Origin of the sequence: Streptomyces sp. NPDC096105 (assembly GCF_044763335.1) — a bacterium.
Lineage (GTDB): Bacteria > Actinomycetota > Actinomycetes > Streptomycetales > Streptomycetaceae > Streptomyces.
Genome location: NZ_JBIWGC010000012.1, coordinates 114,389 through 172,059 on the forward strand (window position 1 = coordinate 114,389; position 57,671 = coordinate 172,059).

Sequence of the window (57,671 nt, forward strand, 5' to 3'; positions counted from 1 at the left end):
GTGCGAGGCGTAGTCCACCGCCACCCGCCGCACGCGGACACCGTCCGCCGACAGGGCCTCCAGCGCGTCGTCCAGCGCCTCCGCATCACCCGCGACGACCACGGAGGACGGGCCGTTGACGGCGGCGACCTCCACCCGGTCCGCCCAACGCTCCAGGCGCGCCGAGGCGTCGGCCTCGCTCAGGGCGACCGAGGCCATCCCTCCCCGCCCGGCGAGCTGATCGCGGATGGCCTGACTCCGCAGCGCCACCACCCGCGCCGCATCCTCCAGCGACAACGCACCCGACACACACGCGGCAGCGATCTCACCCTGCGAATGCCCCAGCACCGCATCCGGCTCGACCCCCACAGACGCCCATACGGCCGCCAGACCCACCATCACCGCGAAGCTGGCCGGCTGAAGCACATCCACCCGCTCCAGCAACGCGGGCTCCACCTCACCCCGCAACACATCAACCAAAGACCAGTCGACCCACCGCTCCAAAGCCGCCGCACACTCCGCGACCCGCTCCGCGAACACCGGCGAGGCGTCCAGAAGTTCCCGGCCCATACCCGCCCACTGCGAGCCCTGCCCCGGGAACACCCACACCACCTTCCCCGGAACACCCGCACCCGCAGTGCCGGACACCAGGTTGGTACCGCCCTCACCCCGCGCGAGGGCCCGCAGACCCGCCACGGCGTCGTCCCGGGAGTCGGCCACGACCACCGCACGCTCACCCAGCACCGCACGCCCGGCCACCAACGCACCGGCGACCTCCGTCAGAGCGGCCCCGTCGCTCTCCTCGACGAACGCGGCAAGCCGCCCGGCCTGACCGGCCAACGACCCCGCACTCCGCGCCGACACCACCAACGGCACCACACCAGCCGAAGGCACAGGCGGCACAGCCACCTCCTCCGGCGCCTCCTCCAGGATCAGATGCGCATTCGTCCCACTGGCTCCGAAGGACGAGACACCGGCCCGGCGCGGACGGCCCTCCCGCGGCCACTCCCGCGCCTCGGTCAGCAGCTCCACCGCACCCGCCGACCAGTCCACCTGCTCGGTCGGCGTGTCCACGTGGAGCGTCGCCGGCATGATTCCGTGCCGCAGCGCCTGCACCATCTTGATCACACCGGCCACACCCGCCGCCGCCTGCGCGTGCCCGATGTTCGACTTCAGGGAACCGAGCCACAGGGGCCGTTCGGCGTCCCGGCCCTTGCCGTAGGTGGCGAGCAACGCCTGCGCCTCGATCGGGTCGCCCAGCGCCGTACCCGTACCGTGCGCCTCCACGACATCCACGTCGGCGGCCTCGATACCGGCACTGGCCAGCGCCCGCCGGATCACCCGCTGCTGCGACGGGCCGTTGGGCGCGGTCAGGCCGTTGGACGCACCGTCCTGGTTGACCGCGCTGCCCCGCAGCACCGCCAGAACCTTGTGCCCGCGTTCCCGGGCCACCGACAGGCGCTCCAGGACCACGACGCCGACGCCCTCCGCCCAGCCCGTGCCGTCGGCCGTGGACGAGAAGGCCTTGCAACGGCCGTCGGCGGACAGACCGCGCTGGCGGGAGAACTCCATGAACGCGTCCGGGCCGGCCATGACGGTCGCGCCGCCGGCCAGGGCCATCGAGCACTCACCCTGCCGCAGCGCCTGCGCGGCCAGGTGAATGGCGACCAGCGACGACGAGCAGGCCGTGTCCACGGTGACCGCGGGACCCTCGAAGCCGAAGACGTACGACACCCGGCCCGACGCCACACTCGCCGCCGTACCGGTCATGAGATAGCCCTGTACGTCCTCAGGCACCTGGCGGAGCCGGGTGACGTAGTCGTGGTGGACGATCCCGGTGAAGACGCCGATGTCACTGCCCCTGGTGGAGAGCGGGTCGATGCCCGCCCGCTCCAGCGCCTCCCACGACGTCTCCAGGAGAAGCCGCTGCTGCGGGTCCATCGCCAGCGCCTCGCGCGGTGAGATGCCGAACAGTGCGGCGTCGAACTGCGCGGCATCGTGCAGGAATCCCCCGGACCGGGTGTAGCTCGTACCGGGGTGGTCCGGGTCCGGGTGGTACAGGCCGTCGAGGTCCCAGTCACGGTCCACCGGGAAGCCGGAGATCGCGTCCCGCCGCTCCGTCACCAGCTCCCACAGTGCCTCGGGGCTGTCCACGCCGCCCGGCAGGCGGGTGCTCATGGCGACGATCGCGAGGGGCTCGTCCGTAGCCGGCGCCGCTCCGGCGACCGGGCTGGACGGCGTCTGCGGCTGTTCGCCGAGCAGTTCGGCCCGCAGGTGGCCGACGAGCGACTCGGGGGTGGGGTAGTCGAAGACCAGGGTGGCGGGCAGTTCCACACCGGTGAGGTCACGGAGCCGGTTGCGGAGCTTGACCGCCCCGAGGGAGTCGAAGCCGAGGCTCTTGAACGACTGCTGCGCGTTCCAGTCGAACGCGTCCGGGTCGCGGTGACCGAGCACAACGGCGACGCTCTCCTTGACCAGGTCCGTCACCGCGCGGTGCTGTTCCTGGGCCGGGAGTCCGGCCAGGCGTCCGGCGAAGGCCTCGTCCGTCGCCCCGCTCCCCGTGGTCGGCTGGACGTCGGTCTGGGGCGGCAGGGCGTGCCGGGCGCCGGCGGTGCCGGGGGCCCCGATGTCGTCCGGGGTGGCGGCGGTGTCGACCCAGTACCGCTGGTGGTGGAAGGCGTAGGTGGGCAGCTCGGTGCCGGTGGCCGTGGGGATTCCGGTGCCGGTGGCGGGGGTCTTGCGTCCGAGGACGGCCGGCCAGTCGAGGGGTACGCCACGCACGTGCAGGTGCGCGAGTGCCGTCAGGACGTCGGCGGGTTCGGTGCCGTCCTTGCGGAGGGTGGCCACGCAGCCCTGTTCCTGGACGCCGGGCGAGCCCAGGGCGAGGGCGGTGAGGACGGCTCCGGGGCCCAGTTCGAGGAAGGTCGTGGCGCCCTGTGCGCCGAGTGCGGCGAGGGCGTCGCCGAACCGGACCGCGGCACGGGCCTGGTCGACCCAGTAGCCGGGGGTGGCGAGTTGTCCGTCGGTGGCGAGTTCGCCGCTGACGGTGGAGACGACGCGCAGGGCGCCGGGCCGGTACGACAGTCCCTCGGCGACGGTACGGAACTCCTCGAGCATGGGCTCCATCAGCGAGGAGTGGAAGGCGTGACTGACGGTCAGTCTGTGCGTCTTGTGGCCGCGCCGTGCCAGTTCGCCGGCTACGGCGAGTACGGCGTCCTCGGTTCCGGAGAGCACCAGCGCGTCGGGGCCGTTCACCGCGGCGACGCAGACTACGCCGTGTGCCCGGGCGAGCAGGGGCGCGAGGTCGGCCTCGGTGGCCTTGACGGCGACCATCGCACCGCCTTCGGGCAGGGCCTGCATCAACCGGCCGCGTGCGGCGACGAGTTCGGCCGCGTCCTCCAGGGCGAGGACCCCGGAGACGTGGGCGGCGGTGATCTCGCCGACGGAGTGTCCGGCGAGGAGGTCGGGGCGGATGCCCCAGGAGGCGAAGAGCCGGTACAGCGCGGTCTCCAGGGCGAACAGCGCACCCTGGGTGTACATGGTGCGGTCGAGCAGTGCGCTGCCGGGGGTTCCGGGGGCGGCGAGGACGACCTCGCGCAGCGGGAGCGCCGCGTGCCCGCGCAGGTGTGCGTCGACGGCGTCGCACGCGGCGTCGAAGGCCTGCCGGAAGACCGGGAAGCCGGCGGCGAGTTCGCGGCCCATGCCGGCCCACTGGCTGCCCTGTCCGGTGAAGAGGACGGCCAGTTTGCCCGTGGCCGGGGTGCCGGTGACGGCCGTGGGGGTCGTCCCGCCCTGCGCGAGGGAGGTCAGGTCGGCGTGGAGCTGCTGCCGGTCGGAGGCCAGGACGACGGCGCGGTGGTCGAGTTGGGCGCGGGTGGTGGCGAGCGCGTGAGCGGTGTCCGTGAGCGGTGTGCCGGGCCGCTCGTCGAGGAAGCGCGCGAGCCGGTCGGCCTGGCCGCGCAGCCCGGCCGGTGTCCGCCCCGACACGGGGACGAGGACGGGCCCGGGCACGGGCGCCGGTGCGGGGACGCCGGGCGCTGCCTCGTGGGCGCCGGGCGCTTCTTCGAGGACGCCGGGCGCTTCTTCGAGGACGCCGGGCGCTTCTTCGAGGACGCCGGGCGCTTCTTCGAGGATGACGTGGGCGTTGGTGCCGCCGATGCCGAAGGAGGACACTCCGGTCCGGCGCGGGCGGCCGTCGCGCGGCCATTCCCGTGCCTCGGTGAGCAGTTCCACGGCGCCCGCCGACCAGTCGACGTGGGTCGAGGGCCGGTCCACGTGCAGGGTGCGGGGCAGGACGCCGTGCCGCATCGCCATGACCATTTTGATCACGCCGGCGACGCCCGCCGCGGCCTGCGTGTGCCCGATGTTCGACTTCACCGAGCCCAGCCACAGGGGTCGTCCGGCCGGCCGGTCCTGGCCGTAGGTCGCCAGCAGCGCCTCCGCCTCGATCGGGTCGCCGAGCGTCGTCCCCGTGCCGTGCGCCTCCACGGCGTCCACGTCCGAGGTCCGCAGCCCGGCGTCGGCCAGGGCCCGGCGGATCACCCGCTGCTGCGAGGGGCCGTTCGGCGCGGTCAGGCCGTTGGAGGCGCCGTCCTGGTTCACGGCCGTACCCCGGACGACGGCCAGGACGCGGTGGCCGTTGCGGCGGGCGTCCGACAGCCGCTCCACGAGGAGCAGCCCCGCGCCCTCCGACCAGCCGGTGCCGTCCGCACCGTCCGCGAAGGCCTTGCACCGTCCGTCGGGGGCCAGGCCGCGCTGCCGGGAGAACTCGACGAACGTCTCGACGGTGCCCATCACCATCACGCCGCCGGCCAGTGCCATCGTGCACTCGCCCCGGTTGAGGGCCTGCGCCGCCAGGTGCAGGGCGACCAGGGAGGAGGAGCAGGCGGTGTCGACCGTGATGGCGGGGCCCTCGGTGCCGAGGTGGTAGGCCACGCGGCCGGAGGTGACGGCGCCGGAGGAGCCGGTGAGGCGGAATCCCTCGACACCGGCCGCCTGGTGCGTGCGCACGCTGTAGTCGTGGCTGTTGACGCCGACGTAGACGCCGACGTCCTGCCCGGCGAGGGTCGTCGGGTCGATCGCGGCGCGCTCGAAGGCCTCCCAGGACGTCTCCAGCAGCAGCCGCTGCTGCGGGTCCATCGCCAGCGCCTCGTTGGGCGAGATGCCGAAGAACGCGGCGTCGAACCCGGCGGCGTCGTCGAGGAAGGCGCCGTGGCGTACGTAGGTCGTGCCGGCGTGCTCGGGGTCCGGGTGGAAGATCCGGTCGGTGTCCCAGCCCCGGTCGTCGGGGAACTCGGTGACGACGTCGACGCCGTCGGCCACGACCCGCCACAGGTCCTCCGGGCTGTGCACGCCGGCGGGGAAGCGGCAGGCCATGCCGACGATCGCGATCGGCTCGTCACCCGGCTCCGGGACGGCGGGGACAGCGGGCACGGAGGCAGCGGGGCCGGCCGTTCCGGCCGTACGGGGCGCCGCACCTCCGACGAGTCTGCCGCGCAGGTGCTCGGCGAGCGTCGCGGGCTTCGGGTAATCGAAGATCAGCGCCGGGGAGAGGGTGAGGCCGGTCGCGGCGACCAGCCGGTTGCGCAGTTCCACCGCGGTCAGCGAGTCGAACCCGGCGTCCTTGAAAGGCCGGTCGGCGCGGATCGCGTCGGCGGTGCCGTGTCCGAGGACCTCGGCGGCGTGCCGGCGCACCAGGTCGACCAGTGCCTCTCCCTGCTCGGTGTCGTCCAGGCCGGCGAGGCGCTCCACCAGGGAACCGCGCGTCGACCGCGTCGCCGTCCCGGCCACCGGGCGTGGCGCGGGCGCCAGCCCCCGCAGCGGCGCCGGCAGGGGCCCGTCGGCCGCCGCGGCGCGCAGGACGGACAGGTCGAACTTGGCGGCCAGCAACGCGCCGTCCGCGTCCGCCGCCCCACCCAGAGCGGCGTCGAGGAGGGCCATGCCCTCGGCCGCGGTGAGACCGGCCATGCCGATGCGCCGGTTGCGCCGCAGGTCGGCGGCGTCTAGGTGCTCGGTCATGGCGCTGACCGTCGACCAGTATCCCCAGGCGAGGGAGACGGCCGGCAGTCCGAGCCGGTGCCGCTGCCGCGCCACCGCGTCCAGGCAGGCGTTGGCCGCGGCGTAATTGGCCTGCCCCGGGTTGCCGAGGATGCCCGCCGCCGAGGAGAACAGCACGAAGGCGGCGAGGTCCAGGTCCCGGGTCAGCTCGTCCAGGTGGCGGGCCCCGTCCAGCTTGGGCCGCAGTACGGTGTCGATCCGTTGCGGGGTCTGCTCGGTGAGCACGCCGTCGTCCAGGACTCCGGCGGTGTGCACGACGGCGGTCAGGGGGTGCCCGGCCGGTATCGCCCGCAGCAACGCCTCGACCTGCCCCCGGTCGGACACGTCGCAGGCGGTGACGGTGACGGTCGCGCCCAGCTCGGTCAGCTCCTCGCGCAGGTGCGGGGCGCCGCCGCTCCGGCCGGCCAGGACCAGGTGACGGACGCCGTACGCGGTGATCAGGTGCCGCGCCGTGAGTGCACCGAGCGTCCCGGTGCCGCCGGTGATCAGGACGGTGCCCTCGGGGTCGAGCCGACGGGCGTGCGGCCCGGCTTCGGGAGCCGCGCCGCGCACCCGTACGAGGCGGGGCACGGACGCGGCGCCGCCGCGTACCCGCAGTTGCGGTTCACCACTGAGGACGGCGGCCGTCAACGCGGACGCGGAGTCGTGCAGGGCGGGCCGGGGATCGTCATCGGCGTCCACGAGGACGACGCGGTCCGGGTGCTCCGACTGCGCCGACCTCACCAGTCCCCACACGGCCGCGGCGCCGAGCTCGTCGCAGTCCCCCGTGACCACCGCCAGCCGGGCCCCCTCCGGTGCGGGCGCCGCCAGCCAGGCCTGGAGCACGGCGAGGGCCGCGCCGGCGTCCTCCCGGGGGTCACCCGCCGCGGATCCGCCTCGTACGTCGTACACCAGGAGGTCGGGAGCTGCCCCGCCCCCGGCGACGGCGGCGGCGACATCGGCACCGTCTCCGACCGGCACGACGACGGGAGCGCGGTCCACGGTGGCCGGTGACAGGCGCGTCCAGTCGACACGGAACAGTGCGTCATGCGGCAGCGCCCCGGCGATCCCCGCCCGTTCGGGGGAGAACGGCGCCGCGCGAACGCCCTTGACCGTCATGACGGGCCGCCCCGCGGGGTCGGTCAGCAGGAGGCGTGCGTCCTGGTCCGGCGCCGCGTCCCGACGCACGCGCAGTGCGGTGGCCCCCGACGCGTGGAGAGCCACTCCGGACCACACGGACGGGACCATGCCGCTCGGGACGACGGTACGGACGGCGGCGTCGAGGAGCGCGGGGTGCACCCCGTACCGCTCCGCGTCCCGCAGTGCGGCACCGTCCAGGTGCACCTCGGCCGACTCGCCGTCCGGCCCCGCGACGGGGGGTGTCTCCCGGCCGTCGGCGGGCACGAGCGTGCCGTGCGCGTGCCGTACCCACTCCGCGTCCAGCGGCGCGTCGGCGGCCCGGGAGTACACCTCCACCGGTCGCCGCGCCCCGTCGGACCCGCCCACGACGACCTGGATGCTGCGATCACCGCCCTGCGGCAGCACGACCGGCGTGTCGACGGTCAGTTCGTCGATGACGGGGACGGCCGCCAGGTCGCCGAGCCGGATGGCCAGTTCGACCAGAGCGGCGTTCGGTACGACGACGGCGTCGGCCACCACCTGGTCCGCGAGCCAGGGGTGCGCCCCGGGTGACCACCGGGACGTGGCCACGAGGCCACCGGAGTTTGGCATGCCCACGACGGCACCGAGCAGCGGATGATCCGACCCGGCCAGCCCGAGGGAGGCGGCGTCGACGGGGCCGGCATCGGTGGCCTGGAGCCAGTAGTGCTGGTGCTCGAAGGCGTACGTCGGCAGATCGAGCCGCGCCGAGGCCGCCCCGGCCGGGAGCACTCCGGTCCAGTCCACCGGCACACCACGCACGAACAACTCGGCCATCGAGACCAGCAGCCGGCGCATGCCGCCGTCGTCGCGGCGCAGCGAACCGGTCACCACGGCATCGGTGTCGACTCCGGCGGCGTAGACGGTCTCGGTGACCGGCTGGACCAGCACCGGGTGCGCACTGACCTCGACGAAGACACCGTGGCCCTGACCGGTCAACTCCGCGACAGCCGGGCCGAAACCGACCTGGCCCCGCAGGTTGCGATACCAGTAGGCACCGTCCAGGACGTCGGCGTCCTGCACCCACTCGCCGGTCACGGTCGAGTAGAACGGCACCGACGGTGCCTGGGCTTCGACCCCGGCAAGAGTCTCGGCGAGGATCTCGCGGATGTCCTCCACATGCCGGGTGTGCGAGGCGTAGTCCACCGCCACCCGCCGCACGCGGACACCGTCCGCCGACAGAGCCTCCAGCGCCTCGTCCAACGCCTCCGCATCACCCGCGACGACGACGGAGGACGGGCCGTTGACGGCCGCGACCTCCACCCGGTCCGCCCAACGCGTCAGACGGGAAACCGCCTCGGCCTCGCTCAGGGCGACCGAGGCCATCCCTCCCCGCCCGGCGAGCTGATCGCGGATGGCCTGACTCCGCAGCGCCACCACCCGCGCCGCATCCTCCAGCGACAACGCACCCGACACACACGCGGCAGCGATCTCACCCTGCGAATGCCCCAGCACCGCATCCGGCTCGACCCCCACAGACGCCCATACGGCCGCCAGACCCACCATCACCGCGAAGCTGGCCGGCTGAAGCACATCCACCCGCTCCAGCAACGCGGGCTCCACCTCACCCCGCAACACATCAACCAAAGACCAGTCGACCCACCGCTCCAAAGCCGCCGCACACTCCGCGACCCGCTCCGCGAACACCGGCGAGGCGTCCAGAAGTTCCCGGCCCATACCCGCCCACTGCGAGCCCTGCCCCGGGAACACCCACACCACCTTGCCCGGCGCACCAGAACCCGCACCGCCGGACACCACACCAGGCGCGCTCGCACCCTCCGCAAAGGCCCGCAGACCCGCCACGGCATCGTCCCGGGAGTCGGCCACGACGACCGCGCGCTCGCTCAGCACCGCGCGCCCGGCGACCAGCGCACCGGCCACGGCAGCCAGTGGCACCCCGTCCGTGCCCTCGACGAACGCGGCAAGCCGCCCCGCCTGACCGGCCAGTGATCCCGCACTCCGCGCCGACACCACCAACGGCACCACACCAGCCGAAGGCACAGGCGGCACAGCCACCTCCTCCGGCGCCTCCTCCAGGATCAGATGCGCGTTCGTCCCGCTCACCCCGAACGCCGAGACACCCGCCCGGCGCGGACGACCCTCCCGCGGCCACTCCCGCGCCTCGGTCAGCAGCTCCACCGCACCCGCCGACCAGTCCACCCGGGACGTCGGCGCATCGACATGCAACGTCGCCGGCATGACCCCATGCCGCAACGCCTGCACCATCTTGATCACACCGGCCACACCCGCCGCCGCCTGCGTATGACCGACGTTCGACTTCAACGACCCCAACCACAAAGGCCGTTCGGCGTCCCGGCCCTTGCCGTACGTGGCAAGCAACGCCTGCGCCTCGATCGGGTCGCCCAGCGCCGTACCCGTACCGTGCGCCTCCACGACATCCACGTCGGCCGCCGACAGCCCCGCACTGGACAGGGCGCGCCGGATCACCCGCTGCTGGGACAGTCCGTTCGGAGCCGTCAGGCCGTTGGAGGCGCCGTCCTGGTTGACCGCGCTCCCCCGCAGCACCGCCAGCACCCGGTGTCCGCGCTCCCGCGCCACCGACAGGCGCTCCAGGACCACGACGCCGACGCCCTCCGCCCAGCCCGTGCCGTCGGCCGTGGACGAGAAGGCCTTGCAACGGCCGTCGGCGGACAGTGCCCGTTGCCGTGAGAACGCCACGAAGTTGTCGGGGGTCGCCATGACCGCCACACCACCGGCCAGGGCCATCGAGCACTCGCCCTGACGCAGCGCCTGCGCCGCCAGGTGCATCGCCACCAGCGACGACGAACACGCCGTGTCCACCGACACCGCCGGGCCCTCGAAGCCGAAGACGTACGACACCCGGCCCGACGCCACGCTCGACGCCAGCCCGGTGCTCGCGAAGCCCTCCAGTTCCGGCGGGACGGCGCCCGTTCCGTAGCCCTGGCCGAAGAGTCCGGAGAACACGCCGACATCGGCGCCCTTGAGCGTGACCGGGTCGATGCCCGCCCGTTCCAGCGCCTCCCACGACGTCTCCAGGAGCAGCCGCTGCTGCGGGTCCATCGCCAGCGCCTCACGCGGCGAGATCCCGAAGAACCCCGCGTCGAACAACCCCGCGCCCTCCAGGAAGCCGCCCTGGTTCGTGCAGGAGGTCCCCGCACGGTCGGGGTGTTCCGGGTCGAAGAGGCGTCCCAGGTCCCAGCCCCGGTCGCCGGGGAAGTCCGAGACCGCGTCGACGCCTTCGGCGACCAGCTTCCACAACTGTTCCGGCGAGGCCACCCCGCCGGGCAGCCGGCAGGCCATGCCGACGATGGCGACCGGGTCAGCGGGATCGATGGGCTCGACGGGGCCGACGGCCGGGTTCGTGGCCGCTGTCGGCGCCGAATCGCCGAGGATCTCGGACCGCAGGTACGCCGCGAGGTCCGCCGGGGTCGGGTGGTCGAAGGCGATCGTGGTCGGCAGCCGGAGTCCGGTCCGTTCCGTCAGCCGGTTGCGCAGGGCGACGACGGCGAGCGAGGTGAAGCCCAGGTCGCGGAAGGCCCGGTCGGCGGGGATCAGTGCGGCGTCCGCCAGGTGCAGGACGTCGGCGGCCAGCGTGCGGACCAGGTTCTCGAGGTGTGTCCGTCGGTCGCGGTCGTCCATCGCGGACAGTTCGGCGCGCAGGGAGACCGTGCGGGCCGAGTCCGGCTCGCCGTCCCGGGCGGCCGGGCGGACCAGGGCGCGCAGGAGGGCGGGCACCCGCCCGCGCCCGGTCGCGCGCGTCGGCAGGACGGCCAGCGGCGCCTGGGGGTCGGTCGTCAGGGCGATGTCGAACGCGGCGAGCAACTCCTGCCGCAGCGGGCCGGCGCCGGCCTCGGCACCAGCGTCGGCATCGGTGTCGGTGTCGATGTCCGCAACAGCATCGGCGTCGGTCAGACGTCCGTTCCAGGTGAGGAACGAGCCGGGCTGGTTCCGCAGTCGGCGGTTGCGCACGACGGCTTCGCAGAGCGTCCCGTCGACGTTCGCCGCCGGGTCGTCCGAGTTGCCCGGCAGCCCCGCGGCGCCTGGCGTCACCACGACGAAGGCCGTGAGGTCGTTCCCCGCGGTCATGTGGTCGAGACACCGCGTCAGGGCGGGGTCCCCGGCGGCGTCCACCACCGCGTGGACCGGCTGCCCCAGGTCGGTCAGGTCGGCAAGAGCGGCCCGCAGCGGATCGAGGTGCGCCGTGTCCGCGGTGACCCGGACGACGCTCGTGCCGGGGAAGGCCAGGGCGTCGCCGGGCGTGGCGTCCGGGCTGCCGGGGGCGTCGACGAGGAGCAGGGAGGTCGCACGGTGGGCCGTGACCAGGCGGTGGGCCAGGGCGGCGCCGTGTTCCGTGTCCGCACCGGTGACCAACACGGTGCCGGTGGTGCCGGTGATGTCGCGGGTACCGGAGCTGCCCGGGGTGCCGGTGGCTTCCGACCCGAAGCCTTTCTGCGGCCGGTCCGTAACGGGCAGCGGCGTCAGACGGGGCACGAGCAGGGCCGCCGAACGCACCGCGATCTGCGGCTCGTCACTCGCGAGCACCGCCGACAAGGTGTCCGCCGGCAGAGTGTCCGGGGACGACGTGTCCGGGGACGGGTCCGGACCGGCCAGCACGTCCAGGACCGTCAGCCCTTCCGGCCGGGTCTGCTGGAGGGAGCGCGCGGCGCCCCACAGTGCGGCCTCGGCGAGGTCCTGCACGGGGTCCGTGCCGGTGGCCGCGACCGCGCCCCGGGTGAGGAGCACCAGCTTGCCGTGGGCCGCCCCCGGCAGTGCCGTCCAGGCTTCCACCTCCCGCGCCAGCCAACGGGCCCGCTCCCGGCCGGCGCTCACGGCGTCCGTACCCCGTCCACCAGCGGATGCGCCGTCCCGCCCGCCGACGGCTTCGCCCGCGGACGCGGTCGGCGGCACCAGGACCGTCACGTCGGGGGCCGGGTCGCCGTCGGCCACCGCGGCGCGCGCCGCCGCCAGGTCGGCGTAGTGGCGGACCTGGGCGCCGGCTGCCTCCAAGACGGTCACGAGCCCGGCCGCCGGGCCGGCCACCGCCCAACGGGTACCGGCCGGTGGAGCGGTGGCGGGGGCCGGCGCGGTGACCCACTCGACCCGTGTCAGCGCGTCGTGGTGTCCGCTCGCCGCGTAGCGCAGTAGCCCCGGCTGCTCGGCCAGGAGGAGGCGCTTGGTCTTGCCCGACGGGGTGCGGGGAATGCTCGCGACCTCGCGGACGCGTTCGGGCACCTTGTAGGCGGAGAGCCGCTCGCGGCAGCGGGCGATGAGCGCGGCGGGGTCGTAACCGGTGGGCCCGGGGACGACGTAGGCGACGGGTACTTCGCCAAGCGTGTCGTGGGGTGCGCCGGCGACGGCCGCGTCCGCGACCCCCTCGACGGTCCGCAGGACCGCCTCGACCTCCTCGGGGTGGATGTTCTCGCCGCCGCGGATGACGAGTTCCTTGATGCGGCCTCGGATGGTGAAGTAGCCGGCGTCGTCGCGCCGGGCGAGGTCTCCGGTGCGGAACCAGCCGTCGCGCAGCGCCTCGGCGGTCGCGTCGGGGGCGTTGTGGTAGCCGACCATGACGTTCGGCCCGCTGACCCAGACCTCCCCGTCCGCTCCCGTCGGGACGTCGGTGCCCGTGGCGGGGTCGACGACGCGGACGTCGACCCCGGGTACGGGCAGGCCGCAGGAGCCGTCCACCCGGGGGCCGTCCGGCGGGTTCATGGTGATGGCGCCGCAGGTCTCGGTGCTGCCGTAGGCGTCGACCAGCGGTACTCCGAGGGTCTCCTCGACGTCGCGGCGCAGGCCGGCTCCGGTGACCGCACCGCCGACCAGGCCGATGCGCAGGTCCGGGGCGCTGAAGCCGTTGTCGCGGGCGGCCGTCACCAGGTGGTGGTAGGTGGTGGGGACGCCGGCGAGGAAGGTCGAGCGGTCCTCGGCCAGTACCCGCATGACGTCGTCGGCGGAGCTGCCGTCCATGAGCCGTGCGGTGGCGCCGGAGACGGTGACGGACAGCACGCACGCGATGTGCGAGAGGCTGTGGAAGAGCGGCAGCGGCCACAGCACCCGGTCCCGGTCCGTCAGGCCGGGGATCGGTACGTAGCTGGAGGCGACGGACCACAGACAGTTGCGCTGGGTCGACAGCACGCCCTTGGGGCGGCCGGTCGTTCCCGAGGTGTAGAACATCCAGGCCACTTCGTCCAGGGCGAGGTCGTCCCTGGCGGGCACGGGCGGTTCGCCGCCGGCGAGTTCCTCGTACGCGTGGACGCCCGGCCCCTGGGGCAGGCCCCGCGGAGCCCCGCCGGTCACGACGAGCACGGTTTCGGGCAGCTCCCCCGGGCCGCCCCTGAAGTTCCGTGCCCGGGCGGTGTCGGTGATGACCAGGGCGGCGCCGCTGTCGGCGAGCAGGTACTCCAGCTCGGCCGGTGCGGAGGCGGGGTTGAACGGCACCCCCACGCCTCCGGCGCGCACGATCGCCAGGTAGCTCTCCACGGTGGACACGGTGTTGCCGAGGCAGAGGGCCACGCGGTCACCGCGCTCGACGCCGAGGTGCGCCAGGTGACCGGCCAGTCTGCGTGTCCGTGCCTCCAGGTCCCCGTAGGTGACCGCGCGCCGGTCGTCCGCGAAGGCGACCTTGTCGGGGAAGCGGACCGCGTTCTCCAGAAGTGCGACGGGCAGGGGCTTGATCAGGTCGGTGCGCACTGGGCCGCGGGTCCTTTCGGGGAAAAGGGGGTTCACCAGGAGACGGGCAGGCTCTTCACCGCGAAGACGGATCCCTGAAGTCGCAGCGGCACCTCGCCGGGGGCGACGGCGAGGCCGAGGCCGGGGAACGCGCTCAGGAGGGCGGAGAAGCCGGCGCGGAGTTCGACGCGCGCCAGGTTCTGGCCCAGGCACTGGTGAATGCCGAAGCCGAACGCCATGTGACCGGAGGTCTCACGGTCGATGTCCAACTCGGCGGGGCACGCGAACTTCGCAGGGTCCCGGTTGGCGGCGGGCAGCGACACGGTGACGCTGTCGCCCTTCTTGACGGTCTCACCGCCCAGTTCCATGTCCTCCAGGGCGGTGCGGTACGTGTCGTACTGGTTGACGGTGAGGTAGCGCAGGAGTTCCTCGATCGCGGCGTCGAGCTTGCCGGGATCGGCGCGCAGTGCCGCCAGTTGGGCGGGGTGCTGGAGAAGGGCGAACACGCCGACGGCGAGGGCGCTCTCGGTGGTCTCGTAGCCCGCGAAGAGGAGCAGCGTGACGATGTTGCACAGTTCTTCGTCGGACAGTTGGCCGTCGGCGATCAGGCGGCTGATGAGGTCATCCTGCGGTTCCTTGCGCCTGCGCTCGACGACCTCGGCGAAGAAGGCCGCCGCCTGTCCCATGGCCGTCATGGCCTCCTGGGGGTCGGCGTCGGGGTCGTGCAGGAGGGTCGGGGCGTGGCCGTAGCGGTCGGCTTCCTCGTAGGGCAGGCCGACGAGTTCCGACAGGATCCGCAGGGACAGCGGTTTCGCGTAGTGCTTGACGAGGTCCGCGGGGGAACCCTGTTCCCGCATGGCGTCGATCTGTTCGGCGGCCACGGTCTCGGCCCGCGCGGCGAGCCGGCCGACCCGGCGGGTGGTGAACTCGCCGGTGAGCATGCGCCGGTAGTGCGTGTGGTGCGGCGGGTCCATGTGGATGAACATGCCGGGGATCCGCGGGTGGTTGGGCATCACCTGTCCGCGGTGCGTCACCGGGAAGTGCCCGATCTCCGTGCTGTGGCTGAACCTCGGGTCGCTGAGGACCGAGCGCGCCAGTTCGTAGCTGGAGGTGATCCAGCCGACGTGTCCGTCCGGGTACACCATTCTCGCGAGCGGCCGTTCCGCGCGCAGCGATTCGAATATCGCGGGGGGATCGAACTGATGGGTGCGCGCCCACGGTTCCTCGAAGGATATTGCGTCGCTCATGGAATCCTTCCCCGGTTTTTCCTGCCTGCCATTCCGGCATCTCGGCAGCCAGATTAGGCGAGCGGCAACGGGGGGTCATCCCTCGGTCCGGTAGGGGGCCCGCATTTCAAGCGGTCCTGTTACACACTTCGAGTGCGGGCGGTTTCCTTGGAATCCGGTCCAGGACCGCTTGACCATCGCTCCAGGAATCCCGCTCATGTGTTCCGGTGACGCGGCGGTCGCGATCGGACTCAGCTCGCCCGCGAAGGGGGCGAGCGCGCATGTCACCAGGGCGTCGGCATTCTCGCGACCGACTGGGACGGTGCGCGTGAATGCCAGGCCCCGGGGCTCCCTACCAGGTCGGGGGGTGTCGGGCCGGCAAGGGCTCACCTAGTCTCGCCCATGAGATCAAGACCATGCTGTCGCGACGAATTGAAGAACGTCGCTGGTCGAGTACAGGCGCGTTTCGCGACCATTAAGGGGATGTCCGCATGTCGCACCTTCTCCATGTCGATTCAAGTCTCGGTACTGAATCCGTGTCGAGACGGCTGACGGCGTATTTCGCCGAGGAATGGCGTAACCAGCACCCGGGCGGCGGGTACGTCCACCGCGACGTCGCGGCTCAGCCCATCCCGCACATCACCGAGCCCGTGCACAAGGCGCTCACCTACCCGGGCACCGACAACGGCCAGAGTGCGCAGGAGCGCGACCTCACCGCGGCAATCACCCGGGAGGTGGTCGAGGCGTCCACGATCGTCCTGGGCGTCCCCATGCACAACTTCACGGTCCCGTCGACACTCAAGGCGTGGCTGGACCGCATCGTGCACCCGGCCCACATGGCGGTCCCCAGCCCGCTCGGCGGCAAGAAGGTCGTCGCCGTGCTGTCGCGGGGCGGCTCCTACGCCCCCGGCACGCCGCGTGAGGCGTTCGACTACCAGCAGACCTACCTGAAGGCGATCCTGGAGGCGATCGGTCTCGGCCAGAACCTGACGTTCGTGACCGCCGAGCTGACGATGGCCACGGTGGCGCCGCAGATGGCGCAGTTCAAGCCGCTGGCCGAGGCCTCCATGGCGAACGCGTACGAGACCCTCGAGAAGCTGGCCCAGTAACCCGGTGCCCCAGCACCCCGGGGGTCCTCAGGGCGAGACGCGTTCGCGGGCCCGCGCCCGTGGGCGCGCTTCGCCGACGCGGAGCACCCGTTCCTGATCTGCTGAAGAGCCGGGCCCGTTGCGGTGAACGGCGCACTGGGAAACCCGGGGACGTCGTTCGCGTTCGGTCCGCTCTTCCTTTGACGCAGAAGGGGAACACCCATGACCACCACCATCGGGAATCCGACCGATGTGGTCGAGCTTCTCTCGCCGGAGCTGACGGCCGACCCGTTCGGCGAGTACGCCAAGTTGCGCGAGCAGGCTCCGCTCCTGACCGGCACCTTGATGGGCGGGCCGCCGATGTGGCTGGTCAGCCGCTACGCCGACGTGCGCCGTCTCCTGACCGATCCCCTGTTCGTGAACAACCCGGCGTCCGTGCCGGGGGCCGCGCCGCGCGACCGGTTCACCATCATGAAGAAGCTCAACATCCCGACGGACCTGGTCGATTACCTCGCCGACAAGATCTTCGAGATCGACGGCCCCGACCACCGTCGCCTGCGCAAGCTGGCCTCCCGCGCGTTCACCGCGCGGCGCGTGGCCCGGCTGCGGCCCCGCGTCGAGGAGATCACCTCCACCCTGCTCGACCGGATGGCTCAAGCCGGACGCGACGGCTCCCCGGTCGACCTCATGGAGGCGTTCGCCTACCCGCTGCCGATCACCGTCATCTGCGAGCTGATAGGCATCGACGAGGCCGACCGGCCGCAGTGGCACGACTGGGGCAGCGTCCTGTCCACTCCCATGGCGCACGTCGAGCGGCTCCCCACCGTCTTCCGCGACAGCATCGGCCAGCTGCTCGACATCATCGCGCGCCGCCGTGCCGAACCCCGTGACGACCTGATCAGCGCGTTCATCCAGGCCCAGGAGGACGACGGCGACCGCCTCTCCGACCGGGAGATGGTGTCCCTCGTCTTCACCATGGTGATCGCCGGCCACGAGACCACGACGTATCTGCTGGGCAACTCCGTACTCGCCCTGCTGGAGAACCAGGACCAGCTCGCGCTGCTGCGTGAGGATCCGTCCCGCTGGCCGCAGGCGGTCAACGAGCTGATGCGCCTGGGCCCCGCCCAGTTCGGGCAGCCCCGCTACCCGGTGGAGGACGTCGAACTGGGCGGCGTCAGCATCCCGAAGGGCGACCCGATCATTCCGCTGCTCCTGTCCGCGAACACCGACCCGCGCAAGTACGAGGACCCCCGGCGCCTGGACGTCGGCCGGGACACCGGGCACGCCCACGTCGGATTCGGGCAGGGGGCGCACTACTGCCTCGGCGCCCCGCTCGCCCTCCTCGAGGGGGAGGTGGCGCTGAACGCGCTGTTCACCCGGTTCCCGGACGTGTCCCTCGCCGTGGCCCGCGACGAGATCCCGTGGACGCTGCGCCCCGGCTTCACCCGGGCCGAGCGCATCCCGCTGGACCTCGGCTGAGCAGACCGCCGAGCCGCGCGCCGGCACCGTCCGTCCTACGCCCACCACACCGTTCGCTGGAGACTCACGTGACCGAACAGAAGTACACGCTGCGCACCGTCACCCTGGACAACCTCAATCTGGAAGCCGTCTACGAGGGCTACCGCGAGGACACCCCGGACGCCCTGCCCACCCCCTGGGACATCGGCCGGGCCCAGTCGGCCCTGGTGGAACTGGAGGAGGCAGGCCAGATCAAGGGTGAGGTCATCGACGTCGGCTGCGGGCTCGGCGACAACGCCATCTTCCTCGCCTCGCGCGGCTACCGCACCACCGGCGTCGACGGTTCGGCCAACGCCATCGACGAGTGCCGCAAGCGCGCCGCCGCCCAGGGCCTCGAGGTCGACTTCGCGGTCGCCGACGCGGCCAGCCTGGACGGCTTCGAGAACCGTTTCGACACCGTCGTCGACAGCGCCCTCTACCACTGCCTGAACGAGGAGAACCAGCGCAACTACGTCGCCGCGCTGCACCGTGCCACCAAGCCCGGCGCCACGCTCCACCTCTTCTGCTTCTCCAAGGAACTCCCCCCGGCCTTCCCCGTCCTCCAGCGGATCAGCGAGCAGAACCTGCGCGAGACCGTCGGCAAGCTGTGGAACATCACCTCGCTCAAGCCGGCCTCCTACGACACCTCCCTCACGCCCGAGATCCTCGGCCAACTGACCGGGAAGCCGCCGCGCACAGGCCTGGATCTCGACAAGGAGGGCCGGATCCTGTCGCAGGTCTGGCAGCTCACCGCCGAACGCATCGACTAGCCGCCGCACCCACCCCGAGACCTGAGAAAGGACTTCCGCCGATGACCGAAACCCACGCCTGGAAGGCGGAGGATTTCGCGCAGGTGAACGCACCGCACGTCAAGACGGCACTGGCCGCGCTCCAGCTCACGGGCGACGCCCTGGAGCGGGGAGGCGCGTTCGCCGAGATCGGCTGCGGCACCGGGGAGGTCACGCGGTTCGTCGCGGAACGGGGGTTCGAGGTCTGGGCCAGCGACGCGTCGCAGTCCATGGTGGAGGCCACCCGGAAGCTCTGCGCCGGGCTCCCCGTAACGGCCGACGTCCGCCCGGCCGAGCAACTGGACTTCGGCGAGGGCCGGTTCGACATCATCCACTCGTCCTGGGTGCTGCACTGGGTGACCGAGATCGACGAGCCGCTGCGCCGAATGGCCCGCGGGCTCCGGCCGGGCGGGTACGTCGTCCTCCAGTGGACCGGCGCCCACCCGCGCCGCGAGGGTCCCGGCATGTTCGGCATCCTGCGGGAGATCGCCGGCAGCCCGAAGTGGAAGGACCTGCTCGCCGAGGCCCAGCCGGGGTCGTACGAGTACCCGGCCGACGAAGTGGCCAAGGTGCTGGAGGCGGCGGGCCTGGAACTCGTCCACTACGTGCCGGAGCTCCCCCACCCGTTCAGCGCGAAGAAGACCCTGGCGGACCTCCCCGAGATGCGTGAGCGGTACAAGCTCGCCGGGTTCGCCACCCAGGCCGCCGCCCTGGGCGACCGCGGCGACGAGTTCGTGGACGAGGTGCTGACCGCCATGATCCAGGCGGGCAGGACCGACCCCCACCACGCCCGGATCATCGCCCGCCGCCCGGCGGCCTGACCCGGAAGCCCGCCCCACACCGCCGAGCACGCGAACAGCGGGCCCGCCCCCACCACGGCGACGGGCCCGCTTCCTTCATGCCTCACGTCCGACGAGACATCCGGAACTCCGCAGCCGGAGGCCGACCGCCGCAGTAGCCACGCCCTGCTCGCCGACGGCGACTCGGAGTCGATTCCCCGCCCGGCCGCCGCACGGAGGACAGTCTCCGCGTCGCGCTGACCGGCCTGCGTCCGTTCCGCGACGCGCATGTCGCCGCCGAGCGCCGGGTCCGTGCGGCCCTGAGCGCCCAGGAGTACGCCCAGGCCCGGGCGTACGGCGCCTCTGGGATGGGAACAGCGTGCTCCTCGCCCTGCGCACCAACGCGGAGCCACCGCAGGGGAGCGCGGCCCCCCTCTGGAAGCCGCGCTACTGCGTCGCCACCCGCCCGGTTAGGACGCCACGTATGGCACGGCCAACTCGACGGGCCTGCCGGTACGCGCCGACTCACGGGCCGCCCGGATGACGCGCAGGGTGCGCAAGGCCGCCGCTCCGTCCGGGCCCGCCCCACTCCCCCGGCTGACCCCGGCGACGAACTCGCCGAGCATGACCGCGTACGGGTCGATCCCGCGCGTCTGCGGGCGCTCACGGGACGTGACGGCGTCGAAGCCGCCGAGCAGCCGCGGGAAGGCGGTGAACTCCACGCTCGCCTTCTCGCCGATAAAGGTCATGACCGGCCCGGCCGCCGACGGCCCCGCGTCCGCCGCCCCCCAACTGCAGTCGAGCGAGACCACGGTTCCGTCCGCGTAGCGCACGGTCACCAGGGCGGCGCTCGCCACACCCGGCTCCGCACCCACCCCGTTCGTCTGCGCGTAGACCCGCTCCGCGTGGACACCGCCGAGCACCGCGTCCACCATGTCGAGGAGCTGGGGCGCGTTGGTCCCCAGCGCTCCGCTCCGGGCCGCCCGCTCGCCGGCCGGACGCGGCCCGTTGTACGCGCCGTGGATCGTCGTGAGGCCGCCGGCCACCTCACCCTTGGCGAGCTCCCCGCGCACGGCGGCGAACGCCGGGCCGAAACAGACCGGTGAGACGACACTCAGCCGCACACCCGCCTCCTCGCAGACCCGCGCCATCACTTCGGCGTCCCTCTCGGCGTCCGTCCCACCGTCGGTCGGCGGATACTCGCACAGCACCGGGACCCCGGCCCTGGCGGCCCGCTCCACCAGCGGGCGGCACGCACCGGGCTCGCCGACGACGACCACCGCGTCGGGCCTCAGGCCGAACAGCTCGTCCCAGCCCTCCGCGAACGTCGCGCCGAGCCTGCGGGCGGTGCTCCTCCCCCGCCCCGGGTCGCCGGGCGAACCGTCCGGGTCCGCGACCAGCAGGTCCACGTCCGGCATCGCATGCAGCAGCCCGGCGTACGTCGCGGCACGCTCCTCGGCGAACGACAACACGGCGACCTTCATGCGGCAGCCCCCTTCACGGGCAGTTCGACGGCACGTCCCGTCCACGCGGACCGGGCCGCGGCCTGGGTGATGCGGACGGCGGCCAGCGCGTCGTGCGCCACGAGACGCGGAGGTGGCCCGCCCCGCAGCGCCTGGGCGAACTCCCGGATCTCGGAGGTGAACGGCGATTCCCCGTAGTAGCCGAAGGTTCCGGCCGGGCCACCGGACACCTGGATCTCCTGGGGCCACTCGGAGTCGTGGACGATCGTCCCGCCCGTGCCCGAGACGTGGAACGTGACCCGGATCGGCGGCTGCGGGGTAGGCGTCCACCGGCTCACCACCTGGCTCAGCGCGCCACCGGCGTGCGTGAGGACGACCGTGCCCACCGCGGCGGTCCCCTGCGGCGCCGGAGCGGTGATCTCGCCCTGGTAGTGGGCGTGCACCCGCACGACGTCCCCGAAGAGCCAGTAGGCGATGTCCACACCGTGCAGCATCTGGTCGGTGAGGATGCCGCCCGACTCCGCGGTGGCACGGCCGGTCCAGGGACGCGGGTGGTACCCGGCCACGGTGAACCGGGCCACCGTGCCCGCGCCCAGACTCCCCTCGGCCACCAGCTCGTGCAGTCGGGCGAAGGCGGGGGCGAAACGGATGTCGTGCGCCGGGTAGACCGGCACACCGGCCTTCTCGGCCGCACCGACGATCTCCTCGGCCTCGGCCACGTCGGCCGCCAGAGGCTTCTCGCACACCACGGCCACCCCCCTGGCGATGGCGGCCAGGGCGATGTCCCGGTGCGTGTCCGTCGGTGAGCAGATGTCGACGGCGTCGACTCCGTCCAGGGCCTCGTCCAGGGAGCCCACGGCCTTCACCCCGAACCCGTCGAACTCCTGGGCCAGTTCCTCCGCACGCCCGTCCAGCGAGTGGATCCGCACGCACGCCCCGGCGGCGAGCCACGCCTCCAGGTGCATCCGCGCTATCAGCCCCGCGCCGATCAGTGCCGTCTCGAGTTGTCGCACGGCGTCCCCCGCTCCTCTTCCCGGTAACCCACGGTGTCTCCCCGGCACTTCTCCGGCACGTGTCGCCGCCGACACCCACGGGTCCGCAGCCTGGTCAGTCTCACCCGCCCCGCTGGAGGCGGCCATCACCAACGTGAGTAGTCCCCCCACGCGGTCCCTTGGACCCGACCGTCCTCACCGGCTCTCCCCGGGTGGCGGATCAACGGCCCGCGGCCACGCTCGGGTCCTCCCGGGCACGGACACGGCACAAATGGCGTGGTCGGGGCCCGTGGAGGGTTGCTGGAGGCACACGCGCGCCCGCCCGCCGAAGCGCGGGCATCGTCGTGGCTGACTTTCGGTGGTGCGGGTTCAGGACGGGCGGAGAGGAACTCGAGTGCGGGTCGAACAGGGCCGGTGCGGGCGCGGGGCGCCGTCGTCACCGGTCGCCGTACGCGAGGGCCGCTCCCCTTCCCTGTACGGCAGGACGTCACCGACCGTCGCCAAGGACCGCCCAAGGACGCGGCAGCGCGGGGTGGAGCAACCGGCGCTCACCTCAGCCAAGGGAAGAGAGTCCCCCGCCAGAACAGCACTTGACCTGCACAAACGCCCATTCCGACCCAGATCGGCGGAACTGCCAGGCAGTTCCCTCGGCCGCACAGGACGATCGAGGGAACTGAGTGCCCGGTTCCAGGGATCGTGGCACCCGGTTCCCTCGGTCTGACACCCGGTCCACAGGAACTGCCACCCGGTTCTGAGGATCTGGGTACCACGATCCTGAGAACGCCCCAGATTGACGTCACGTACATGTCTGCGAGGTCGGAGGCACGCCGCCGGACCTCTTCGGCGCGTGGCAGGCGGTACTGTCGGCCGGCAAGGAGCACGGCCCACGAGCGCGGTTGATTGACTTCCTGATCATGTACGTTATGTTCATTTGGTCGGCCTCACGGCCGTCTGCCGCGAACACCGGCAAAGCCCACGCGTGGAGGGTCCTTTGGGAGCAGTACGCAGGCTGGTCGACGCCGACACCGGCGAGCCGGTCCCTTACGCGCCGTACGCCTTCTCCGGCAGGCACACCCAAGTGGACAAGGCACGCGTCGAGGCGATCACCGAGTCCAAGGCGTTCACGCCGAGCCAGAAGTTCCTCGTCCTGTGGTGGATCGGCGTCTCCCCCGAGGGGATGGAACCGCTGCGGGCCACGGGAGCGGACATCGCCAAGCGGGTAGGAATGTCCACGGACGCGGTGGGGAAGATCAACAGAAAGCTGGTCAAGCACCGCATCCTGGTCGTGCGAGGGCGCATCGGCAACTACAAGCTTTACCGCATCAGCCCTTACATTGCTTTCCACGGGACAGGGCTGGAGCAGCGTGAAGCGGTGAAGGCGTGCAACCCGCCGGACATCCCCGGTTTCGACAAGAAGACCCCCTCGCGGTGGGAGGCCCAGTGACCAGCGACGACAAGCAGAAGAACCTGAACCTGCTGAAGGCCACGGCCGGCATGACCGCGAACCAGCGTCTCGTCGTGATGCTGTACGCCCTGCATCCCACCGACCGGTCCGGGGCGATCCTGGAGACCGCCGCCAACCTCGCGAAACTGGTCGGCATGGCTCCCCCGGTGTTCTCCCGCACCCGCAAGCAGGTCATCGAGGCCGGCTGGCTCGAGGAGACGGAGAAGATCGGCCACATCAAGTACTACCGGCTCGCCCCTAAGCACCTCGGCGAGAACGTCGTCGTCCCGCTGCGTCGCGCGACCTGACGGCACCGCAATCCGACACGTCCTGAGCGCCGTCCCTCATTGACGTCACGTACATGAGGGACGGCGCTCAGGACGTCCTTGATGATTCCTGGCACAGCACTGCCACGGGCCCTGCCCGCCGAGGCGGGCGAGCGGCACGCCGCCGGTGATCACCGGCCTCACGGTTCGGACCGCGCCTGTACGCGTTTCGTACGCGAGATGTACGCCGTGGGTGCCCTTGCGCGGTAGCGTGGCGGCTAAGAGGTACCCATGTCGGAGTTGTTCGAGGCGATCGACGCCCTCATCGCGTCCCGCGCGCCGCTGCCGCCACCGGAGGAACGCAAGCGGCTGCGGATGGCCCACGGCCTGACCGTGGACGAGGTGGCCAAGGCGTTGCGGGTCCGCCGCGCCACCGTGAGCGGCTGGAAGTACGGCAAGACGGAACCGCGACCGCCGGAGCGCGACGCCTACGCGCGACTGCCCGGCAGACTCGCGGAGCTCTACCCCGGGGAGCCTCCCGGTCCCTCCGAGGCCCTCGAGACCTCCGGTGCCGAGGCCGCCGCCGCGCCGTCCGCCCCGGCACCGCAGGCGTCCCCCGGACCGCAGCCCGAACGTGGGGCCGGGTCGTCCGCCGCCCGGACCGCTCGCTCCCGGCCTCCGGCCCCGGCCTCGACGCCGACCGGGGGCAGGCCGGCACAGGCCCCCTCCCCCACCGCCGAATCGGTGCCGGGTCGGACCGTCAGACCGTCGTCGACACCCCGTCGTCCGGCAGCGGGTCGGACCGCCCCGGCGGGTGGCGACCCGCGGTTCGAGAACGGTCCGCTCTCGGTCCTCGACGTCGAGGACGGCCAGGTCCTCGCGTACTGCGCAGGCGGCCTGATCCTGGACGTACCGGCCAAGACGATCCCCGCCCTCGTCGACTGGACGCTCAAGGAGGCCCGGCTCGGGCAGCCGAGGCTGTCCGGACCGGGCAAGGACGCCGACCCCCTGCTCGTGCTCAGCGAGGCCGTCTGTCGGCGCTACGGCCTGCAGATGCGGTACCTGGTCCGGCAGCTCAAAGGCACCCGGGCCGCCGCCGAGTTGCTCGGGGTGTCCCAGCGGACCGTCGAACGGTACGTGAAGAAGCAGATCAGGACTCCCCGCCCCCAGCGCGCCGCCCGCCTGGAGACGGAGGTACGCAGGCCCTGGCAGCCCCAGGTCCGCGCCAGGGCGCGGCAGCGGGCGGCGACCACCGACGGCATCGTCGTCGACACCCGCGCCCGCATCGGCTACACCGCCCCCATCGGCACCACCGACGACGCACGTCTGCGCCAGTTGACCGTCGCCCTTCCCCCGCAGTACGCCGCCCGGCTCTTCGACGCACAGCAGCAGGCGCCGACGAGCGGCGCCTCATGGAGATCACCGCCGAAGGGCTCAAGGAGGTGTACTTCCAGGACGCCGGCCGCCACGCCGGCAGCCTCGAGGAGGTCCGCTTCACGGACGTGGAGCACGTCGGCTTCGAACTGTAGGCGGGCCGGCCGGGGAGGATACGCCCTGTCGGCACACCCCGCATCCGGCCGGCCCGCCTACCACCACGGCGCGCTCTCCCGCTACTCCGCCCTGGCAGCCGACTGCTTCAACTGCTCCGACTGCTCCACGAAGGAGCGCGCCAGTTCCTCCAGGCGAGCCGGGTCCCGGTTCAGTGCCTTCATGCTGAGGAAGCGCAGGAGGGCGAAGAAGACGTCGTCCTTCTCGATCTTCGTGTCCAGGAGCATCGCGAGAGCACCCGGCTCGTCATACGGCACCTGGCGGACCTGCTGCGCGTCCCCGGACCCCTTCGATCCGGTACGGGACTCGGGCGTGTCCGTCCGCGGCTCCGGCACCGACTGGGGCTGCGCCGGAGCAGCCGGAGCCGTGGCCTGCGCCGGGGGCTGAGCCTTCGTCCGAGGCTGACCCTGCACCTGCGGACGCGCCTGCGCCGCCGCCTGCGGGGAAGGGTGATCGTCAGTAGCCTGACCGGCTTCCGACCGAGCCTTCGTCTCGGCGTCCTCTATTACGTCGTAATAGCTCTCGGCGTTCTTCTCACCGTCCGTGCTCTCCGGCCGGGCCTCCTCCACCGGCTTCTTCCGGTTGCGTTCCTTCCGCTCAGCTTCCTTCCGGGCCCGCTCCTCCTTCAGCGCCTGGAGCGCCGCCTCCTGCTGCTCGGCCGGCTTGTTGCCCACGGCCCGCAGCAGGTCGATGGGCTCTTCGCTGATCCGAGCCTGGAGTTCCGGGGTGAGGTTGAGGAGAGCGAGCCGCTGGGAGACCCAGCCCTGGGAACGGTGGAGTCGCTTGGCCAGCGCGGTCTGGCTGCCATGAATGGCCAGGAGCCGTTGCAGGGCACGCGCTTCGTCCAGCTCTTCGAGGTCCTGGCGATGGATGTTGGCGACGAGAGCGGATTCGAGGAGTTCCTCGGAGGTGCTGCCCTGGTCGTCGCTGACCATCACCTTGAGCACGGCGAGGCCGGCTTCGCGGGCTGCCGCGAGACGGCTGCTGCCGTCGATCACCACGTGGGTGGTGTCGCGTTCGAGGTCCGCCGCGCGCTCCGGGTTGGCCTTGATGTAGGCGTCGCGGTTCATGACCGTGATCGCCTGCTTCTGGCCGTGGGTCTTGAGACTGCCCGCCAGATCGGTGAGGTCACCGAGGCTGGAGCGCGGGTTGTCGGGGTTGAGGCTGATGCGGTCCGGGGGAAGCACCGTCGGCGGAGCCACACCGTCGGTGGGGACCCCGGTGGCGGCGGCGACGGCCTGACGGCGGGCGCTGACCGGGCGCGCTCCCCCGCCGAATCGGCCGGCACCGAGCTTATCGGCCTTGCTCATGCGATCTCCCTGGCCAGCGCGCGCATACCGATCGCCTGCTGGGACTTGGGCGCGTACGACAGCAGGGGCTGCTTCATACGCACGGCTTCCTTCTGTTCCTTGAGGTCTCCGATGAGCCCGACAACACGCGGATCCTTTATGTCGACCCACCCCTGGAGCGAGGAGGTGGCGATGTAGCCGCGGCGGGAGTCGTAGAGGTTGACGACGATGCCGAGGTAGTCGATGTCGATCTGGAGGTCACTGCGCAGGTCGTCGATCTGCGTGGTGAGCAGGTCGTAGGCGTCGGCGGAGCTGTCTTCGGCCTGGACGACGATGAGCGCGCCGGACTGGCCGGGCTTCTCTCCGTCACGACGGCGGCCGTAGTAGGAGGCCGCGTCCATGCTGAGGCCGAGGCTGGGCGGGCAGTCGATGACGATGACGTCGTAATCGGGTTCCAGCGGAGCCAGCGCCCGCTCAAGGGCTGCCTCCCTGGCGCGTACGGCGGACAGGCGGACGTCGAGGAGGAAGGCGTCGTTGCAGGCGGGCAGCAGGTGAAGCCGGCCGTTGAAGGTGTCGTCGTCGATGGAGACGATGAGGTCGCGGAGGTCGCCCTTGGGATCGCCTGCCATGTGGTTGGTGAGACTGTCACCGTTCATGGGCAGAGGGCTGGCGCCGAGCTGGTTGGTGAGGTGGCACTGCGGGTCGAAGTCGACCAGGAGGACACGCAGTCCGAGACCGGGAAGGTTCTCGACGTCGAGGGAGTCGCTGCTCTGCGAGGGGTCGGACTCGGCGTCACTGGCACGGAGGGCCTTGGCGAGGGCCTTGGCGATCTGCACGGCGTGCAGTGTGTTGGGGTCCTCGGCGAGGGCCTCACCGAGTCCGGCGGTGATGGCGGTCTTCCCGACCCCGCCTTTCTGGTTGCAGACGATGATGCGGCGGGTGATCTCGGGGCGGTCGACGTCGGGGGCGGGGTTGGAGTCGAGCCAGAGTTGTACGGACTGGGCCAGACCCTGGATCAGGGAGACACGGCGGTCGGCGACGATCTGACGGAACTCCTCCCACTGGCCCGGCGGCAGGAAGGTGGAGAAGGAGTCCGCGCCCGAGGTGTCGATGGTTGCCAGGGTGGACGCCAGGCTGCACCAGTCCCTGATGCCCTGTTCGACGGCGGCCTGGATCTCGATGCCGTGTTGAGCGGCTCTGATCTTGAGGTTCTGCCGGAGCCATCCCGGCAGCTTGGAGACGACCTTCTCGCGGTCGCTGGAGGTGGCTGGAGAACTCATGGAAGACACCTTACTAACGTCCATGATTCTTTGCGGCACCGACACGTTAGCAAGCAGGGCCCGTTGGGGGCGATGCCACTATTACGCCGTAATAGCCAGCCCCGTCCGACCGGGGTCCGGTCAGGCTCGGCACGGGTCTGACCGATCCGACCTACGAGCTATTACGCCGTAATAGCTCGCCCGTTCACTCGGCCAGGGCCGAGGCAACTGCCGCACACGCGGCGTGCGCTTCGTGGGTCCTTGCCGACGGTTGGCCCGTCCGGTGCTCAAGTCTGCGCAGGGCGCGCAGCGCCGCACTCAGGTAGCGGCTGAGACCGAGCATCTGCGTGGGCGTACTGCAGTGTGGGAGGACTTCCGCGACTTCGCCGAGCCAGTACTCGACGTCCTCGTCCAGGACGAGAGCGCCCTGTTGGTCCAGGAGACGCTGCGCGGCACCGGCGAGCAGGTGGTGTCGTTGCCGGGCCGCCGCCTGCGCCCGTTCCTCGGCGGCCCGGTGTTCCGCGATACGTCGTTCGGCCTGCCTGACGGCTTCGGGCGTGCGTCGCACCTGTCCGGTGCCCGGGACCGCATCGGTCAGGGAGCCGGCCTGAAGGCGCCTGGCCTTGTTGTAGGCGGCACTTGGTGTGCCCACCGCCAATGCGGGAGCCAGTTCCCTCCATTCGGCGCCTGCGGAGCGGGCGTCGCCGATGGCCGTGCTCTGGTGGACGCGCAGGCGCTCGCCCAGGAACTCCCAGAGCAGTACACGGATCAGAGCGGCCGCCTTCTGCTTCTCCGCCGGCAGGGCCCGGAGGGAGCCGGCATGCTTCTCGGCGTAGAGGAGCGCCCCGTAGATCTCCTCGTCGGCAGGCATGCGCTCGATGCCGGGGTCCTCCGCCTCCTCGTGGAACTGACGCAGCTCGCCGACGAGTGCCCGGGCGTCCACCGGACCGACAGTCCTGACCTGCCTGACCAGCGGCTTCGTCGGGTCGGGGAACCCTTTCCTGCGAGATGCCATGAGGAACAGGATGCCCCTTCCCGGGTCGATTCACAGAATGTGAATCGCCGTACAGGGCTGGCTCGTGGGGGAGTGAAGGCCCAACACGACGTGACGCGTTTCGCTGAAGGTGACCCAATCTCGGTCTACCTGAACCTCTGGTCGGATGTCGCAGTCAGTCGTGGGTGGAGCTCGGACAGCAGCAGCCTGCGCCGGATCCGCCTCTGGTGGCCGCGTCATTCCCATCCGCCCCCCCAATCGGGTGGGCCACATTGCACCTCACGAACAGGAGGCCCCGCCTCATGAGACATGCGAACTCCGAAGAACGGAGGCTTCGCTCTCGGGGTCACGGCCGAGGCGGGCACTCCAGGATCCGGCCGTCGACGGTCCCGATGAGCAAGTGTCCTTGGGGCGCCACAGCGAGGGACAGTGCCGTGGTCGGTGCTCCGTCGACCTTGAGCTCGGTGTGCCATCGCACCGAGCCGTCGTTGGCGTCCAGTGCTATCAGGGCGCCAGAGTTGTAGGCCACGTAGACGGTGTCCCCGTCGGTGTCGAGGGCAGTGGCAGGATGATCGGCGCGGTACTGCCACTGCACTCGACGAGATCGTCCGGGAGGCCGCAAGGAGGATGCTGGCCGACGCCCTGGAAGCTGAGGTGAACGCCTGCAGAGCCGAGTTGGCTGACCAGCGCGACGCGCGCGGCCGCCGCCCGGTCGTGCGCAACGGCTACCACCAGCCCAGGAAGGTCACCACCGCGGCCGGCGCAGTCGAGGTGAGGGCGCCGCGGGTGAACGACAAGCGCGTCGACGAGACCACGGGCGAGCGCAAGCGGTTCTCCTCATGCGCGCCCCGGTCCTGGCGGTCGGCGACGGCGCCCTGGGCTTTTGGAAGGCCCTGGCCGAGGTCTTCCCCGCCTCCCGGCATCAAAGGTGCTGGGTGCACAAAACCGCCAATGTGCTCAACGCTCTGCCGAAGTCGGCTCAGCCCGGCGCCCGCAAGGCGCTTCAGGACATCTACAACGCCGAGGACCGCGACCTCGCGGTCAAGGCGATCAAGACATTCCCCAGCTCTACGGCGCGAAGTTCCCCAAGGCCGTCAAGAGGATCACCGACGACGAGGCCGAGCTGCTGGCGTTCTACGACTTCCTCCCCGGAGCACTGGATCCACCTGCGGACGACCAACCCGACCGAGTCCACGTTCGCCACCATCCGCCTGCGCACCAGGGTCACCCGCGGAGCCGGCTCCCGCACCGCCGCCCTGGCGATGGTCTTCAAGCTCGTCGAGTCCGCCCAGGCCCGGTGACGGGCCGTGAACGCACCCCACCTCGTCGCCCTCGTCCGTGCCGGAGTCCGCTTCGAACGCTGCCGACTCGTCGAGCGCCCCGCCACCGCCGCGGCATAGGGTCTGGTGGACCATGACCGACCACCACACCTACGGCACCAGCACCCACACCGCCGGCGAGCTGGCCCGGCTCGTCGGTGACCGCCTCGGACTGGTCTTCACCGCGCGCGACAGCTACTACCGGGGCGTCTACCACCTCGCCGACATCCCCAACGGACGGATCGAGATCCAGCCCAACCCGATCCCCGGCAACGGCGATGAAGACGACCTCTACGCCCCGGAACACCCGGCGGCCCAGGTGCTGTTGCTCGCCACCACACCGGCCTCGGACCCCGCCCTGCGGACTCGCCTGCACTCCGTCGAAGGACTCACCCACCTGGACCACGGGACAGCGTGAACAGCTACTGATCCGAACCTTTGACAATTGCTCGTCCCGCTGCCACGAGAGGTGCTCAGTCTTCGCGGATGCGTCCCCGAAGGTCTCCTGAGCAAGGTACTCACTGCGTCATAGAAGACAGCGCAGATGAACCGGGGGAGTGGTGGGGGCCTGAGTCGCTGGGTCGCCGGTCCCTGAGTCGCTGTCCGGTAAGTCGCTCTCGGGCCTCAGTCGCTTCGGTAGCTTCGGTCGCTGGCCTCTTGTGGGCGCTGAGACTCTCTGAGACTGAAGACCAGCTACTCAGCGACTCTCGGTCGCTGCCTTCAGTCTCAGGCAAAAGCCCAGGTCAGAGGGGTTTCCTCGACGTAATAGCGACTGAAGCGACTGAAGTTCCGGGTATATAAAGACTTCGCGTGCGCGCGTGTGCGTCATATATAGAAGCCTTCAGTCGCTTCAGTCGCTGTTTGGTTGGTCAGGCACCATCTGACCTGCGGTTTTTTCAAGCGACTCAGACAGCGACCAAACGCCCTTGAGTCGCTGGGCTTGAGTCTCGGTAGCTGACGGGCGCCCTTCGTGCCCCACCGACACGGCGTCGCAGGACTTTTCCCCAGGCTCCATGACCTCACCGGCCACGTTCGCTAGTCTGTGTCCATCGTTGAGTCGCTTCAGTCGCTGATGGGGGAGAGAGATGCCTTCTGAGCTGCGGCTTTCTCGCAGCGACTCACGGCGGCGTGTTCCGGAGACTTCAGTCGCTGAGCTCTCCCTCGCCACCGCGCGGTGGTGTGCCCGCAGGGGCTGGCCGGTGCATCCCCTCGCCGCCGGCCGCAAGACACCCGTGGCGAACTGCAACGACTGTCGCGCACACCCGCACGCACCCGCCGACTGCCCATGCATCCCCGCGGGCCGCTGGTGCCACGGGTTCCACGCCGCCACCCTGGATCAGGACCGCATCCAGCAGTGGTGGGGGAGCAACCCCAAGCTGGGTGTCGGGGTCTCCTGCGGCAGGGCCGGGCTCGTCGTCATCGACATCGACGCCCACCCCGTCCAGCCGCCCACCCGGGACCGGATCCTGCCGGGCATCCCCATCGCCGACCACATCGACCTCACCGGTCTGGCCAACGGCTTCCACACCCTCGCCGTCCTGGCCGCACTGCGGGGTCGGCCCAGCCCCGCCGACGACGCGTCCACGCTGCGCGTCCGCACCCCCTCCGGAGGGCTCCACGTCTGGTACCGGAGCGGCGACGGCCGCCGCTGGCAGTCCTCCGTCGGCTCCAGCTCCGGCCGGGCGCTGGCCTGGCAGGTCGACGTCCGGGCCCACGGCAGCTACATCATCGCCCCCGGCACCACTACCCGGCAGGGCGTCTACACCCCCCTCGGCACCGTCCGCGAGCCGGCGGCGCTCCCGTTGTGGCTCGCCCAGGAACTCGAACGCACCGGGCACCTGCCCGCCCCCAACATCCCCGCCCCCAGGCCGGTCCCGCCCAGGGCCAGGCAGGCGGTGCTCGCCGCGGGCGGCGGCGGACGCGAGCAGCACGTTCTCGCCTCGGTCCTGGCCCCCGTCGAGGCTTGCGGGCAGGTGCCCGAAGGGGCAGGGTTCTCGGACACCCTCAACCGCGCCGCGTACACGCTCGGCGGGCTCGTCGCAGCCGGCCGCGTGGCCCGCGAGGAAGCCGAGCAAGCCCTCCTGCGGGCCGCGACCGAGGCCCGCCCCGGACAGGACCGCCGCATCGGGCAGATCATCCGCAGCGGCCTCACCGCAGGCCTGAACCGCCCGCTCCATGACAACGGGAGGCGCCAGTGACGTCCCCCGGGCCCGAAGCGCTCTTCGAGTTCGACCCCGAAGCCGTCGCCGCGCAGATCCGTGCGCAGGGCACCGCGGCCGTGCCCCGGCCCGCCCAGGGCGACGCCCCCCACAGTCCGGTGGGGGAGGCGACAGCGAACGGGCTGTTGCCCGACACCCTCTCCGACCGAGGCAACGCCAAGCTTTTCGTCAGGCTCTACGCCAACGACTACCGGCACGTCCCCGGCATCGGCTGGTACCGGTGGGACACGACCCGCTGGCAGATGGACGAGGACGACACCGTCCTCTGGGCCGCCGGTGACCTCGCCGAGAGCATCGCCACCCACGACCCCCGGGGCATCTTCACCACCACCGCCCTGCAGACCCACCGCCGCCGCGCCCTGTCCACCGCGGGTATCAACGCGATGCTGGCCCAGGCGAGGTCGGCGCCCGGCATGGTGCTCAACGCGGCCCGTCTGGACGCCGACCCGTACGCGCTGTGCACCCCGGACGGCATCGTCGACCTGCGCACGGGTCTCCTCAAGTCCCCCGACCCCAACAAGGACTTCCACTCCCGCTCCACGACCGTGGGCCCCCTGCACAACGCCACGCCTCGCTGGGAGAGGTTCCTGACCGACACCTTCGGCGACGACGCCGAGGGCCGGGAAATGATCGACTACCTGCAGCTCCTCCTCGGCTACTCGGTCACCGGGGACGTGGGCGCCCAGGTGCTGCCGTTCCTGTTCGGTTCCGGCAAGAACGGCAAGTCCGTCCTCCTGGACGTGCTCATGAAGCTCCTCGGGGACTACGCCGACGCCGCTCCGCCGGGCTTCCTGATGGCCCGTCCCTACGAGGGCCATCCGACGGACCTGGCCGAACTGCACGGGCGCCGCGTCATCGTCTGCTCCGAGGTCAAGCCCGGTGACAAGTTCGACGAGGCCCGGGTCAAACTCCTCACCGGCGGTGACCGCATCAAGGCGCGCCGGATGCGGCAGGACTTCTTCAGCTTCACGCCGACGCACAAGCTGTGGCTGCTGGGCAACCACCGTCCCGAGGTCGGCACCGGCGGCTTCGCCTTCTGGCGCCGGATGCGCCTGATCCCCTTCGAACGCGTCGTCCCCGACCACCGGAAGATCGACAACCTCGCCGACATCCTCGTCACCGAGGAGGGCCCCGGCATCCTGGGCTGGCTCATCGACGGCGCGCGCCGCTACCTCGCAGGTGACCGTGACCTCACCGGTCCCGAACGCGTACGCATCGCCACCACCGCGTACGCGGAGACCGAGGACCACACCGGCCGCTTCTACGAAGAGAGCTGTGTGCTGGCACCCGATCTGCGCGCGGAACAGACGGCGCTCTACGCCGCCTACAAGACCTGGTGCCAGAATGAAGGGGCACCGGTCATGTCCTCAAGGGCGTTCGCGGCCCGTACCCGGGAACTCGTGGGACTGGCCTCGCCCAAGGAGATGATCCTTTCCAACCAGCGCAAGCACTATCCAGGCATCGGCCTGCTCACGGACCAGGAAAGGGCTTCAGGCGCATGAGCTCCCTGATCACCGAGGACGAGATCAGTCACGAGAGCCAGCTGGTCTGGCTGGAGGACATCGACGACCTCGACTACGTTCGCCAGAGCCTGGACCGACTCCCCACCCGGAAGGGCAAGCCCGCCTACCACCGTGACGGTCGTATGGTCGGCTACGCCATCCTCGGCCCCACGGCCAAGGCGTCCCGGGCCTCCGGCACCTTCCGCCGGCGTGTCTTCTGGCTCCTGCCCCACGACCGCGACAGCCAGCCCGACGGCCTCTACGCCAAGAGCGCCCCCGCCGAGGCTGTCGACCCGCGGACGCTGGAAGCCTGCGTCAAGGGCTACAAGACCGAGCGGTCCGAAGGCGGACCACCGTCCAGCGCGATGCAGCAGTTGGGCATAACCCTGCCGCTGTGAAGCCGGAAGGCGTAGCCAACGACGAAGGCCCGCCGCTGGTCACCGGGAGGTGACTGCGACGGGCCTTCGGGGTGTGGTGCCGGGTCGAGGTGGACGGTCGGGGGGTGGTGCGCGTGCCCATGGCGCCTATTTGGGGTCGCGGTTGAACTGCGCCTGGGCCCAGCGGTAGCCGAGGACGGTCAGGGCCAGGCACCAGGCGACGGCGAGCCAGCCGTTGTGGCCGATCTCGGTGCCGAGGAGGAGGCCGCGCAGGGTCTCGATGGCGGGAGTGAAGGGCTGGTACTCGGCGATCGGCTGGAACCAGCCCGGCATGGATTCCACCGGGACGAAGGCGCTGGAGATGAGGGGCAGCAGGATCAGCGGCATGGCGCTGTTACTGGCGGCCTCGGCGTTGGGGCTGCCCATGCCCATGCCGACCGCGATCCAGGTGAGGCCCAGGGTGAACAACGCCACCAGACCGAGCGCCGCCAGCCATTCGAGAGCGGTGGCGTCGTTGGAGCGGAAGCCGATGGCGAGGGCGATCAGTCCGACCAGGACCAGGCTGACGAGGGCCTGGAGGACACTGCCGATGACGTGTCCGACGAGGACGGAGCCGCGGTGGATGGCCATCGTGCGGAAGCGGGCGATGATGCCCTCGGTCATGTCGTTGGAGACGGAGACGGCGGTGCCGATGGTGGTGCTGCCGATGGTCATCAGGAGCAGGCCCGGGACGATGTAGGCGATGTAGTCGGAGCGGTCGCCGCCGCCGATGCCCGCGCTCATGGCGTCACCGAAGATGTAGACGAACAGCAGGAGCAGCATGATCGGTGTGAGCAGCAGGTTCAGGGTCATGGACGGGTAGCGGCGGGCGTGGAGCAGGTTGCGGCGCAGCATGGTGGCCGAGTCGCGTACGGCGAGGGAGAGGGTGCTCATCGGACGGCCTCCTTGGTCTGGTCGGTGCGGGTGACGGTGGTGTCGCCGGTGAGGGCGAAGAAGACGTCGTCGAGGTCGGGGGTGTGGACGGTGAGTTCGTCGGCTTCGATGCCGGCGGTGTCGAGGTGGTCGAGGAGGCTGCGCAGGGCGCGCTGGCTGCCGTCGCTGGGGATGTGGAGGGTGAGGGCGTCGTCGTCGTGGGTGGCGTTGTCGAGGGTGCGGGTGGCGGCGCGGTAGGCGGTGGGGTCGGTGAAGCGGAGGCGGACGTGTCCGCCGGGGATGAGGCGCTTGAGCTGTTCGGCGGTGCCTTCGGCGGCGATCTTGCCGTTGTGGAGGACGGCGATGCGGTCGGCGAGTTCGTCGGCTTCTTCGAGGTACTGGGTGGTGAGGAAGACGGTGACGCCGTCGGTGAGGAGTTCGCGGATGATCTGCCACATGTTGTGGCGGGAGCGGGGGTCGAGGCCGGTGGTGGGTTCGTCGAGGAAGATGACGCGCGGGCTGCCGACGAGGGTCATGGCGATGTCGAGGCGGCGCTTCATGCCGCCGGAGTAGGTGGAGGCGGGCTTCTTCGCGGCCTCGACGAGGTCGAAGCGTTCCAGGAGTTCGGCGGTGACCCGCCGGCCCTCCGGCCGGGAGAGGTGATGCAGGTCGGCCATGAGGAGCATGTTCTCCTCGCCGGTGATCAGGCCGTCCACGGCGGAGAACTGGCCGGTGACGCCGATCGCCGCGCGGACGGCCTGGGGGTCGGCGGTGAGGTCGTGTCCGGCGACCTGGGCCTGTCCGCCGTCGGCGGTGATGAGGGTGGACAGGATCTTGACGGCGGTGGTCTTGCCCGCACCGTTCGGGCCGAGCAGCGCGAACACGCTTCCCTCGGCGACGGTCAGGTCGACGCCGTCGAGGACGGTCTTGTCGCCGTACGACTTGCGCAGTCCGTGCGCGGCGATGGCCGGGTTGGTCATGGCGGGGCTCCTTAGAGGCTGTGGGCGCTGATGTCGCCGTAGGCGGTGGTGGCGTGGATGTTCAGTTCGGCGGTGGCGCCGTCGGCGTTCTGGAGCGAGTTGCTGATGCGGCCGTAGGTGGTGCCGGCGTCGAGGGTCGCGGAGACCCCGCGGGCGGCACCGACGGAGATCTCGCCGTGCTCGGTGCGCAGCGTGACCTTGCCGCGGGTGGCTTCGGCGATGCGGATGTCGCCCTTCTGGATGCTGACCTGCGCGGGACCGCCCAGGCGGCCGAGCGAGACGTCCCCGGCCATGAGCTCCAGGCGGACGCCCGCGGCCTCGTCGATCTTGACCGAGCTCTGGGCGCCCTCGAAGGCGACGTCCCCGAGCCGTCCCACGCCCCGCAGCTCGGCGGCGGCCGCCTTGCCCTCGACGCTGGAGCCGGCGGGCAGCTGGACGGTCACCTCGACGGCGCCGGACGAGGTGCCGAGGACCCGGTTCTTCACCGGCGCGGCCTCGATGCGCAGGACGCCGTCGCCGTAGGAGACCGCGATCTGCTCCGCCGCCTTCACGTCGCGGCTCTTGGAGGCGTCGGCGGGCAGAACCTCGACGACGGTGTCGGTCCGGTCGGCGGCGATGAACCGGATGTGCCCGGCGGGGACGTCGATGACGGCCGAGACCTCGGTGGGAGTGTCGAACTGCGGCATGGTGCTCTCCTTCGTCGTTCTGTTTCCGATGACAGAAACGCTACGTTGCATTTACGACTCAGGCAACAACTATGTTGCATGTATTGGTGAAAACGCCAGTTCAAAGCCATTATTTCATTGCAATGGCCTCTCAAATAACGCAACGCCCGTCCGTAGGTTCATTGCAATGAAATGAAGGTGAACGCTATGCTCGGGGCACCAGAGCACACGAAGGAGGAGGCCGCGATGCCGGGAGGCAGGCTCACCCAGCAGGAACGCCAGCAGATCTCGCTGGGACTGGCCGACGGCCTCGCCTGCGCCGAGATCGCCAGACGCCTGGACCGTCCCACCTCGACCATCACGCGCGAGGTGATGCGCAACGGCGGCCCGACCGCCTACCGCGCCGACCTCGCCCACCGGACCACCGAACACCGCGCCCACCGCCGCAAGCAGGCGACCCCCCGGGACCCGAAGGCGCTCCCGCAGCCTCACGGACGCGATGCCGAGGCGGTACGCGAGTACGAGGAGATGTTCACGACCGCCCTGATGGCGTCGGGCCTGCCCAAGATGACGGCCCGGGTCATGGCCTGCCTCTCCCTCAGGGATTCGGGCAGCCTCACCGCCTCCGAACTCGTCCAGTGCCTCCAGGTCAGTCCGGCGTCCGTCTCCAAGGCGGTGACGTACCTGGAGAGCCAGGGCCTGGTCCGCCGGGAGCGGGACGACCGCCGCCGCGAGCGCTACATCGTCGACGACGACGTCTGGTACCAGTCGATGACGGCCAGCGCCCGCTCCACCGCCCGGCTCGTGGAGACGGCCCGGCAGGGCGTCGGCGTCCTGAGCTCCCGTACCCCCGCCGGTGCCCGCCTGGAGAACATCGCCCGCTTCCTCGACCTCGTCTCCGAGAGCCTCGCCCGCGCCGCGGAACAGGCCCGCGACATCCTCCACACGAAACCGGTGACGCCGGCGGACGGCTGGTTCCGGCTCAGTCCCACACCATCGAGTCGCCGCCGGCGGCCACCGCGGTACCGGCGGCGGGGGCGGGCGCACCGGCCTGGGCGACCTGGAGGCCGACGACCGGAACGGCGGCGACCGCGGCGATGACGAGGCAGCGACGGAAGGCGGCGCGGACACGGAACATGGTGGACTCCTCGAGATTCGCTTGGTGACGCGTCCAAGTCTTGTCGAGGCGTGATCGGCCCGGAAGAGATCACGGGCGGACGGAAACGGCCGTTGCCGCTTCCGTCCTCGGCCCGTCGTCAGGCCGCACGGACGGCCTTCTGCACGATGAAGCCCTCGATGTAGAGCCGGTCGAGGGAGGTGCGCAGGAACGTGTCGATCGCGGTACGGCGACGGGGGACGGGCACGGGACCTGTGCGACGCCTACGTCCTCGCCCCCGCCGACTCCATCGAGGAGCAGGAGGACGTCCACATGGCGCTGGCCCACATCCTGACCCGGCACATGAGGGCGTACGTCCGCACCGACCGGGAAGAGCTGGCCGTCGCGGGCGCGGCAGCCGGGACGTGAACACGCGGCCGGCCGTCTTCCTCGACCGGGACGGCACGCTGACCGAGCCGCGGCACTACCCCTCCCGCCCCGCCGACCTGGTCCTGGCGGCCGGGGTGGGCCCGGCCCTGCGCCGGCTGCGGCACCAGGGCTGGTCCCTGGTCCTGGTCACCAACCAGTCCGGCCTGGCCCGGGGCCTGTTCTCCCTGCGCGCCCTCGACGCCATGCACCGGCACCTGCGCACGCTGCTCACCGCCCACGGCGTACACCTCGACGGCATCTACGTCTGCCCGCACCACCCCGACGGAACCGTCGACGGGCTCTCCTTTCGCTGCGCGTGCCGCAAGCCGAACGCCGGCCTGCTGGTGGGCGCGGCCGGGGAACTGGGCATCGACCTCGCCTCTTCGTGGATGGTCGGCGACTTCGCCTCGGACGTCGAGGCCGGCCGGCGCGCCGGATGCCGCACCGCCTGGGTCGGCCCGGCCGCCCTCACCGGCACGGACCCGGCCGGCACCGAACCGACGCTGCGCACCGCGACCGTCGCCGAAGCGCTGCACCACATAGCCCGACCGCGGAGCTGATCCCGCACCCCCGTAGGCGCCAGACCGATCGGATACCCATGCCACTGCCTCACCGAACCAGCGCCACGCTCGCGGACGGACGCGAGATCCACTTCTACGACGACGCCGCCGGCCGGGAACGCGAGGTCGTCGACACCAGGGTCCTGCCGCCCGTGCAGTCCGGAGCCGAGTTGCGGTGGGACCCGACCACCGAGGAGTGGGTGGTGATGGCGGCCCACCGCAAGGCCAGGTCGGCCCACACCACCGCGGCCTGCCCCCTGTGCCCGTCCTCGGACGGCGCGCCGACGGAGATCCCCGCCGGCGACTACGACGTGGCCGTCTTCGAGAACCGCTACTCGGCGCTCCGCGGGGCCGGCGGCGACCAGCCGCCCGCGAGCACCTCCCTGACCCTGCCCGCCGGCGGACGCTGCGAGGTCATGGTCTTCGGCAGCGAACACGACACCTCGCTGGCCCGGTTGCCCGAGCAGAGGGTCCGCACCGTGATCGACGCCTGGGCCGACCGGACGACCGCCCTCAACGCGCTGCCCGACGTCGAGCAGGTCGTGTGCTTCGAGAACCACGGCAGCGAGATCGGCGCGACCCTCACCCACCCGCACGGGCAGATCTACGCCTACCCCTTCGTCCCCAGCCGCTTCGAGCGGATGCAGCGCGCCTCGCGCCACGCACACGCACGCGGCGCCGGCTGCGTCTTCTGCTCCGTCCTGACCACGGAACTCTCCGCGGGCCACCGGATCGTCGCCCGCTCCCCGCACTGGACCGCCTTCGTCCCGCACGCCGCGCGATGGCCCTACGAGGTCCACCTCTACGCCAACCGCCACGTCCCGGACCTGGCGGCCCTGACCCGGGAGGAACGCACCGACCTGGCCGCCTCCTACCGGTCCCTGCTGCGCCGCTTCGAAACCGTCACCGAGTCACCCCTGCCCTACATGGCGCTGTGGATCCAGGCCCCCGCCCGGGGAGAGCGGGACCACAGCCACCTGCACGCGCAGATCTTCTCCGACCGCGCCACCCCCCTGAAACCCAAACGCCTCGCCGCGGGAGAACTCGGCGCGGGCACGTTCATCAGCGAGGTGGAACCCGAGCAGGCGGCCGCCGCCCTGCGCGCCACGGACACCTGGACGCTCCCCGACCCCCTCCCCGCCCAGCCCGCCGCGGCTGTGTGAGCCCCGACAAAGGATGCCAACGTGTGGATCAGCAGCGCGCCCCTGCGTGTTTCCCTGGCCGGTGGCGGTACCGACGTCCCCGGCTACGCCCACCGGTTCGGGGGACTGGTGCTGGGCGCCACGACCGACCTGCGGGTGACCGTCCACCCCCCGGGAGAACGAGACCCTCCAGCTCATGGCCAGCGGCATGAGCAACAAGCAGATAGCCCGCGCCCTGACCATCTCCACCCACGGAGCGAAGCGGCTCGTGGGCTCCGTACTGGCCAAGTTCGACGCGCCCAACCGCACGGCGGCCGTCGTCAGCGCGGTCAACGCCGGCCTGGTGTGAGCAGCCGCCGCGGAGGCCGTGACCGAGAGCGCGCGGACCGGACCGCCACCGGTCACCCGACGCCGTCGGCCACGCAGGCCGTGAACGTCGCGCCGTCGACGGGGCGGCCGGCCGTCGCCGGGCAGAGGCAGACGTGGACGACACCCGGACATCCCCGCGCCGGCCTCCGACCTCCCGCTGCCGCCCGCCAGACCCCGCTCCGGCAACCCGGTCTGCGTCCGGTGCTGCGTCTTCTTCCCTATGGAGCCCCGCCCCGCCGACGGCAGTCTGCTGGAAAACACGGCTTGGAGGCTCACAGTGACAGCAGGACCGGCCCCGGAGAGGGCCCTGGACGGCCTCGACATCCGCACCGCATCCTTCGCCCAGCGCCGACTGTGGTTCATGGACCAGCTCGCCGGTTCCTCCAGTGGGTCGATGCTCCCGCTGGTGCTGAGGCTGAGCGGGGCCCTGGACGTGGAGCGGCTGCACAGCTCGCTGTCGGCGATCGTGGACCGGCACGAGGTGCTGCGCTCGCGGTTCACCGCCGTCGACGGCGAACCCGTGCAGGTGGTCGACGCCCCGGCCGGCGTCGCACTGGAGCGCGTCGAGGTCAGCGGCCCGCAGGAGCTGTACGACCGGTTCCTCGGGCGTCCCGTCGACCTCGCCGCGCAGCACCCGGTCCGCGCCGTCCTCGCCCGCGTCGGCCCCGACGAGCACCTGCTGCTCGTCGAGGTGCACCACATCGCCGTGGACGGCTGGTCCTGGGGCGTGCTGCTGGAGGAGCTGGCCGCCGGGTACCGGGGGGACGCCGTCGCCGCGCCCGCCGTCTCCTACGGCGACCTCGCCCGGGCCCAGACGGAGCGCCTGAGCGGGCCGCGTCTGGAGCGGATGCTCGCGCACTGGCGTGAGCGGCTGTCCGGGCTCACGCCGCTGGACCTGCCGACCGACCGCCCGCGACCGCGCACCTGGGACGGATCCGGCGATGTCGTCCGGTTCGACCTGCCCGCCGACGTGGTCGCCGCTGTCGACACCTACGCCCGCTCCCGCCGCGCCACCCGCTACATGTTCCTGCTCACCGCCTACCAGGTGCTGCTCGGCCACTGGGCGGGCCGCGACGACGTCGCCGTGTGCAGCACCCTCGCCGAACGCTCCCGGCCCGGCGCCGCCGGACTCATCGGCCCTCTGGTGAACACCGTCGTCCTGCGCACCCACCTCGCCGGCGCCCCGGACTTCGCCGGACTGCTCGACCGGGTGCGCCGCCGGGTCCCCGTCGACCTCGCACACGCCGAGGCGCCCTTCGACCTCGTCGTCGGCGCCGTCGGCGGATCCCGCGACCTGTCCCGACACCCCTTGGCGCAGGCCTCGTTCACCCTCCTCAACGCGCCGATCCAGCCGGTGCGGATGCCCGGCCTGGACGTCGGCCTGATCGAACCGCCGCTGTCCAAGACGCCGTTGGACGTCTTTCTCGACCTCACCCTGCGCGCCGACGGCAGCATCGCCGCCCTGCTCCAGTACGCCACCGCCCTGTTCGACGACGCCACCATGCGCGCCTTCGCCCAGGCGTACGCCGCCCTGGTACGGGCGGTGCTGGCCGCCCCCGAAACACCCGTGCGGGAGCTGCTCCGCGCGCTTCCCACGCGACCGGGCGCCCTCGCCCGGCCCCGCCCCGACTGGCACCGCGCCCCCGACCGCCCCGCCGGCCCGGCGCCCGACCTCGCCTTCTCCGGCGACCCCACGGCGATCGCGCTGAGCTGCGGGGACCAGAACGTCACCTACGCCGAACTCGACGCCATGACCGGAGGACTGGCCGCCGCCCTGCGGGACACGGGGGTCGAACCCGGCGGCACCGTGGGCGTGTTGCTGCGCCGGGGGCCGTGGTCGGTCGCCGCCGTCGAGGGCATCTGGCGCGCCGGCTGCGCCTATGTGCCCCTCGACCCCGACCTCCCCGCCGAGCGACTGCGGTACATGGCGCGACAGGCCCGCCTCGCCTGCGTCCTCACCGACGCGGCGACCGCGGCCGACGCCGACGGTCTCGCCCCCGTCCTCCTCGACACCGGCGCCGTCGCCCCCGACGCCGACGGTCCCCGGCGCCGGCCCCATCCGAGGGAGCTGGCCCACGTCATCTTCACCTCCGGCTCCACCGGCCGCCCCAAGGCCGTCGGCGTCGAGCACGCCGCCCTCGCCTCGCACGTGGCCGCCGCCCGCGAACGCCTCGGCCTCACCGCCGCCGACCGCGTCCTGGCCTTCGCCTCGTTCTCCTTCGACGCCTCCCTCGACCAGGTCCTGCCCGCCCTCACCACGGGCGCGCGCGTCGTCATGCGGCCTGACGAACCGTGGCTGCCCACCCAGATCCCCGAGATCGTCCAGCGGCACGGCCTGACCGTCGTCAACGTGCCGCCCACCTACTGGGCGGAGCTGACCCTCTCCCTCGACCGCCGGCTCGCCGCCGGGCTGCGCGGCCTGCGGCTGCTGGTCCTCGGCGGCGAGAGCGTCCCGCCCGACACCCTCGCCGCGTGGCGTGCCGCCGTCCCTCACGTCCGCGTATACAACGCCTACGGCCCGACCGAGACCACCGTCACCGCCACGACCTACGACGCCGACGACCCGCCCGCCCACACCGTGCCCATCGGCCGGCCGCTGGGGGAGCGGCGCGTGTACATCGTCGACGGCGACGGCGAACCCGTGCCCGTCGGCGTCGGAGGCGAACTCCTCATCGGCGGCACCGAGGTGGCACGCGGCTACCTCGGGATGCCCGCCCTGACCGCCGACCGCTTCGTGCCCGACCCGTTCGGCCCGCCCGGCGGACGCCTCTACCGCACCGGCGACATCGTGCGCTGGACCGCGAGCGGGGAACTGGAGTTCCTCGGGCGCCGCGACGACCAGGTCAAGATCCGCGGCTTCCGCATCGAACTCGGCGAAGTCGAGACGGTGTTGCGGGCCTGCCCCGAGGTCGCCCAGGCCGCCGCCCGCCCCGACCGCGCCACCGGCCGCAGCCTGATCGGCTACGTCGTGCCCGCCGAGGGCGCCGACCCGGCCCCCGACCGCGCCGCCCTGCGCGCCTGGTGCGCCCGCCACCTCCCGCAGCACGCCGTCCCCTCGGACTTCGTCGTCCTGGACGCGCTGCCCGTCGGCGTCTCCGGCAAGCTCGACCGCTCCGCGCTGCCCGACCCCGCGCACACCCGCGGCGCCTCCGGGCCCGCCTACGCCGCACCGCGCGACGAGACCGAACGGGTCGTCGCCGAGGTGTGGGCCGACGTCCTCGGCCTGGACCGGGTCGGACTCGACGACAGCTTCTTCGACCTCGGCGGACACTCCCTGCTCGCCACCATGGCCGTCTCCCGGATCGCCCAGCGCCTGGGCCGCGAGGTGGAGCTGCGCACCGTCTTCGAACACCCCACCGTCCGCGGCTTCGCGCCCGTCGTGGCCGGCGCCCGGGTCCCGGGGGCCGCCGACGTGGCGCCCGTCGATCGCGACCGGCCCCTGCCGCTGTCCTTCGCACAGGAGCGGCTGTGGTTCCTGGACCGCACCTCCGACACCGGCGAGTCCTATCTCCTCTGGTACTGCTGGCGGGTGCGCGGCGGACTGGACCGCACCGCCTGGCAGCAGGCCCTGGACGACCTGGTCGCCCGCCACGAGGTGCTGCGCACCGCCCTCATCGAGCGCGAGGGACGCCCCGTCCAGGAGGTGTGCCCGCCCGTCGGCGTCCCGCTGCACTGGGAGCGGGCGCCCGAGGCCGCCGAGGGACGCGACCGCGTGGCCGAACTGCGCCCGCGTGCCGCGTCCTTCGCCACCCGCCGCTTCGACCTCGCCCGACCGCCCCTGCTGCGCTCGGGCGTGTGGGAACTCGCCGAAGACGACCACGTCGTCCTGATCAGCCTGCACCACGCGGTGACCGACGGCTGGTCCAAGAACGTCCTGCTCGACGAACTCGCCCGGCACTACCACGCCCGCCTGCGGGGCGAGAGCGCCGCGCTGCCGCCGCTGCCCGTGCAGTACGGCGACTTCGCCGTCTGGCAGCGCGACCGCGCCGACAGCGGCGCCATGGAGCCCCAACTCGCCTACTGGGAAGCCGCGCTCGACGGCGCGCCCGTGCTCGACCTGCCCACCGACCGGACCCGCCCCGCCGCGTTCACCGGCAGGGGAGGAGCGGTCGAGATCGACCTGCCCCACGACCTCGTCGGCCGGGTCGACGACCTGGCGCGGGAGCACGGGGCCAGCCGCTTCATGGTGCTGCTCGCCGCCGCGCAGGCCGTGCTCGCCCGCTGGACCGGACAGGACGACATCTGCGTCGGCACCCCCGTCGCGGGCCGCGACCGGCTCGAACTGGAGCCGCTGGTCGGCTTCTTCGTCAACACGGTCGTCCTGCGCACCGACCTGTCGGGACGGCCGACCCTCGCCGGTCTTGTCGACCGCGTGCGGGACGTCGTCCTCGGCGCCTTCGGCCACCAGGAGGTGCCGTTCGAGAAGGTCGTGGAACGGCTGCGGCCCGAACGCGACCTCTCCCGCAACCCGCTCTTCCAGGTCATGGTCGACGTCCAGGACTCCGCGGGCGGCGGCTCGACGCTGCCGGGCCTGGACGCCACCGACCTCGCCCTGCCGTGGAGCTCGGCCAAATTCGACCTCACCGCGACCTTCGTGGTCCGGGACGCCGGGTTCGCCCTCAACGTGGAGTACGCGGCCGACCTGTTCGAACCGGCCACCGCAGCCCGCTTCGCCGAACACGTCGGACGCCTCCTGCGAACCCTCGTCGACGCCCCGCACACCCGCGTCGACGAAGCGCCCCTCCTCTCGCCGGAGGAGCGCCGCGACCTGCTCACCGCCGCGGGCCAGGACGCCCCGCCGGCGCCGGCCTTCGCGGTGGAGGGACGACCGGAGGCCACGGCCCTCGCCTGCGAGGGGACCACCCTCACCTACCGTGCGCTCGACGCCCGCAGCGGGGGGATCGCGGCCGCGCTCGTGGCCGCGGGCGTCTCCCCGGCCGATCCGGTCGGCGTGTGCGTGAGCCGGGGTGTCGGAGCAGTCACGGCCATGCTCGCCGTCTGGCGGGCGGGCGGCGCCTACGTCCCGCTCGACCCCCAGCTGCCGGGCCGGCGGCTGGAGCACATGCTCCGGGAGGCGGGGGTGCGGCACGTCCTGTGCGACGCGGCCACCCGCGCCACCGTGGAGGCCCTGGACGCGCACCGCGTCGACCTCGACGACGCGCCGCCCCGCACCGACGGCCCCCGCCACACCCCCAGGCCCGACGACCTCGCCTACGTCATCTTCACCTCGGGCTCCACCGGCAGGCCCAAGGCCGTCGGCGTCGCACACCACGCCCTGGACGCCCATGTCGCCGCCGCTCGCGAACTGTTCGCGCTGACCGACCGGGACCGGGTGCTCACCTTCGCCTCGACCTCCTTCGACGCCTCGCTCGAACAGATCCTGCCCGCGCTGAGCGTCGGGGCGAGCGTGCACGTGCGGCCCGACGAGATCTGGGCCCCCGAGGAGCTGGCCGAACGCGTCGCCGAGGCCGGGATCACCGTCATGGAGCTCACCCCGTCGTACTGGGCCGAGGTCGTCGCCCGCCTGGACGCCCTCACACCCCGGCTGCGCACCCTGCGGCTGCTGGTGACCGGCGGAGAAGCGCTGCCCGCCGACCCGCTCGAGCGCTGGTTCTCCCACCTGCCCGGCGTCGCGGTCGTCAACACCTACGGGCCCACCGAGGCCGTCATCTCCGCCACCGCGCACACGCTGCGGGCCCGGCCGCACGGCCGGGTGCCCATCGGACGGGCACTGGGCAGCCGACGCACCTACGTCGTCGACGCGCGCGGAGACCTGGCCCCGCACGGCGTGCCCGGCGAACTCCTCGTCAGCGGCCCGGAGTTGGCGCGCGGCTATCTCGGCAGGCCCGCCCTGACGGCCGAGCGGTTCGTGCCGGACCCGCACGGCGGACCCGGCGCCCGGGCCTACCGCACCGGTGACGTGGTGCGCCGGCTGCCCCACGGGGAGCTGGAGTTCCTCGGCCGCGACGACGACCAGGTCAAGATCCGGGGCTTCCGCGTCGAGCCCGGCGAGGCCGAGGCCGTCCTGCGCGCCCACCCCGGCGTGCGCGGCGCGGCCGTCGTCGTCCGCACCCTGCACGGCGAACCCGCGCTGGTCGGCTACGTCGTCGGGGACGGCCTGCTGGAGGAGTCCCTGGCCACCCACTGCCGGGCCCAGCTGCCCCACTACCTCGTCCCCTCGGCGTTCGTCCTGCTCGACGCCCTGCCGCTGACCGTCCAGGGCAAGCTGGACGCCAAGGCGCTGCCCGAGCCGGAGACCCGCGAGGCGCCCACCCTCGTGCCGCCGCGGACGCCGGCCGAGACCGTCGTCGCCCAGATCTGGTGCGAGGTCCTCGACCTGCCCAGGGTCGGCGTCCACGACGACTTCTTCGCGCTGGGCGGCCACTCCCTGCGCGCGGTGTCGGTCGCCTCCCGGCTGCGGACCGCCTTCGACTGCCCCTTCCAGGTCCGGGACCTGTTCGAACACCCCACGGTGGAGCGGCTCGCCGCCGAGGTGGAACGGCGTCTGCTGGAGCTCATCTCGCAGATGAGCGACGACGAGATCGACCTGTCCCTGACCGCCGAACTCTGACCGCCGAACTCCGCCGCCGAATCCGGACGGCCGCCCGCCGACGCCCGTCCGGTTCGCCACCCAGCCCGCAGCTCTGCCCCAGACCCTGAGATTCGGAGTGCCCTCATGACCACGTCCGACGTGCGCCCCGGCCCCCAGCCCGCAGGCGGTGGCCTCTCCCCGGCCGCCCGGCGACTGCTGGAGCAGCGGCTGCGCGGCCGGTCGGCCGTCCGCGACGACGGCCCCGTCCGCGTCCGGCCCCGCCCGGAGCGAACCCCGCTGTCCCCGGCCCAGCAGCGCCTGTACTTCCTGGACCGCCTCGACCCCGGCGCCGCGACCTACCTGCTGCCCGCCGCGTGGCGGCTGCGCGGCCCCCTGGACGTGCCGGCCCTGCGCGCCGCCCTCGCCGACCTCGTCGCACGGCACGAACAGCTGCGCGTCGTCTTCCCCGAGCACGAGGGCGTCCCGTACCAGCGCGTCCTGCCGGCCGGCGACGCCGTGCTCGACGTCGTCGACGCGGCCGCGGGGGGAGAGGCGGACGCCGGCGCGGTCTGCGAGGCGGGGGCCGTCCCCGTGGACGAGGCCGCCGCCCGGCAGGTGGACGCCGCCGTCCACGCCGCCGCCCTGCGCCCCTTCGACCTCGCCCGCGAACCCGCCTTCCGGGCCACCCTGGTCCGCGCGGCCGACGACGACCACGTCCTCGTCCTCGCCATGCACCACATCGTCTCCGACGGCTGGTCCCTCGACGTCCTCGTACGGGACCTCGCCGAGCTGTACCGGGCCAGGCGCGAGGGCCGCGACGCCGAACTGCCCGAACTGCCCCTGGACTACGCCGACTACGCCCTCTGGCAGCGCGCCGCCGACCAGGGCCGGGCCCTGGACCACTGGACCTCCCGGCTCGCCGGACTGACCCCGCTCGACCTGCCCACCGACCATCCGCGCCCCGACACGCCCTCCAGCCACGGCGCCGTGCACACCGTCACCCTGCCGGCCGCGCTGACCGACGGCCTCGCCGCCCTGGGCCGCACCGCCGGGACCACGCCCTACATGACCGTGCTCGCCGCCTTCCAGGCAGCGCTCGCCTTCCACAGCGGACAGCACGACATCGCCGTGGGCACCGTCGTCGCCAACCGCGAGCGGGCCGAGACCGAACAGCTCGTCGGGTTCTTCGTCAACACCCTCGTGATGCGCGGCGACTTCTCCGACGACCCGACCCCGGCCACGCTCCTCGACCGCACCCGCGACCGGGTCCTGGAGGCGTTCACCCACCAGTCGCTGCCCTTCGAGAAGGTCGTCGAGGCCCTCAGCCCCGAACGTGACCTCGCCCGCAACCCGCTGGTGCAGGTGCTCTACACGCACACGGAGACCGGCACGGGCGCCCTCGCCCTCGGGCAGGCCGAGGGCGCGCCGTACCGCATCGGGCTCACCACCGCGAAGTTCGACCTCACCCTCGACCTGCGCGAGGGCGCCGGGCGCACCGAACTCGCCTTCGTCTACCGCCCCGACCTGTTCGAGGAGGAGACCGTCGCCGCGCTGGCCCGGCACACCGTGGCCTTCCTGGAGGCGTTCCGCACCCGCCCCGACGCACCCCTGAGCACCGTCGACCCCCTCACCGCCGCCGAACGCGCCCGCCTGCTCGGCCCGGACGGCCCCGCCCGCAGGACCGACACGCCCGCCGTCCCGCCGCGCACGGCCGCCGACCGGCTCGCCGGACACATCGCCCGCACCCCCCACGCGCGAGCCGTCACCGGCTCGGGCCGGAGCCTCACCTACGCCGAACTCGACCGTCAGGCATCCGCGTTGGCGCGGCGACTGCGCGCGGCCGGCGTCACCCCGGGCGCCCTCGTCGGCGTCTGCCTCGACCGCACCCCCGACCTGGCCGTCGCCCTCCTGGCCGTCTGGCGGACCGGAGCCGCCTATCTGCCGCTGGACCCGACGCACCCCAAGGCGCGCCGTGAGTACACCGTCACCGACTCCGGCATCGAACTGATCGTCACCGACGCGGCCACCCGCGACGCGGTGGAGGGTCTGCCGGCCCGGTTGCTCGAACTGAGCGCCACCGAGCGGGACGTCGACGACCGGCGCCCCGCGGCGCAGGACACCGCCGGAGTGGGCGCCGCGCCGTCGCCGGAGGACGTCGTCCCCGCCCACGACGACCTCGCCTACGTCATCTACACCTCCGGCTCCACCGGCCGCCCCAAGGGCGTCGAGATCACCCACGGCAACTTGGCCTGGCTGCTGGGCGCCGCCGACCGGCACTTCGACTTCGGTCCCGACGACGTGTGGACCCTGATGCACTCGCCCGCCTTCGACTTCTCCGTCTGGGAGCTGTGGGCGCCCCTCGCCACCGGGGGACGCGTCGTCGTCCTCACCGGGGACGAGGTGCGCGACCCGGCCGCCGTGCACCGGGTGCTGCGCGAGGAGGGCGTCACCGTCCTCAACCAGACCCCGGCCGCCTTCAAGGGGCTGCGCGCCCATCTCGCCCAGAACGGGGCCGGCTTCACCGACCTCGCCCTGCGGACGGTCGTCTTCGGCGGCGACGCCTTCGACGTGCGCGACTACCGCGACTGGTTCACCGCCCCCGGGCCCCGCCCGGAACTGGTCAACATGTACGGCATCACCGAGACCACCGTCCACGTCACGATCCGCACCATCACCGAGGACGACGTCCACGGCGACGTCCGCTCACCCGTCGGCCGCCCGCTCACCGCCGCCCACGGCTACGTCCTGGACGCCTGGGGCCGCCTCGTCCCGCACGGCACCGTCGGCGAACTCCACGTGGCCGGCGGGGGAGTGGCCCGCGGCTACCGCAACCGGCCCGAGCTGACCGCGGAGCGCTTCCTCGACGACCCCTTCGGCGCCCCTGGCTCCCGCATGTACCGCACCGGCGACCTCGTGCGCGTCCTGCCCGACGGACAGCTCGCCTACGTCGGCCGCGCCGACCACCAGGTCAAGATCCGCGGCTACCGGATCGAGCCCGGCGAGATCGAGACCGCCCTGCGCGCACTGCCCGGCGTCGCGGACACCGCGGTGGTGGCCCGGCGCGACAGCGGCGCCGCCCGCCTCGTCGCCCACGTCGTCACCCCCGAGGGCCGCCCCCTGGACGCGCCCGCCCTGCGCGAGGGACTGCGGCTGACGCTGCCCGAATACATGGTCCCCGCCCTGTTCGTCCGCCACGAACGCCTGCCGCTGACCGCCAACGGCAAGGTGGACCGCGCCGCCCTGACCGCCGTGCGCCCCGGCACCGCCCAGAATTCGACGCACGTCGCCCCCCAGGGGCCGACCGAGCAGGCACTGGCGGAGGTGTTCGGGCAGGTCCTGAGCGTGGAGCGGGTCGGTCGCACCGACAACTTCTTCGACCTCGGCGGCGACTCCATCCTCGCCCTGCGCCTGGTCGGCGTCGGCCGGCTCGCCGGGCTCGGCTTCTCCGTCGCCGACGTCTTCCGCGCCCGCACCCTCGCCGACCTCGCCGAACTGGTCACCGACGCCGCCGACACCCCCGAACCGGTCGCCCCCTTCTCCCTCGTCGACCCCGCCGACCGGGACCGGCTGCCCGACGGCCTCGCCGACGCCTACCCGCTCACCATGCTCCAGGCCGGAATGCTCCACGAGATGCTCGCCGACCACCGGCGCGGCGCCTACCACAACGTCACCGACCTGAAGATCACCGTCCCCGAGGGCTTCGACGCCGCCGCCTTCCAGTCCGCCGTCGACGCAGTCGTCGCCGCCCACCCGATCCTGCGGACCTCCGTCGACCTCGTCGGCTACCGCGAACCGCTCCAACTCGTACACCGCACCGCCCACTTGTCCGTCGGCTACACCGACCTGCGCGGACTGCCCCGCGAGGAGCAGCGCGAGCGGCTGCGCCGGTTCGTCGACGCCGAGTTCGACCGCCGCTTCGACCTCGCCGCCGCCCCCCTCGTCCGCATCCACCTGCACCACGTCACCGACCACGACCTGCGCCTGGTCCTCACCGACTGCCATGTCGTCCTTGACGGCTGGAGCCTGACCTCCCTCGTCGCCGACCTGCTGGCCCTGCACCGCGAGGCGGTCACCCGGCGCACCGCGCCGCGCCCTCCGAGCGTCCCGGCCTTCGCCGAGTACGTCGCCCTGGAGCGGGCCGCGCTCGCCGACGAGGACTCCCTGGCCTACTGGCGGGACCGGCTCGCCGCGCTGCGCCCGGTCACTCTGCGCCGGCGCACCGACACGGCCGCCGTGGACGGTCCGCCGGTGCACGAGGTGCGCCGCTCCTACGCCCACCTCGCCGAACGCATCGGACGCCTCGCCAAGGAGGCGGGCGTGCCCCGCCGCACCGTGCTGCTCGCCGCCTTCCACCACACCATGAGCCTGTTCGCCGACCGCGACGACAGCGTGCGGGGCCACAGCATCGGCCTGGTCACCAACGGCCGCCCCGAGGTGCCCGGCGCCGACCGGATGCGCGGACTGTTCCTCAACACCGTGCCGTTCGGCGTGGACCGCCCGCGCGGCGACTGGCTGACCTACCTGAGGGACGTGTTCGGCGCCGAGCAGGAGATGCTGCCGCACCGCCGGGTCCCGCTCGTCCGCATCGCCCAACTGCGGCCCACCGAACCGAACCTGACCGACACCGTCTTCAACTACGTCAACTTCCACCGCCTGGCGCACGACTCCTGGGACGACTCCCTGGAGATCGCCCGCACGATGTTCCCGCTGCTGGTCAACGCCGGCGTCAACGCCTTCACCCTCGACGCCGACCCCGAGTACGTGGCCCCGGCCACCGCCGAACAGGTCGCCGACGTCTTCGTGGCCCAGCTCGAGGCCATGACCGCCGACCCGCACGCCCAGATCCGCCCGCCCGCCGCCACCGGCGCCGCCCGTGAGACGGTCCTCGGCTGGGCCGCGGGCCCGGCCCTGCCCTCCTCGCCGCTGCTGTTCCACGAGCACGTCGCCGCATGGGCCGCCCGCACCCCGCACGCCGTCGCCGTCGAGCACCGCGGCCAGACCCTGACCTACGCCGAACTCCACGAGCAGGCCGAACAGGTCGCCCGCCGACTGCGGTTGCTCGGCGTCGGACCCGAGAGCGTCGTCGGCATCTGCGTCGACCGGGGGCCGGACTGGGTCCGTGCCGCGCTCGGCGTGCTGCGCTCCGGCGGCGCCTTCGTCCCGCTGGACCCGCAACACCCCACCGACCGTCTCGCGTTCATGGCCGAGGACAGCGGCATGCGGGTGCTGCTGACCCAGCGGGCGCTGGACGGTGCCGTCCCCTTCGACGGCCCCACCCTCCACCTGGACGTACCCGCCGAGCCGGTCGGACCGGTGCCCGGCCGCGAGCCCGACGCCGACACCTTCGCCTACCTGATCTACACGTCCGGCTCCACCGGCGTCCCCAAGGGCGTCGCCATCGCACACGGCGGCCTGTCCAACATGCTCGAAGGCCAGCGCGACCTGGTCGGCCCCACCCCCGAGGACCGCGTCCTGCAGTTCGCCTCCTTCGGCTTCGACGCCTCCATCCTGGAACTGACCTGGGCCCTCGCCAACGGCGGCCGCCTGGTCACCGCACCCAAGGAGGACCTGCGCCCCGGCCCCGACCTGGCCCGCACCCTGCGCGAGGCCCGCGTCACCGGCGGCATGCTCCCGCCCAGCGCCCTGGCCGTCCTCGGCGAGGACACCTTCCCCGACCTGCGCGTCCTCCAGGTCGCCGGCGAGGCCTGCCCCGCCGAACTCGCCGACCGCTGGTCGCGGGGCCGCCGCTTCCAGAACGTGTACGGCCTCACCGAGACCACCGTGTGGTCCGTCGCCGCAGACCTCGCCCCCGGCCAGGGCCGGCCGCCCATCGGCACCCCGATGCGCAACACCCGCGTCCACGTCCTCGACGACGACCTCCAGCCCGTCCCGGTCGGCGTCCCCGGTGAGATCCACCTCGGCGGACAGGCCGTCGGCCGCGGCTACCTCGGCCGTCCCGACCTCACCGCCGCCACCTACGTCCCCGACCCCTACGGAGGCTCCGGCGAGCGGCTGTGCCGCACCGGCGACCTCGGCGCCTACCGGCCCGACGGCACCGTCGAATGGCTCGGCCGCCGCGACGCCCAGGTGAAACTGCGCGGCTTCCGCATCGAACCCGGCGAGATCGAGCACGCCCTGCGGCAACTGCCCGGCGTCCGCCAGGCCGTCGTCCTGCACCGCACCGACCTGCCCGGGGGCGAACCCGCCCTCGTCGCCTACCTGGTCACCGACGACACCGGCCGGCACACCCCCGAGGAGCTGCGCGGCGCCCTGCGCACCGGACTGCCCGCCTACATGGTGCCCTCGCGTTTCGTCCTCCTCGACGAGATGCCCGTCAACCGCAGCGGAAAGATCGACCGGCGGGCGCTGCCCCTGCCGCCCGCCGAACTCGACCAGGACGAGACCGCGTACGTCGCCCCCTCCACCCCCGCCGAGCGGATCCTCGCCGAGATCTGGCGCGAGGTGCTGGGCCTGTCCCGCATCGGCGTCCACGACGACTTCTTCCGGATCGGCGGCAGCTCCCTGTCCACCGTCCGCGTGTCCCTGATGGCCGCGGGACGCGGACTGCCCGTCACCGTCGGCGACCTGATCGAACACCCCACCCTCGCCCGCCTCGCCGCCCACGCCACCCGCGCGGTCGGCGCCGGACTGCCCCGGACCGTCACCTCCGAGGTGCGGCTGCGCGAGGGCGACGGCGAACCCCTCTGGTGCGTGCACCCCACCGGCGGCAGCGCCGCCTGGTTCGTGCCGCTCGCCCGCGCCCTGCCGCCCGGCCGACCCGTCCACGCCTTCCAGGCCCGCGGACTGCTCGGCGGCGTCGACCCCAGCACCGTGACCGGCATCGCCGCCAACTACGCCGCCGAGATCACCGACCGCGCGGCGCCCGGCCCGCACGCCCTGCTCGGCTGGTCCATGGGCGCCAACATCGCCCTGGAGATGGCCACCCAGCTGCACCAGTCCGGCCACCCCGTCGCCCCGCTCGTCCTCATCGAGCCCTACCTGCCCAACCCCGCCGCCCGCGCCCGCCTCGAAGGCGTCACCCGCGACCTGCGCGAGGCCCAGCGCCAGCGCGACCGGCTGCGCGAGATGACCGACTCCCCGCAGCGCGACCGCGCCACCGCCGAACTCACCGCCACCCTCCTCGGTGCCGGCATGAGCCCGGCCGAGGCCGCCCTCGTCGAAGGCGCCCCCATCGAGGTCTGGCACTCCCTGCTCGCCGCACTCGCCGCCTACGAGGTCCGCCCCTACCCCGGCCACCTCCACCTCGTGGTCGGCAGCGAGGCCGCGAACCTGCCCCGCGGCGTTCCGATGCCCGGCCTCGACGTCGACTTCGACACCTACGTCGAACGCTGGCGGGCCACCGCACGCGACGGGCTCACCCTGCACATCAGCGAGGGCGACCACATGTCGATGATGGCCGACCCCCAGGTCACCGGCATCGCCGACCTGGTCGCCGCCCTGGAGACCGGAGAAGCCCGATGACCACCTTCGCCCCCGCCCCCACCGAGCGCTACCTCCTCGCCCCCGACATGGTCGCCGACCCCTACGGCCACCTCGACGCCCTGCGCGAGAGCGACCCCGTGCAGTGGAGCCCGCTCCACCACGCCTGGCTCGTCACCGGCTACGACGAGGTCATGCGCTGCCTGCGCGACCGCGCCGTCTCCGCCGACCGGGTCCGCCCCCTGATGGACGCCGTGCCGCAGGGAGCCCGCGAGGACGCCGAGCGCGCCTTCTCCATCCTGTCCCGCTGGATGGTCTTCAACGACCCGCCCCAGCACCGCCGGCTGCGCCAGGTCTTCCAGGAGGCCTTCGCCGCCCGCGCCGTCGCCCGCTACAGCGCCTTCACCGAGAAGGTCACCCGGGCCGTCCTCACCCGCAAAGCCGCTCCCGGCCACAGCGGCGACCTCATGGCCGACGTCGCCAAACCGCTGCCCGCCCTCATCTTCGCCCGCTGGCTCGGCATCCCGCCCACCGACGGCCCCTCCTTCTGGTACTGGAACGCCCGCGTCGCCGACCTCGTGCTCGGCACCGCCCAGGAGGAGAGCGAGTACCGGGCCTCCCTCCAGGCACTGGTGAGCCTGGAGGACTACCTCGGCGCGCTCGTCGAACGGCGGCGCGCCGAGCCCGGCGACGACCTCATCAGCCAGGTCCTCGCCGAGGGCCGCGTCGGCGACACCGTCAGCGAGCAGGAGTTCGTCGGCATGCTCACCCAGATGGCTTTCGCCGGCGGGGAGACCACCAGCAACCTCATCGCCAACACCGTCCTGGCCCTGCACACCCGCCCCGACCAGCTCGCCGCCGTCCGCGCCGAACCGGACCTGGCCCAGGGCGCCGTGGAGGAGACCCTGCGCCTGGACGGGCCGTCGAAGATGTCCATCCGCACCGCCGCCCAGGACCTCGAGCTCGGCGGCCACACCCTGCGCGCGGGCGACCGGATCTTCCTCGTCACCGCCGCCGCCAACCGCGACCCCGCCCGCTTCCCCGACCCGGGCCGCTTCGACGTCACCCGCAGTGGCGCGACCCACCTCGGCTTCGGCTTCGGCGCCCACTTCTGCATCGGCGCCGCGCTCGCCCGCCTCGTCGCCGTGTGCGCCGTGCGCGCACTCGTGTGCGAGCGGCCCGGCCTCGCCCTCGCCGACCCCGCACGGCTCTCCTGGCAGCCGTCCCTGCTCAACCGCAGCCTCACCGCCCTGCCCGTCCACTACTGACCGGACCTCACACGCCCCCCGAAGAGAGGCACCCCCATGGCCACGACCCTCGCCGCGGACCGCCCACGGCTGTGGGCGCCCGCCCGGCACCGTTCCTTCCGCCTGCTGTGGACGGGGCAGGCGCTCTCCCTGCTCGGCGACGGATTCAGCGTCGTCGCCTTCTCCTGGATCACCCTGAGCCTGACCGGCTCCACCCTCACCCTGGGCTACGTCCTGGCCTTCCAGGCCGTGCCCCGCGCCCTGCTCACCCTGGTCGGCGGCACCCTCGGCGACACCTGGTCCACCCGCACCCTCATGGTGGCCTCCAGCTGGACCCGCAGCGCCCTGATGGCCGCCGTCGGCATCGCCGGACTCACCGGACACCTCACCGTGTGGATGCTGTGCGCGGCGGCCGCCGCGTTCGGCGCCGTCGACGCCTTCTTCCAGCCCGCCCGCGTCTCCATCCTGCCGTCGGTCGTCGACAAGGAACTGCTCGCCCCGGCCAACGCCCTGCTCGGCGCCGGCGCGCGCACCGCCGCCGTCCTCGGCCCCGCCGTCGGCGGTGTCGTCATCGCCCTCACCGAGGCGCCGGTCGCCTTCCTCGTCGACGCCGTCTGCTTCGCGCTGTGCGGACTGTGCGTCGCCCGCATCCGCACCCGCCCCCGGCCCGACACGCCCAAGGCCGCGCCGGAGGAGAAGGGGCCCTCCCTCGGCGCCCGCATCCGCGAAGGCGTCACCTTCACTCTGCGCGACCCGCGTCTGCGCACCATCGTCGCCCTCGACACCGCGGTCAACTTCTGTTACGCGGGCCCCTTCACGGTCGGCTTCGCCACCCTCGCCGACCAGGTGCTGCGCGGCGGCTCGGCCACCCTCGGCGTCCTCAACGGCGCCCTGGCCGGTGGCGCGGTCCTCGGCACCCTCGTCGGCGGGGCGGTCGGCGGACGGCCCCGCGTCGGCCTCCTGGTCGCCGGACTCGCCGGCTGGCTGGGCGCCGGAATGGCCGTCCTCGGCCTCGCCCAGAGCACCCCGGTCGTCATCGCGACCGTCCTCGCCATGGGCTTCGCCATCGGCTACCAGGGTGTGTTCGGACTGAGCTGGATCCAGCGCAACATCCCGCAGGACGTCCTCACCCGCGTCGTCTCCGTCGACATGGTCCTCGGCTACGCCGCCGCCCCCCTGTCGCTGATCCTGTGCGGCGCCCTGGCCGGGACGGGACACCTCGCCCTGTTCGGGGTCGTGGCCGCGGTCCTCGCGGTCACCGGGCTCGCGGTGCTCGGATCCCGGGCGGTGCGGGAGATGCGCTGAACCGGCCCTCGGCCCGTTCAGCCCGAGCGCAGGGCGGCCGACCGCGCGCACAGGTCCGCGCGGTTGGCCGCCCCCGTCTTGGTGATCAGGCTGGCGATGTGCTTCTCCGCCGTCCGGGGCGAGATGAACAGCCGATCCGCGATGTCCTTGTTGCTGAGCCGCTCCGCCAGCAGCCGGAACACGTCGAACTCCCGGACCGTCACCCCTTGCGTGCGCAGCTGCTCGGGAATGCCGCTGGTGCCGCTGCGGTGCTGGTGCACCGGGGCGCCCAGACGGCGCAGCCCCGCCCGGCAGGCGCCGGTGACGGCCGCGATGTCCCGCTCGTGGAAGTGGTGTTCGGCGCGCCGCAGCCAACCCACCGGATCCCCCCAGCCGTCCTGGTGCGCGGCGTCCGCGATCAGCCGCAGCCCCAGGTGCTGGGCCACCGGATACGGCTCCGCCGCCGCCAGCGCCCGCTCCACGGTGGCCGCCGCGTCCGCGCCGGCCCCCTCCCGGCCCAGCAGGACGGCCTCGGCGAGGTGGACGAACTGCCGGTTCCAGCGCATGCGGGCCGTCGCCGTCGCCGTGATCTCCGCGTGCCGGGCCCGGCCGGCGTCACCCTCCAGCACGTCCAGCAGGAGCCCCAGTCCGTGGGTGCCGCCGAGATGGTAGGTGGAGGGGTTGTCCGCCTCCATGGCCTGCACCGCCGCCAACTCCTCGCGGGCCAGCTCCCGGTTCTCCTCGAGCAGCGCGCAGAACGCGCCGGCCAGGCCCCTGGTGAGCGGCTCCTCCTGCGAACCGGCCCCGTCCCACTCGGTGAACGCCGCCAGCGTCGCCTCCATGGCCTGCCGGTCACCGCGGTGCGCCTCCAGCGTGGCCTGCGCCATCACCACGTACCGCACGGCCGGGGCCAGCCGCAGCCGGCGCACGACGGCCAGGCACTCCGCGGCGGCGGAACGCGCCATGTCGTCCCGACCGCGCAGCACGGCGTCCAGGACGAGGATGCCGTCGACGGTGTGCACGATGTTCACCGAGCCCAGCCGCAACGCCTCCTCACGGGCCGACAGCAGCCCGCCGGTGTCGCCCTCGGCCAGCCAGGCGTTCCCGCCCATGCGGGTCGCCGCGTACATGCGCTGCAACGGCA

Annotated in this window: 30 protein-coding genes and 4 pseudogenes (2 of these 34 running past the window's edge); 22 read left to right on the forward strand and 12 right to left on the reverse strand. The window is 72.5% G+C overall.

Annotation, left to right across the window (positions count from 1 at the left end; all coding sequences use genetic code 11):
- Together ACIQ8B_RS20165 and ACIQ8B_RS20170 are read right to left on the reverse strand one after the other, a co-directional pair.
- Window positions 1–13,842, reverse strand: the 5' portion of a protein-coding gene (locus ACIQ8B_RS20165) for a type I polyketide synthase (RefSeq protein WP_403548455.1). The gene continues 2,694 nt to the left of window position 1, outside the view; 13,842 of the gene's 16,536 nt are visible here — the first part of the coding sequence; its start codon is at window positions 13,840–13,842; its stop codon lies beyond the left edge, outside the window.
- A gap of 32 nt (window positions 13,843–13,874) precedes the next feature.
- Complete coding sequence (locus tag ACIQ8B_RS20170) at window positions 13,875–15,068, reverse strand: cytochrome P450 (RefSeq protein ID WP_403548457.1); 1,194 nt, start codon at window positions 15,066–15,068, stop codon at window positions 13,875–13,877.
- Between the two features lie 470 nt (window positions 15,069–15,538).
- Here ACIQ8B_RS20170 and ACIQ8B_RS20175 point away from each other — a divergent pair, with 470 nt between their 5' ends.
- The 4 genes from ACIQ8B_RS20175 (at window position 15,539) to ACIQ8B_RS20190 (ending at window position 19,241) form a co-directional block, all read left to right on the forward strand.
- Window positions 15,539–16,156 (forward strand): FMN-dependent NADH-azoreductase, encoded by a 618-nt coding sequence (locus ACIQ8B_RS20175; protein WP_403548459.1) that lies wholly within the window; start codon window positions 15,539–15,541, stop codon window positions 16,154–16,156.
- A 201-nt stretch (window positions 16,157–16,357) separates the two neighbouring features.
- Window positions 16,358–17,614 carry a cytochrome P450 gene (locus ACIQ8B_RS20180; RefSeq protein ID WP_403548460.1) on the forward strand — a complete coding sequence of 419 codons (1,257 nt, stop codon included), beginning with the start codon at window positions 16,358–16,360 and terminating at the stop codon, window positions 17,612–17,614.
- Between the two features lie 68 nt (window positions 17,615–17,682).
- On the forward strand, window positions 17,683–18,402 hold the full coding sequence (locus ACIQ8B_RS20185) for a class I SAM-dependent methyltransferase (protein WP_403548462.1): 720 nt from the start codon (window positions 17,683–17,685) through the stop codon (window positions 18,400–18,402).
- 41 nt (window positions 18,403–18,443) lie between these two features.
- Complete coding sequence (locus tag ACIQ8B_RS20190; protein ID WP_403548464.1) at window positions 18,444–19,241, forward strand: class I SAM-dependent methyltransferase; 798 nt, start codon at window positions 18,444–18,446, stop codon at window positions 19,239–19,241.
- Window positions 19,242–19,669: 428 nt separating this feature from the next.
- Here the strand turns inward: ACIQ8B_RS20190 and ACIQ8B_RS20195 are convergent, their stop codons facing one another.
- Together ACIQ8B_RS20195 and ACIQ8B_RS20200 are read right to left on the reverse strand one after the other, a co-directional pair.
- Window positions 19,670–20,683: a Gfo/Idh/MocA family protein gene (locus tag ACIQ8B_RS20195; RefSeq protein ID WP_403548466.1), complete on the reverse strand. Its 1,014-nt coding sequence runs from the start codon at window positions 20,681–20,683 to the stop codon at window positions 19,670–19,672.
- Window positions 20,680–21,675, reverse strand: a complete 996-nt coding sequence (locus ACIQ8B_RS20200; protein ID WP_403548468.1) for a Gfo/Idh/MocA family protein — start codon at window positions 21,673–21,675, stop codon at window positions 20,680–20,682. The genes ACIQ8B_RS20195 and ACIQ8B_RS20200 overlap by 4 nt, the downstream gene beginning before the upstream one ends.
- Before the next feature lie 970 nt (window positions 21,676–22,645).
- Here ACIQ8B_RS20200 and ACIQ8B_RS20205 point away from each other — a divergent pair.
- From ACIQ8B_RS20205 to tpg, 4 genes and pseudogenes are all read left to right on the forward strand, one after another.
- Window positions 22,646–23,098, forward strand: coding sequence for a MarR family transcriptional regulator (locus tag ACIQ8B_RS20205; protein ID WP_190005837.1), 453 nt, complete (start codon window positions 22,646–22,648; stop codon window positions 23,096–23,098).
- Entirely contained in the window at window positions 23,095–23,406 is a 312-nt protein-coding gene (locus ACIQ8B_RS20210; RefSeq protein ID WP_290010920.1) for a replication initiation protein, RepL2, read from the forward strand. Before ACIQ8B_RS20205 ends, ACIQ8B_RS20210 begins: the two co-directional genes overlap by 4 nt.
- A gap of 333 nt (window positions 23,407–23,739) precedes the next feature.
- Window positions 23,740–23,829 (forward strand): annotated as a pseudogene (locus ACIQ8B_RS20215) (hypothetical protein); the annotation flags it as partial.
- 543 nt (window positions 23,830–24,372) lie between these two features.
- Window positions 24,373–24,893: pseudogene (gene tpg / locus ACIQ8B_RS20220) on the forward strand (telomere-protecting terminal protein Tpg).
- 81 nt (window positions 24,894–24,974) lie between these two features.
- Here tpg and ACIQ8B_RS20225 read toward each other — a convergent pair.
- The 4 genes from ACIQ8B_RS20225 to ACIQ8B_RS20240 form a co-directional block, all read right to left on the reverse strand.
- Complete coding sequence (locus tag ACIQ8B_RS20225; RefSeq protein WP_290010306.1) at window positions 24,975–26,222, reverse strand: ParB/RepB/Spo0J family partition protein; 1,248 nt, start codon at window positions 26,220–26,222, stop codon at window positions 24,975–24,977.
- Window positions 26,219–27,481, reverse strand: coding sequence for a ParA family protein (locus tag ACIQ8B_RS20230; RefSeq protein WP_403548470.1), 1,263 nt, complete (start codon window positions 27,479–27,481; stop codon window positions 26,219–26,221). Before ACIQ8B_RS20230 ends, ACIQ8B_RS20225 begins: the two co-directional genes overlap by 4 nt.
- A gap of 184 nt (window positions 27,482–27,665) precedes the next feature.
- Window positions 27,666–28,475 carry a hypothetical protein gene (locus tag ACIQ8B_RS20235; RefSeq protein WP_290010310.1) on the reverse strand — a complete coding sequence of 270 codons (810 nt, stop codon included), beginning with the start codon at window positions 28,473–28,475 and terminating at the stop codon, window positions 27,666–27,668.
- Between the two features lie 325 nt (window positions 28,476–28,800).
- Window positions 28,801–29,049, reverse strand: coding sequence for a PQQ-binding-like beta-propeller repeat protein (locus tag ACIQ8B_RS20240; protein WP_403548473.1), 249 nt, complete (start codon window positions 29,047–29,049; stop codon window positions 28,801–28,803).
- 32 nt (window positions 29,050–29,081) lie between these two features.
- Between ACIQ8B_RS20240 and ACIQ8B_RS20245 the strand changes: the two are divergent.
- The 6 genes and pseudogenes from ACIQ8B_RS20245 to ACIQ8B_RS20270 form a co-directional block, all read left to right on the forward strand.
- A pseudogene (locus tag ACIQ8B_RS20245) lies at window positions 29,082–29,183 on the forward strand (hypothetical protein); the annotation flags it as partial.
- Between the two features lie 110 nt (window positions 29,184–29,293).
- Complete coding sequence (locus tag ACIQ8B_RS20250; protein WP_403548475.1) at window positions 29,294–29,755, forward strand: transposase; 462 nt, start codon at window positions 29,294–29,296, stop codon at window positions 29,753–29,755.
- Window positions 29,756–29,867: 112 nt separating this feature from the next.
- Entirely contained in the window at window positions 29,868–30,191 is a 324-nt protein-coding gene (locus tag ACIQ8B_RS20255; RefSeq protein ID WP_403548477.1) for a hypothetical protein, read from the forward strand.
- A 781-nt stretch (window positions 30,192–30,972) separates the two neighbouring features.
- Complete coding sequence (locus ACIQ8B_RS20260; RefSeq protein ID WP_403548479.1) at window positions 30,973–31,971, forward strand: bifunctional DNA primase/polymerase; 999 nt, start codon at window positions 30,973–30,975, stop codon at window positions 31,969–31,971.
- Window positions 31,968–33,494, forward strand: a complete 1,527-nt coding sequence (locus ACIQ8B_RS20265) for a phage/plasmid primase, P4 family (RefSeq protein ID WP_403548481.1) — start codon at window positions 31,968–31,970, stop codon at window positions 33,492–33,494. The genes ACIQ8B_RS20260 and ACIQ8B_RS20265 overlap by 4 nt, the downstream gene beginning before the upstream one ends.
- Window positions 33,491–33,892, forward strand: a complete 402-nt coding sequence (locus ACIQ8B_RS20270) for a DUF6009 family protein (protein ID WP_190005829.1) — start codon at window positions 33,491–33,493, stop codon at window positions 33,890–33,892. Before ACIQ8B_RS20265 ends, ACIQ8B_RS20270 begins: the two co-directional genes overlap by 4 nt.
- 126 nt (window positions 33,893–34,018) lie before the next feature.
- Here the strand turns inward: ACIQ8B_RS20270 and ACIQ8B_RS20275 are convergent, their stop codons facing one another.
- From ACIQ8B_RS20275 to ACIQ8B_RS20285, 3 genes are read right to left on the reverse strand one after another with little or no spacing between them, the layout of a single operon-like run.
- Window positions 34,019–34,804 carry an ABC transporter permease gene (locus ACIQ8B_RS20275; protein ID WP_403548484.1) on the reverse strand — a complete coding sequence of 262 codons (786 nt, stop codon included), beginning with the start codon at window positions 34,802–34,804 and terminating at the stop codon, window positions 34,019–34,021.
- Window positions 34,801–35,763: an ATP-binding cassette domain-containing protein gene (locus ACIQ8B_RS20280; RefSeq protein WP_403548486.1), complete on the reverse strand. Its 963-nt coding sequence runs from the start codon at window positions 35,761–35,763 to the stop codon at window positions 34,801–34,803. Before ACIQ8B_RS20280 ends, ACIQ8B_RS20275 begins: the two co-directional genes overlap by 4 nt.
- A gap of 11 nt (window positions 35,764–35,774) precedes the next feature.
- Window positions 35,775–36,449 carry a DUF4097 family beta strand repeat-containing protein gene (locus ACIQ8B_RS20285; RefSeq protein ID WP_290010322.1) on the reverse strand — a complete coding sequence of 225 codons (675 nt, stop codon included), beginning with the start codon at window positions 36,447–36,449 and terminating at the stop codon, window positions 35,775–35,777.
- Window positions 36,450–36,674: 225 nt separating this feature from the next.
- Between ACIQ8B_RS20285 and ACIQ8B_RS20290 the strand changes: the two genes are divergently transcribed.
- The 8 genes and pseudogenes from ACIQ8B_RS20290 to ACIQ8B_RS20325 all read left to right on the forward strand — a co-directional run bounded on the left by ACIQ8B_RS20290 (window position 36,675) and on the right by ACIQ8B_RS20325 (window position 56,548).
- Window positions 36,675–37,529 carry a helix-turn-helix domain-containing protein gene (locus ACIQ8B_RS20290; RefSeq protein ID WP_403548550.1) on the forward strand — a complete coding sequence of 285 codons (855 nt, stop codon included), beginning with the start codon at window positions 36,675–36,677 and terminating at the stop codon, window positions 37,527–37,529.
- 420 nt (window positions 37,530–37,949) lie between these two features.
- A complete protein-coding gene (locus ACIQ8B_RS20295) occupies window positions 37,950–38,513 on the forward strand; it encodes a D-glycero-alpha-D-manno-heptose-1,7-bisphosphate 7-phosphatase (RefSeq protein WP_403548489.1) in 564 nt (187 codons plus the stop codon).
- Between the two features lie 38 nt (window positions 38,514–38,551).
- A complete protein-coding gene (galT, locus tag ACIQ8B_RS20300) occupies window positions 38,552–39,676 on the forward strand; it encodes a galactose-1-phosphate uridylyltransferase (RefSeq protein WP_403548491.1) in 1,125 nt (374 codons plus the stop codon).
- A gap of 157 nt (window positions 39,677–39,833) precedes the next feature.
- Window positions 39,834–40,004: pseudogene (locus ACIQ8B_RS20305) on the forward strand (response regulator transcription factor); the annotation flags it as partial.
- Between the two features lie 297 nt (window positions 40,005–40,301).
- Window positions 40,302–46,595 (forward strand): amino acid adenylation domain-containing protein, encoded by a 6,294-nt coding sequence (locus ACIQ8B_RS20310; RefSeq protein ID WP_403548493.1) that lies wholly within the window; start codon window positions 40,302–40,304, stop codon window positions 46,593–46,595.
- 105 nt (window positions 46,596–46,700) lie between these two features.
- Window positions 46,701–54,038, forward strand: a complete 7,338-nt coding sequence (locus ACIQ8B_RS20315; RefSeq protein ID WP_403548495.1) for an amino acid adenylation domain-containing protein — start codon at window positions 46,701–46,703, stop codon at window positions 54,036–54,038.
- Window positions 54,035–55,264: a cytochrome P450 gene (locus ACIQ8B_RS20320; RefSeq protein WP_403548497.1), complete on the forward strand. Its 1,230-nt coding sequence runs from the start codon at window positions 54,035–54,037 to the stop codon at window positions 55,262–55,264. Before ACIQ8B_RS20315 ends, ACIQ8B_RS20320 begins: the two co-directional genes overlap by 4 nt.
- A gap of 36 nt (window positions 55,265–55,300) precedes the next feature.
- Complete coding sequence (locus ACIQ8B_RS20325) at window positions 55,301–56,548, forward strand: MFS transporter (protein WP_403548499.1); 1,248 nt, start codon at window positions 55,301–55,303, stop codon at window positions 56,546–56,548.
- Window positions 56,549–56,565: 17 nt separating this feature from the next.
- Here the strand turns inward: ACIQ8B_RS20325 and ACIQ8B_RS20330 are convergent, their stop codons facing one another.
- Window positions 56,566–57,671, reverse strand: partial view of a LuxR family transcriptional regulator gene (locus ACIQ8B_RS20330; RefSeq protein ID WP_290010336.1) — the 3' end only. It continues 1,810 nt past the right edge of the window; only the last 1,106 of its 2,916 coding nucleotides appear in the window; its start codon lies beyond the right edge, outside the window — the gene reads right to left on this strand; it ends in the stop codon at window positions 56,566–56,568.

What these genes read in the sequence shown, in the direction of transcription:
- ACIQ8B_RS20170 (WP_403548457.1), bottom strand. Translation starts at nt 15,068, where the DNA reads ATGAGCGACGCAATATCCTTCGAGGAACCGTGGGCGCGCACCCATCAG.
- ACIQ8B_RS20175 (WP_403548459.1), top strand. Translation starts at nt 15,539, where the DNA reads ATGTCGCACCTTCTCCATGTCGATTCAAGTCTCGGTACTGAATCCGTG.
- ACIQ8B_RS20180 (WP_403548460.1), top strand. Translation starts at nt 16,358, where the DNA reads ATGACCACCACCATCGGGAATCCGACCGATGTGGTCGAGCTTCTCTCG.
- ACIQ8B_RS20190 (WP_403548464.1), top strand. Translation starts at nt 18,444, where the DNA reads ATGACCGAAACCCACGCCTGGAAGGCGGAGGATTTCGCGCAGGTGAAC.
- ACIQ8B_RS20195 (WP_403548466.1), bottom strand. Translation starts at nt 20,683, where the DNA reads ATGAAGGTCGCCGTGTTGTCGTTCGCCGAGGAGCGTGCCGCGACGTAC.
- ACIQ8B_RS20225 (WP_290010306.1), bottom strand. Translation starts at nt 26,222, where the DNA reads ATGAGCAAGGCCGATAAGCTCGGTGCCGGCCGATTCGGCGGGGGAGCG.
- ACIQ8B_RS20230 (WP_403548470.1), bottom strand. Translation starts at nt 27,481, where the DNA reads ATGAGTTCTCCAGCCACCTCCAGCGACCGCGAGAAGGTCGTCTCCAAG.
- ACIQ8B_RS20235 (WP_290010310.1), bottom strand. Translation starts at nt 28,475, where the DNA reads ATGGCATCTCGCAGGAAAGGGTTCCCCGACCCGACGAAGCCGCTGGTC.
- ACIQ8B_RS20250 (WP_403548475.1), top strand. Translation starts at nt 29,294, where the DNA reads ATGCGCGCCCCGGTCCTGGCGGTCGGCGACGGCGCCCTGGGCTTTTGG.
- ACIQ8B_RS20255 (WP_403548477.1), top strand. Translation starts at nt 29,868, where the DNA reads ATGACCGACCACCACACCTACGGCACCAGCACCCACACCGCCGGCGAG.
- ACIQ8B_RS20270 (WP_190005829.1), top strand. Translation starts at nt 33,491, where the DNA reads ATGAGCTCCCTGATCACCGAGGACGAGATCAGTCACGAGAGCCAGCTG.
- ACIQ8B_RS20275 (WP_403548484.1), bottom strand. Translation starts at nt 34,804, where the DNA reads ATGAGCACCCTCTCCCTCGCCGTACGCGACTCGGCCACCATGCTGCGC.
- ACIQ8B_RS20280 (WP_403548486.1), bottom strand. Translation starts at nt 35,763, where the DNA reads ATGACCAACCCGGCCATCGCCGCGCACGGACTGCGCAAGTCGTACGGC.
- ACIQ8B_RS20285 (WP_290010322.1), bottom strand. Translation starts at nt 36,449, where the DNA reads ATGCCGCAGTTCGACACTCCCACCGAGGTCTCGGCCGTCATCGACGTC.
- ACIQ8B_RS20290 (WP_403548550.1), top strand. Translation starts at nt 36,675, where the DNA reads ATGCCGGGAGGCAGGCTCACCCAGCAGGAACGCCAGCAGATCTCGCTG.
- galT (WP_403548491.1), top strand. Translation starts at nt 38,552, where the DNA reads ATGCCACTGCCTCACCGAACCAGCGCCACGCTCGCGGACGGACGCGAG.
- ACIQ8B_RS20315 (WP_403548495.1), top strand. Translation starts at nt 46,701, where the DNA reads ATGACCACGTCCGACGTGCGCCCCGGCCCCCAGCCCGCAGGCGGTGGC.
- ACIQ8B_RS20320 (WP_403548497.1), top strand. Translation starts at nt 54,035, where the DNA reads ATGACCACCTTCGCCCCCGCCCCCACCGAGCGCTACCTCCTCGCCCCC.
- ACIQ8B_RS20325 (WP_403548499.1), top strand. Translation starts at nt 55,301, where the DNA reads ATGGCCACGACCCTCGCCGCGGACCGCCCACGGCTGTGGGCGCCCGCC.